Raw genomic sequence first — 55,538 nt, 5'->3', positions numbered from 1 at the left:
GGCCGACGTCGAGACCGAGCGCAAGCGCCTCATGGACGCGCCGCTGGTGATCGGCATCGTCAGCTTCACCAAGCCGCATCCGAAGGTGCCGGCGTTCGAGCAGGAATTGTCGGCGGGCGCCAGCGCCATGAACATCGTCACGGCCGCCACCGCGCTCGGCTACGGCGCCTGCTGGCTGACCGGCTGGTTCTCGTTCGACCGCGACGTGCTCGAAGGCCTCGGCCTCAAGCCGGATGAGAAGCTCGCCGGCTTCATTCATGTCGGCACCCCGACCAAGCCGAGCGAGGACCGTCCGCGTCCGTCGCTTTCGGACATCGTGACGCGATTTTAATCGATGTCGTGTTGACGCACCGAGCGTCTTGCGGCTTGATCCCGCCGAGGGAGGAAGGTGCGGATGAGACGCCGTGAATTTCTGGTCGGGGCCGCGATGCTCGCCGGTACGATGGCGCGAAGCCGGGCCGCGGACGTCCCCGCCCCGTCGCCCGACGGGCTCGACCGCATCACCGCGTTCTTCGACAACGAGGTGACAAGCGGCCGCCTGCCGGGCGCGGTGATCATGGTGCAGCAGCACGGCAAGCCGGTCTACCTCAAGACCTTTGGCGTGCGCGACACCAGGACCGGCCTCGCGATGACGCCGGATACGATCTTCGCCATCCACTCCATGACCAAGCCGATCACGTGCCTCGGCGCGATGATGCTGATCGACGAGGGCAAGCTTGCGCTGACCGACCCCGTGTCGAAATACGTTCCGCTGTTTGCCGAGACCAAGGTCGGCCTCGAGGTGACCCGGCCCGGTGGCAAGCTGGAGCTCGACTTCGTCCCACCTGACCGCCCCGTCAACATCGAGGATCTGCTGCGGCATACTTCGGGCATCAGCTACGATTATATCGGCAGCGAATGGGTCGAGCACGCCTACAAGGCCGCCAACATTTTCGAGGGGAACTTCAACAACAGGGAATTCGCCGATCGCATCGCCAAACTGCCGCTGGCGCGGCAGCCCGGAACGCTGTGGCGCTACGGCCATTCCACCGACGTGCTCGGCAGCGTCATCGAGATCATCTCGGGACAGACGCTGTACGCCTTCCTGAAGGCCCGCATCTTCGATCCGCTCGGCATGAACAGCACCAAATTCGCGCTCGCGACCGAGGACGAGCTGGCGCGGATGGCGCGGCCGCTGCCGAACGACTTCATCCTGCTCGCCGGCGAGCGCGACCGCCTGGACCATCCAGAATGGCAGTCGGGCGGCGGCGGCCTGCTCTCGACCATCACCGACTATCAGCGCTTCGCGCAGATGCTGCTCAACGCCGGCGAGCTCGAAGGCAGGCGCTATCTCAGCCCCGCCGCGTTCAAGGCCATGACGAGCGATCAGATCGGGCCGGGCTCCGGCGTCGGACGCGACTATTTCTATTTCCCGGGCGACGGCTTCGGCTATGGCTACGGCCTTGCGGTACGCACCGATCCCGGCAATGCAAAGCCGCCGCCGCCGGGCTCGCTCGGCGAGCTGAAATGGGACTCGGGGAGCGGCACCTATTTCGGCGTCGATCCCAAGCTCGACATGGTCTACCTCATGATGCAGCAGACCCAGAACGAGCGCGGCCGCATCACGCCCGCGTTCAAGGCGCTGGTCTACGATTGCTATCCGCCCGCATTACGCCGCCCGTGAGGTGCGCTGGCCGAAATCGGCGAGGAGCTTTCCGATCTCGGCAGCCGGCCGCGCGGCGCTGAACAGAAATCCCTGCACCTCGTTGCAGCCTTCGGCGCGCAGCCAGTCGAGCTGATCCTCGGTCTCCACGCCCTCGGCCGTCGTGGTGATGTTGAGGCTGCGGCCGAGCCCGGAGATCGCGCGCACGATCGCACCACAATCGGGCCGCTGCGCCAGATCCTTGACGAAGGAGCGGTCGATCTTGATCTTGTCGAACGGAAAGCTGCGGAGATAGCTCAGGCTGGAATAGCCGGTGCCGAAATCGTCCATGGAAATGCCGACGCCGAGCTCGCGCAATTGGTGCAAGGTGGCGACATTGGCATCGGTCTCGGCCAGGAAGATCGACTCGGTGATCTCGAGCTCGAGCCGCTTCGGCGACAGGCCGGACTGCGCCAGGGCCGAGATCACGATCTGGACCAGGTTGCGGCTGCGGAATTGCGCCGGCGACAGGTTGACGGCGACCTTGACGTCGACGGGCCATTTCACCGCCTCGGTGCAGGCTTCGCGCAGCACCCATTCGCCGAGCTGGGTGATCAGGCCGATGTCCTCGGCGACCGGGATGAACTCGGCGGGCGAGATCATGCCCTTGTCCGGATGACGCCAGCGCAGCAGCGACTCGAAGCCGGAGATGCGGTCGGAGGCGATCGACACCAGCGGCTGGTAGTGCAGCTCGAACTCGCCATTGGCGAACGCCCGGCGCAGATCCAGCTCCATGTCGCGGCGCCTCTGCGCCTGGAGGTCCATCTCGCGCTCGAAGAAGTGGTGCACGCCGCCGCCGTCGGCCTTGGCCCGGTACAGCGCCATGTCGGCATTGCGCATCAACTCTTCCGGCGTCGTGCCGTCGCCCGGCGACAGCGCGATGCCGATGCTGGCGCCGATCACCATCTCCTGTCCATCGACGTCGTAAGGCGCCTTCAGCATGTCGATCAGCAGGGACGCGCAGGCGCTTGCCTCGTTCGGCGAGACGTCGGTTGCCAGGATGACGGCGAACTCGTCGCCGCCGAGCCGCGCGGCGAGATTGCTGCCGCGGACCGCAATGGTCAGGCGCTCGGCGACCTGCTTCAACAAGCGATCGCCCACCGGATGACCGAAGGAATCGTTGATGTTCTTGAACAGGTCGAGATCGATGTAGAGCACGCCGACCCGTTTTCCCGCGGCCTGGTCCAGCGCCTGCTTCAACCGCTCCTGGAAGTGTTCGCGGTTCGGCAAATCGGTGAGCCCGTCGTGGTGCGCCATATAGGCGATGCGCGCTTCGGCCTTGCGCCGCTCGGTGATGTCGACCACGGCAACCAGATAGCCATCGCGCTCGTCGAAGGCGACGCGACGGCCGAAGGTGAGCACCTCGATCTCGCTACCGTCGGCGCGCAAGTGTCGCCAGTTGCGCGACGAGTGGTAGGCGTCGCCGAGACGCTCCAGCGCCGCGGCGTGGCTGTCCCATTCGTCCTCCGGCCATATCTCGTGCAGCTTCATGCGCAGGAAGGTCGCGCGGCTGTAGCCGTAATGCTGGACCGCGGCGTCGTTGACGCTGAGGAACGCCTTGGTCTCTGCGTCGAACACCCACATCGGCATCGGGTTGTTGTCGAACAGCAGTCGGAACGAAGCATCGCGCCGCTTCAAGACGGTGACATCGGAGATGGTCAGCGAGACCACGTCGGCGAAGGCGGTGGCGCTGAGCCTGAGGTAGCGCCCCGCGCTCTCGATCTCGAGCTGCTCGCCGCGGCCGCCCGACACGGCCTTGAGCAGGAATTCCATCACCTCGGGCAAGGCCAGCAGCGTGCTGCCCTCGCCGATCCGCCACCACAGCAGGCTTCCACCCACAACCTTCAACAGCTCGCCCGCGCTCCTGTTGTGGTGCACAACCTGAAGGTCGAACGCCTTGCCAGCGGCATCGCGCAGCGTCGCCAGCGAGACCACCGCGTCGTCGGTCGCGGAAAAGATGGCGTCGAGGAGATTGTATTGCGCGCCGCGCTCGTTGACATAGGCGCCGATCAGCGTCGCGCCCCAGCGCGAGGACGTCGGCAGCGCCAGCACGTCATAGGTCCTGACCATGCCGTCGCGCACGCAATGCGCGCTGGCGCGGTGCGGCCGCCCGGCCGCCAGCGCGCTCGCCGCCGCTTCCGACAGCGCGGTGGCGCAATCGGGCGACAGCTCGGCAAGGGGAATGTCCCAGCGCTCCTCGCCGAGCCATTTCTGCACGTAACGTCCGCTGCGCGACAGCTCGAGCACACCATCGTTCTTGAGCAGCGCGATGTGGTCGGCGAGGCGTCCGAGGCTGCCGAGCATGACGTCCTCGTAGCGCGGCAGCCGCTCGCCCGGCTTCAACGCCGCACGCCATTTGCGCTGAAGCACCGGGATGTCGTCGAACATTTCGGCGGCCGGTTTTCCCGGCATCTTCTTCGCGGCAGTCATTGCAGTCCCCAACGCACTTTCCCGCCGCATCCAATGCAGGCGCGCTTAACGACGTGTAAAAAGCGCGAAGGCGTGGGTTCCATTCGGCGATTATGACAGTTTTAAGTCAGGTGTTGGTTAGTGGGCGTTAGAGACTGTGACGGTTGCGCGAAAGGTGCTCTCGTGTCCCGGAGGCGACGCGGAGCGCAAGTGATGCGGCGCAGAGCCGGGACCCAGCACGCTGCGGAGTCGCTGATGCCTGGGCCCCGGCTCTGCAGCGCATCGTCGCACCGGACGATGCTTCGCATCGCCGGGGAGACGCTGCGCTGCGTCCGGGGCACGCGAGCGGGAGTTTTCGCACACCTGCCTCAACATCGTCATTGCGAGCGCAGCGAAGCAATCCAGGAATGCATCCACGGAAAGACTCTGGATTGCTTCGCTGCGCTCGCAATGACGGCGTGTGGCAGGAAATCGTCCTGCAAATGCGATGGATCGCCCGGTTAAACCGGGCGATGACAGCGAGTGTGTCGTTGCAGACGCGCTTCCGCGTCCTCGCGGCGCATTTCGCCCGAGCTTTGCTCGTCGTCTCACCCTCAATTGAAAGAGGGCGCAGGGAAGACCGGGTGCCGGCCGGGCACCCACGGTCCACTGTGCGAAAGGTGGCAACAAGAATTTGCACAGCGGCATACAGGTGAAGCCAAACATCCGGCCTTCCCTGCGCAGTGGTTTTACGGCTTATGTCGCGCTCTCCCCGGGGAGCGATGCACTATTGCCCCCGTCGCCTTGCGGATGGCTGATGCGCATCGCCCGGTCGGGCAACCACATCACCACAAGACTTGACGCACAGACCCCGGGCGTCAGGACCACACGATTTTGCCGTACGCGAACCGCACCCGTCGTTGGCACGAGGTCTTCGCTCACGGCTCTCCGCCCTGCGAAGCTTTTCGCGCCGATGTGGCTCGCGTCCACCGCCCCCCGGCCCGCGTTCGTGACGATCGCGATACGCCCCTCTTCCTTGGGCCGGGTTGCGCGACACATACGCGGTTTCCGAATTTCGGTAAAGCGGAATATTTTCGACCGAATGCATTGACCCATGAATCGGGTGTTTTGCCCGTCGGGCAGCGCAAGGGATTGTGGCCCGCCCGACTAATCCTCGCTGGAGGCCGCCGAGCGGTTGCGCAAATGGGCCTGGGAAAGCAGGAAGAACAACGCGCGCTCGCCTTGATATTTGGCGGACGGACGCGTGCGCTCGAAGCCGTCGGCAAATATCTTGCCGGACTGGTCGCACACCTGCCACCGCCAGCCGAACCGCTTGCGCCTGGTGAGGATCACTTCGAACATGCCGACGAGCCTGGTCCCCTGCTCCGAGCCGGTCCTGCAAGGCAAGCGCCTGCTCCGGCTTCCCCCGTTGGACGGACGCCAGACATATAGCGCAGCAGGATGGAAAGAGAATAAAATTGATGATCGGAAATACGTATCGTCCACGGTCGTGAGCGAGACGCGCCGCTGCTGGAATAAGCCGATGCCGCCGGTGTTTGTTGGCCGCTGCAGGGGACTGGTGGCGCTACCAGTGTTCAAGACAGAACACTGAAGAGTGGGGGACGGTTACTTGGCAGAAACCCGCTGAAGCCGACGGTAATGGAGGATGCACATCCGTGCGCGCGATGAGAATTGTCGTGCCGGAGTTTCTCGCCGCGGGCCGCCCCCCGCCTTAGCGCGCGATGACTTCGACTTCGCCGTCGACGCCGTTGACGACGTTGAATCCGCGCTCGTAGACCTTGCCCTCGTTCTTGGCGATGGCGCGGTACTCGCCTTCGGACAGCACGACGCGCGGGAACGCGCCGATCGATTCCTTGATGACGTCGCCGCCCGGCGTCAGCACCGACCAGGCGGTGTTGGCGAGCGCCTCGCCGCCACGGTCGCTGACCAGCTTGAGGGTGATGACGGCGGCGCGGTGGGTGATGGTGACGTCGGTGAGCTTGCCGGCCTGAACGCGGATGTCCGAGCGCACCACCGAATTGGCATCGCCGTAGTTGGAGACAATGTAGTAGGTCCCCTCCGGGATCAGCACGACGTCGCCGGCGGCGACGTTCGGCACCAGGGAAGCGCGCTCGCCGGATTCGAACTGGCTGCCCTTGTAGATCGCGAACGAGATCTGATTCTGCGGAATGCGGCTGGTGCCGACGCGGCCCTCGATGCGCAGGCCGCCGGCCGGCAGCACGAAGGATTCGCGGTTGGTCTCGGATTTCAGGCTGACGGTGCGCACCGCGCTGACGAGGCCGAAGGCAACGTGGACGACATAATTGCCGGGCGGCAGCACGATGTTCGGCGTCCCGCTGCGGTCCTCGCGGATCAGCTTGAAGGTGCCGTTCTCGTCGGGCCGGTCGGCAAACACGCGCCAGACCAGGCCACTGGTGATCGGAGCCGAGTCCTTGCCGTATTTCGCGGTCAGCGACAGCACGCCCTGTCCGGGCACGGCGGCATTCAGCGGGGCGGCCGGCGGCACGGTCGTGACCGCGGGCGGCGGCATGCTCGGGGTCGCCGGCTGCATCAGGGTCGGGGGCAGGCTTGGGGGTCCCGCGCCCGGCCCGGAGGGCGGCGCCAGGCTGACGGCGTTGCCGGGGTCGGGCACAGAGGCCGGCGGCACCGGCGGCGGACGATCGGAGAAGAGCTGCGCCTGGGCAGCGTTTCGGCCGGAGATAATGACGCACGCGGCAAGGATCAGCGCCGGCAGCAGCCTGCCGCTGCGCCGCCATCCGATGATGCCGTCACCCCCGCGTGTCATGCTCCTTGCTTTTCACCGAAAACGCGGCAAATTCAAGCCTCTGAAACCCCAGGAAATACGGCCCCGGAGGGTTCTGTGGAACCGGGTTGACGGCTGCGTGATTAGTTCGGAAGCAACCGCGCCTCGCCATACTCCTGCCCCGTGCCCTTTCCAAAGCGGCATAAACCATGCCTCGCGCCTGATATGGCGGAGGCCACGTGCGATGCCTAGTCTGACGATGCGGGCTGGCCCGGCGTAGGAGAGTTGCGGTGCTGGACAGATTGAAAGGCCGGGGCGCGAACGGCTCGAACGGCGAGAAGGTGGGCGAAAAAGTCGGCTTGGGCAGCATCCGCCGGCCGGTCATCGGCCTTGCCCTTGGCGGCGGCGCGGCGCGCGGCTTTGCCCATATCGGAATCCTGAGGACCCTGATTGCCAATGGGATCGTGCCCGATGTCGTCGTCGGCACGTCCATCGGCGCCGTGGTTGGCGGCCTCCACGCGGCCGGCCGGCTCGATACGTTCGAAGACTGGGGACGCAGCCTGCAAGGGATGCGCAACATCCTCGGCTATCTCGATATCCGTCTCAACGGCTCCGGCCTGCTTGGCGGCGAGAAGCTCGCGACCCGGCTCGAGGAGGCGATCGGGCAGGTGCTGATCGAGGACCTGCCCATCAAATTCGCGAGCGTCGCGACCGAGGTTCGCACCGGCCACGAGATTTGGCTGACGCGCGGCCGCGTCGTCGACGCCATGCGCGCGTCCTACGCCCTGCCCGGCATCTTCGCGCCGGTGCTGATCGGCGACCGCTGGCTGGTCGACGGCGCGCTGGTGAACCCGGTGCCGGTCTCGGCCGCCCGCGCGCTCGGCGCCGAAATCGTCATCGCCGCAAATCTTTCCAGCGACATCTTCACCCATTCCACCACGATCTATTCACACGGCGCAGCGCCCGCCCCGGTCGTGCCGGCGGCCGAGGAGCCGGCGGCCAAGCGGCGCTTCCCGCGCCTGTTCTCGCCCGAGAAGACGATGAAGCGTGAGTTCTTCGGCGGCAACGGCCGGCCCGGCATCTCGTCGGTGATGGTCGACGCCTTCAACATCATGCAGGACCGCATCACCCGCGCCCGTCTGGCCGGCGATCCGCCCGACATGCTGATCACGCCGCGGGTCGGCCAGTTCGGCTGGTTCGACTTCCACCGCTCCGAAGACCTGATCGCACATGGCACGCGCGCCGCCGAGCGCGCATTGGAGTCCATCCAGGAGGCGATCCACGTGCTGGCGCCGGCGCCCGCGGGCACCGCGCCGAAAGTCGACGACCAGGCCTGATCAGGCCGTCTTGATGTAGTCGCGCAGGGCTTCCTGCTCGGTCTCGTATTCGCGGACACGCCATTTGACGATGTCGCCGATCGAGATCAGGCCGACCACCTTGCCGTTGTCGATCACGGGCAGATGGCGGAACTTGCCCGTCGTCATCGTCTCCATGAGCTCGGCGACGGTGTCGGTCTCCTTGCAGGTCACGACCTTGCGGGTCATCACCTCCGAGACCGGCGCCTCCAGCACGCCGGCGCCGCGATCGCCGAGCACGCGCACAATGTCTCGCTCGGACAGGATGCCCTCGAGCCGGCTCTGGTTCATCACCAGCACCGCGCCGATCTTCTTCTCGCCGAGCAGCTTGATCGCGTCCGCCAGCTTGGCGTCGGGCTCGACGCTCATGATCTGGTGGCCCTTGGTGTTCAGAATGGAACGTACCGTCATTGCCGCCTCCCTGAATCCGAGCCCGCCCGCCTTCGGCGGTCCGGACTTGTTCGCGAGTCTTCAACTAACAGTTTCAGCGCCGGTTTCACGCTCGTGCGCTTTGCGAAGCATCGTCGCTAAAGACGTGTCGCTTCGGAACATTCTCACCCGGAATGATGGATGAATTCGGGCTGCGTCGCAAGCGCCGCATCAGATACGGTCTGAAACGTCTCGTGATGACGCATCCGCAGCATCGCTTCGCACGCGCGGCACGGGATCGAACAGCGCGAACAACAGCAGGCCGGCGAAGAAGCCGCCGATATGCGCCTGCCAGGCCACGCTCGTGGTTTCGGCATCGATGCCGATCGCGCCCACGCCGAAGATGATGTTGACGCCGAACCAGACGGCGAGGAAGCCGACCACCCGCCCGTCGCGGAGCGCGCGCGACAGCGGCAGCGCCGGAACTTTCGCGGCGGTATCGGCATCCGATCGGCTGAACGACAGGAAGCTGCCGCGCACGAAGGCGAAGCGGATTGCGGCGGCCATCGCGCCCGATACCGAGGCCGAGGCGCCGATCATCGGCGCCACCGCATGCTCGTGGGTGACGAGATGGGCGAGCGCGCCGGCCGCCGCCGTCACTGCCAGGAAGACGAAGAACCTGACCGTGCCGAAGCGCCGCGCCAGCGCGCTGCCGAACGGCAGCAGCCACAGTACGTTGAAGCCGAGATGGGTGAGATTGGCGTGCAGCAGCGAATAGGTGACGAAAGTCCAGACCTTCGCCCCCGCCCCGCCCGGGATCTGCAGATTGAGCAGCGAGGAATCGTAGCGCTTCGGGATGAAGCCGAAGACGTCGATGGTCCAGTTCTCGAGTTCCGGCGGCAACAGCACCCGCAGATGGATCGCCGCCAAGAGCAGGACATAGGCGGTCAGCGCCGGAGGCAGCGTCAGGATCGGCTCGCGCGGAGCCTCCTCGTTGACGGCCGGCGCATCCGGCGACGAATCTTGCGGGGAATCCAAGGCAGCTTCGCTTTCAGGCGACATCGGAGCGACAGGCTTGGAGATAGTCGCCTTTGCCGTCCCTGCGCAAGTGCACAAAAGGAAAAGGCAGGGCCCTGGGAAAGCCCTGCCTGTCCGTGTCGGTCTTCCGATGGCCGGAGAGATAAGGCGTATCCCCACCCCTCCCCGCGGCCCGTGACCAAACTGTTTGACGCCCTCAAGTACAGGCCCCGCCGAGAACCTGGAGAAAAGCGGCGAGGCTTGCGACCGCGATCACCATAGCAGGCGCGCGGCCGACACGAAGCGCATAGTTAATTTAACGTTAACGACGCAAAGACCGCCTTAACGGGCGCGAAAACGCCCCCGCGGCATGGACGCTGCAAATCCCCTCCTGCACAACAACAGAAGGGATCGCGGGTGCACTGAAGCGGGACAGGTCTGTCTCTTCGAGGTCGCACCCCGGGCGAGCGTTCAGTCATGAAACATCCGTCGAGCCGCGCGTTCTTCGCGTATTGGGACAAGAAGCGCGGCACTGCACGGGCCCCTGACCGGGCCGACATCGATCCGGCCGCGGTCCGCGGCCTGCTCGGTGACATCTTCGTGCTGTCCTGCGAGCCAAAACTCGGCTTCCCGTTCCGCGTCGCCGGCACACGCGTCTGCGCGCTGGCCGGAACAGACCTCAAGGACCAGAGCTTTGCGGCGCTCTTCACGCCAGCCAGCCGCAGCGAGATCGAGGAGATCACCACGATCGTCGCCGACGAGACGCTGGGCGCGATCGCCGGCGTCACCGCTGCGCGCGAGGACGGCAGCAAGGCGCATCTCGAGCTCCTGCTGCTGCCCTTCAACGCCCGCCCACATACGCCGGTGAGCGTCACCGGCGTGCTCGCGCCGTTCGACGACGAATGCGGCACGCTTTCCGCCTTCAGCCTCACCTCCTGGCGCTACCTGCATCAGCCGGAGAAACTGCTGCCGCGCGCCATCCGGAAATTGCAGATCGCACGCGGGCTGATGGTGTATGAGGGGCTGCGATAGAAGTCGCGCGTCCCGGCTCGGCTGCGCAAGGATACGCACCGACATGAGCAAGCCGCATTGGCGTCCCGCGCGCGCCTCGGACCTCGCTGCAATCGGCGCGATTGCAGCACGCATCCATCCGGCGTTGCCCGAACGCGCCGAGGTGCTGGCGGAGAAGATGCGGCTATGTCCGGACGGCTGCGGCGTGCTCGATACGGACCAAGGCATCGTCGGCTACGGACTGGCGCATCCCTGGATGCAGTACCGGATTCCGCCGCTCGACGGCTTTCTGCAGGAATTGCCTGACGGCGCGGACTGTCTCTACGTCCACGACGTCGCCGTATTGGCCGAGTTCCGCGGCGGCGTTGTGCGCGCTTATGTTGCCGATATCGAGAAGCTGGCGCGAGCGTCGGGCATCGCAACACTCGCGCTGGTCTCGGTCTACGGCACGCGGCCGCTATGGGAGCGCATGGGCTTTCTGGCCGTGACGGCGGATGCTGAGTTGCGCGCAAAGCTCGCATCCTATGGCGACGGCGCGACCTACATGCTGCGCGACCTCGCCGCGACGTAAGCCAACCCAGGGGGCGGCTCACGCCAGCAGAAGCTCAACCGCTGCAAGGTGATGAGCCCGAGGATCGATCGGATTGTTTCGCAGGACGCCGTTAGGCCGCTTCACGCCGCCCCCGCGTCGAACGACTGCCTGCCCCCGGACTTGCCGTTTCGTAGACCCAGGCCTCCTTGGCAAACCACTCGTGCGTTGCCGCACACATCCCGCAATAGGTGCGAGAAAAGAATACTGCACTGCACCGAAATCTTTCGCGGTCCATCTCGATGCCGGTCGAAATGGCCCGGCCCGTTTCCGGGCACTTGATCATCACCATACCCATCTGATTTCCTCCAGCTCGGCATCCCTTCACGAAAAGGCGTCGCCGCCATCGGCCGGACGGCGTCTCTTCTGGCGAAGACGCTCGTCCAGCCGATTCACGCGGCCGATAGCCTCGATTCAGGCAGCCCTATGCAGAACCCGGTTGAAGCTCTTCTTGATCGGCTCGGCCGTCTCGGTTGCAACCTTCTGGGCAAGGTCCCAAAGCTCCCGGTTTTGGCCTGACGCCATTTCAAAGGTCCTGCGGCTGTGGGCGGTGGAGAGGTTCACGACATCCGCAAACGACCTTGCATCCGCGAGCTGGGACAGGAATTCCAGCGTGGAGCTGGTATTGATTTTCGATATTTCGATGACCTTGGTGCCGTAGTGGGCGGCATGCGTGGCATTGGTCGCACAGGCTTCGCGGAGAGCGTCAGTGATCTCCTCGGAAGCCGCCTTCATCTGCTCGAGATTTGCCTTGGCCCGCGCGGCGCCCTGCTCGGCAAGATCGCCGAAGATCCCCTGGATATTGAAAAACGGCACGTCGAACTTGAGCCTTGCGTCACCATTCCCACCCGCGGGAGTGGCATTCGTTTCGGCTTTCACATTGGCATCATTCATCGTCATTCCATCCTTTCACGCGAAACCAGATTGTTGGATTGAAGACTTTCAGAAGCTCCCGGGTGCGGGCCGCACCGGGAAACCAGTGCCCCTACTCTCAAAATGGAGGGATGCTGCTGATGAGCTGCTCTCGCCCCCTGCCGCCGACTATGACCAACCAGGATCGGACCTTCAGTTCGCTTTCAGACTCTCGACTTGATTAAATTCGATTCAAGCGACGACTCGCCGCAGGCGCTGCTATTGCCTCTTTGAAGTTGCCGAAAAGGCTTCTGCCAACTCGAGAAGGCGCGGGCTCGCAACGCGTCCGGATGGCGCCATGTTACCGATTGATTGCGAGTGGATGCAGCGCTCCATAGCGCAACGCGCGAGCCTTCGGCGGCACTAGTCAAGCCGGGGACGGAAAGCGGCAGATCAGCCCCGACGCTTCTTCTTCGCATTCTTTCCGGGCGCGCCCTTCACAGGCCATGGCGTAACCGACGGCTCTGCGTGGCCCGGCTTGTTCTTGTGCTTCTTTTTCTTTGCAAAAGAACGCGCATCGTCGAATTTCGGCGCGCGCTCGGCGTGAGGCTTGCTGCGTGGCTTGAATCCACTTGCCTCGCGCGGGCGATCATCGCGCCGTTCATGATGAGCGCCGGCCTCGCGCTGCGGCGCGCGAGAGCGCTCCCGGGGAGCTTCTTGGCGCTGCGGCGCATCCGCCATCGGCTCGATCCGGATGCTGTCTTCCTTGTCCGGACGCTTGATCTTCGCCGCAAAGGATTCGGCGACCCGCTCGGAGATCTCGAACTCGGTGGTGGTGTCCATGATCTTGATGGCGCCGATGTCGCGCTTGTCGATGCCGCCGCGGCGGCAGATCATCGGCAGCAGCCAGCGTGCCTCCGCGTTCTTGCGGCGCCCGATGGCGGCGCGAAACCAGACGCTGCCCTCCGCCATCCCGTGCTTCGACGCCTTCCCGGCCTTCGATCGCGGCTTGCCGAGGTCGTCGCCCTCTTCCGATCTATCCGATCCATGACGTCCGCGTTCCGGCTTGCCGCTTCGCTCGCCGGGATCGATGATGTCCTCGGGCGACGGCAGCCGCGCGCGATAAAGCCGCGCGAGCGCGGCGGCGATATCCTCGGGCGAGCGCTCGGCCAAGAGCGCCTGCGCCAGGGCCAGATCGTCGGGCGTCGTCTCCTCCGTGAACAGCACGTCCTTCATGCGGGCGTGATCGAACTTGCGGATGTCATCCGCCTGCGGCGCCGTGCCCCAGGCCGCGTCGATCCCTGAGAGATTGAGCAACAACTCGGCCCGCCGCCGCCGCGCCGGCGGCACCAGGAGAACGCTCGTCCCCTTCCGGCCCGCGCGCCCGGTGCGGCCCGAGCGATGCTGCATGACTTCGGCGTCGTTGGGCAAATCGGCATGAATGACGAGGTCGAGGCTCGGCAGGTCGATGCCGCGGGCGGCAACGTCGGTCGCAACGCAGACGCGGGCGCGGCCGTCGCGCAGCGATTGCAGCGCCAGGGTGCGTTCGTTCTGCGTCAATTCACCCGACAGCGCGACCACCGAAAAGCCGCGCTCCAGGAGCGCTGCCTGCAAATGCCTGACGGCATCGCGCGTGCTGCAAAACACCAGCGCGCTCGGCGCCTCGTAGAAGCGCAGCACGTTGACGACGGCATGCTCGACGTCGGCGGGCGCGATGCGGATCGCGCGGTATTCGATGTCGGCGTGGCCGCCCTCGTCGCCGGCGACCTCGATCCGGAAGGCGTCGCGCTGATATTGCCGCGCCAGCGCGACGATGCCGCGCGGAAACGTCGCCGAGAACAGCAGCGTTCGGCGCGTCTGCGGCGTGGTCTCGAGGATGAATTCCATGTCCTCGCGAAAGCCGAGATTGAGCATCTCGTCGGCTTCGTCGAGCACGACCGCAGCGAGCTCGGAGATATCGAGGCGGCCGCGCCGCAGATGATCGCAGAGACGCCCGGGCGTGCCGACGACGATGTGCGCGCCGGCGGCGAGCTCCCGCTGCTCGCGCCGCGGATCCATGCCGCCGACACAGGACACGACACGCCCGCCGGCATGCCCGTACAGCCAGGCCAGCTCGCGCTGAACCTGGAGCGCGAGCTCGCGGGTCGGCGCCACGATCAAGGCGAGCGGCGCGGCCGCTTGTGCGAACTGCTCGGCGTCATCGAGGATGTTCTTCGCGATGGCCAGACCGTAAGCGACGGTCTTGCCGGAACCGGTCTGGGCCGAGACCAAGAGGTCGCGGCTGGTGGCTTCATGGGCGAGCACCGCGAGCTGAACGGGCGTCAGTGAATCATAGTTCCGCTCGGCCAAAGCGCGGGCGAGCGGCGGGGTCAGGGCCGGAAGAGACACGAGATGGAGAACCTTGGTTGAATTCAGGCGCGCAAACGGTGAACCGGCGCCTAAAGCTGCGTGCGCGGCAAACGGCCCGGCCGCACGCTGGATTTGATCTGGGCGCTCTTTACGCCATGCGCCGGGAAATCACCATGGCTTTGATGCATGGCTTGACGGGGAGCCGCGCCTGAAGGTGGACAGGCGATTTCTGACGGCCTCCTGGATCCGGAGCCTCCTCAGATCTCCCCGTACACCTCCAGCAAATTCCCGTCGGGATCGCGGAAGAACAGCGTGCGATGACCGAAGGGCTGGTCCGTCGGCGGCGACACCAGCGCCACGCCCTGGCGCACGAGTTCATCGGCGCACGCGTCGACCTCGGCGGCCGAGACCTTGAACGCCAGCTGCAGCGAGGCGCTGCCCGGCGGCACTGGTGCATCACCTGAGGTGCGGCTCGGCCGTGCCAGCGCCAGCGTGTTGCTGCCGATGCCATACTCGATCCAGTTCGGCGACAGTTCGCGCGAGAGTGGAAAGGCGAGGACGTCTTCGTAGAAGCGGCGCATCGCCGCCATGTCGCGCACGAAGATGACGGTGTAGTCGATCGCGCGGATGGCGTTGAAGGGGGAGCGAGCGTGCTGGCCAGGTGTCTGCCGGTCCGTCATTTCGTCATTGATCCAAACTCCGACTCGTAGCCCGTATGGAGCGCAGCGGAATACGGGGAGTCGCGGGCGAGAATCCCGGATTGCGCTTCGCTCCATCCGGGAAGACTCGCGAAATATCTTGAGGCGCGGTCGGCACTGTCTACTCCGCCAGCTCCGGCCACGGCACGATGGTCGACTTCACCGTCTTCATCGCCATCGCGTCCTTCACCGCCTGCGCAACGCCGGCTTCCGTGAACGGGTAGATCGTCTGCATCTTCAGCCACGGATATTTGTCACGCGTGCGGTAGAGCATGTCGACGCCGAGCGGGAGATCATTGCCGGTGAAGCCCCAGGATCCCAGCACGTTGAGGTCCTTGGTGCAGATGCGGTGCCAGGAGGTGTCGATCGAGCCGGCATCGGTAAACTGGCCCATCTCGACATAGGTGCCGCCATCGCGCAGCATCTCGATGCCTTCGGGGCCGGCGGTGGGGTGTCCCGAGCAATCCATCACGAGATCGGCGCCGAAGCCGCCGACGATGTCGCGCACGCGCGCGATGCGCGCCTCGGGTGACTTCAGCTCCTCGATGTTCACGGTCGCCTCCGCGCCGAACTCGCGCGCCAGCTTAAGCCGCGGCTCCTCCGGCGCGCCGACGCAGATGACGCGCCCTGCCCCCATCTCCCTGGCGGCCGCGACCGCCAAAATGCCGATCGGGCCGGAGCCCTGGATCACGACGGTGTCGCCCCAGCTGAATCCGCCGGCGCGCGTGGCGCGATTGAAGGCGCGGATGCAGGATGTCAACGGCTCCGATAGCGCACCCAGGCGCAACGACATGTCGTCCGGCAGCTTGTAGATCTTGGTGCCCGGCAGCATCTCGAGATCGACATAGACATATTCGGCCCAGCCGCCCCACAAATGCGGCGGCTTGTCGAAGCCGAGATAGCGGCCGTAATAGACCGGCGTCAGGCACTTGTTCGCGGTTTGCGGATAATGGATGCAGTAATAGCAGCGGCCGCACGGCATCAAGGGCGGGATCATCACCTTGGAGCCGACTTGAAGCGGCTTGCTCATAAAATCCTCGGAAAATTCATCGCCGCATTCGACGATGATTCCGCCGAGCTCATGTCCCAGCGTGAACGGCCAAGGCAGCGGCTTCGGCCAGTGTCCTTTGAGGATGTGCAGGTCGGTGCCGCAGACCCCGCAGGCGCCGACCTTGATCAGTGCGGCCTTCCGGCCGACCTTCGGCCACGGCACGGTGCGGATGACGGGCTCCGAGCCGGGACCTGCGTGGGTGCAGACGCGGATTTGCTCCATGGTGTTTCCTCGCTGCCCGCTTGTTGTGTTTTGATGATGCGGGCTGAGGCGAAGCGTATGTGAGATGCGCGCTCGTGCCAAGGTGCGGCCTCGTAGCCCGTATGGAGCGTAGCGGAATACGGGGGCGCGGCCCCCGGATTGCGCTACGCACCATCCGGCCTACGAGGACAACGCTGATGCTACGCGACTATCAGCCGACGGATGCCGAAGCAATCGTGCAAGTCGCGCTGTCCGCGTTCGCACAATTCGAGCAGCACTATTCCGACTGGCCGCTGTTTACGGCCAACGTCGCGAAGATGCCGCTGCTTGCCAAGACAGGCGAGATCATCGTTGCCGAAGACGGTGGCCAGATCGTCGGCGCAGTCGCTTATGTCGGTGCGCAAGCGCCGAAGCCCGCGTTCTTCGAGCCGTCATGGCCGATCATCCGCATGCTGGTCGTCGATCCCTGTGCGCGCGGCAAGGGAATCGGCCGGCAATTGACCGAAGAATGCCTGCGCCGCGCCAAGCGCGACCAGTCGCCGGCCATCGCCCTGCACACGACGCAGATCATGACGGTCGCGGAGTCGATGTATCTGCGGATGGGATTTGTGAGGATCGGCGAGGCGCCGGATATTCTGGGCGTGCCGTATGGGGTATACGTGAAGTCGCTGGGTTAGCTGCGGCCACAGATACCGCCGTCATCCTGAGGTGCGCGCTGCGCCTCGAAGGATGGGCTGCAGGCACCCGTGGTCCATCCTTCGAGGCTCTCCTTGCGACGCTGACGCATCGCAAGGCTCGCACCTCCAGCGACAGCCGCTTCGCGGTTGCGCGGGGATGGACGGCTGAGCATGTGGCGGCACTGCATGGCTGATGTTCGAGCACACCCAAGTGTCTTGAGCCTTCACCTGCGACCGTGTACGGACGGTTGAAATCCCACCCAGGTCCTCCCGTGAACCCCCTCCCCCAAAATCCCATGGCCGCGTCCGGCTCGTTCGCGGCGATGAGGTCCGTGCCCTACCGTCTGCAGTTCGCCTCTTACGTGCTGGCGATGATGGCGGACAATATCGAGCATGTGATCAGCTATTGGGTGGTGTTCCAGAAATTCCATTCGCCGACGCTGGGCGGGTTTGCCGTGCTGTCGCACTGGCTGCCGTTCCTGCTGTTCTCCGTCGCGGTCGGTGGCCTCGCCGACCGGTTCGATCCGCGCCGCATCATCCAGTGCGGCATGCTGCTGTTCATCGCCGCCTCCGCCGGTTGGGGCTACTTCTTCCTGACCGATACGATCCAGATGTGGCACGCGATGCTGCTCCTGGTGATCCATGGCTGCGCCGGCGTGCTCTGGCAGACCCCGAACCAGCTGTTGCTCTACGACCTCGTCGGCCCGGCCGATCTGCCGAGCGCGGTGCGGCTGAACGCGATGGCGCGCTATCTCGGCATCCTGGTCGGGCCTGCAGTCGGCGGCCTCATCATGCTGACGCTCGGTCCCTCACACGGCATCATCTTCAACACGCTGTTCTATCTGCCGATGCTGATCTGGCTGTTCTGGGCTCCGATCAGGGACAAGAGCGTGGCGGCGCGCCGCTTCGCGGTGCGCGGCCTTGCCGACATCGTGCTGACCATCCGCGCCATCGGCACCCAACCGGTGCTGTCGGCGATGACATGGCTTGCCGGCCTCACCTCCTTCATGATCGGCAACGCCTATCACGCCCAGATGCCGGGCTATGCCGGCGATCTCGGCCATGGCGATCCCGGCGTCTCCTACAGCGTGCTGCTCGCCGCGGACGCGGCCGGGGCACTGCTGGCCGGCATCGCGCTGGAATCGTGGGGACGGCTGAAGGGCACCCCGCGCACCGCGATCACGCTGGCGATGCTGTGGAGCGTGGCGCTGCTCGGCTTCGCACTGGTGCCGGTCTATCCGGTCGCGATCGCGCTATTGTTCTTCGCAGGCTTCTTCGAGCTCTCGTTCAACACCATGGCGCAGGCGCTGGTGCAGCTGAACGCGCCGCACGACATCCGCGGCCGCGTCGTCGGCCTCTACAACATGGCCGGGCTCGGCATGCGGGCCTTCAGCGGCATCACGGTCGGAGTAGCAGGCGCGGCGATCGGCATCCACTGGTCGCTCGGCCTGTCGGCCGCCGTGCTGCTGGCGCTGCTGTGCCTGCTGTATGGGCACAGGGCACGGACGGCGTGACGATCACTCCCTTCGGGATGTGGCTTTTCGAGCGCATCGTGTCTGTCCGCAACCGGCGCGCCCGATCATAACGCGGCATTAACCCTATGCACCTTAGGGTCGTCCCGGACTCCGCCCGGGCGGGGGGTCGGGTGTTGGAAATGGCGTTAGCGAACAAAAAATTTCTTCCGGCCGCCGAGGAGCGCAGGCGCTTCCAGCGGGTGAAGGTGCACCTGCTCGGCCGCTACATGCTGCCGGACCGCCGGGAATTCCCCTGCCAGGTGATCAACATGTCGCCGGGCGGCCTCGCCTTGCTCGCCCCCGGCATCGGCAATGTCGGTGACCGCGTGGTCGCTTATCTCGACCATATCGGCCGCGTCGAGGGCAAAATCACCCGGATCATCGACAACGGCTTCGCCATGACGATCGGGGCAACGCCCAGAAAGCGCGACAAGCTCGCGGCACAGCTGACCTGGCTCGCCAATCGCGACATCCTCAATCTGCCGGAGGACCGCCGCCACGACCGTATCGTGCCGCGCAACCCGATCGCGGTGCTGACACTCGAGGACGGCACCAAGATGACCTGCCGCATCATCGACCTCTCGCTGTCGGGCGCGGCCATCGCCGCGGAGAACCGGCCGCCGCTGAAGTCGACCGTTCTGCTCGGCCGGGTCCAGGGCCGCGTGGTCCGAAACCTCGAAGACGGCTTTGCGCTCGAGTTCATGCACGAGCAGCCGGTGGAGACACTCGAAGAGAGCGTTACCGCGCGGTAAAGCGCCGGGACGCGAAAACCCTGATATTTCCAGGCTCGAAGGCGGCTTCCGCGATGCGGACGCCGCCTTTTTCACGTCCCGCGGCGAGGGGCCAGCGGTTAACGGACGGGCTGCAGATGAGCGCAAACAACGCTTCGCCCAGCGCTTCCGCGTTAACAGATAAAATTTGAATCAATTTCAGTCATATCGAATTTTACGCAAATTCTATTCAAGTATAGATCGAATTCGCCGCTCGTTTTACTTGTATTCGTCTCGACTTGACTTGGTCGACTTAGCGGCAACTCAAAAGCTCCGTGCGAAATGTGGTCCCAACAAGAAACGGGGGCCGCAATGTTTGACTTCAGGGGACAGGGGAAGGGACTGGCGCTGGCCGCCATGCTCTTCGGGATCAGCGCGGCAGCGCAGGCCGGCGAAGGCCGTCTGCTCTACGCGAGCCTCGGCGACACCACGCGTGCGCCGATCGGCTGGGTCGAGTTCTGCGCGGACAATGCTGCTCAGTGCCAGGGCGCGCCGCTGCAGCCGCGCGACATCGTGATGTCGCAGGCGGCATGGCGCGACCTCATCAAGGTCAATCGCTGGGTCAACGAGACCGTCAAGCCTCTGACCGACCAGGAGCACTGGGGCGTGATCGAGAAGTGGTCGCTGCCATCAGACGGTTACGGCGACTGTGAAGACTACGTGCTGTTGAAGCGCAAGATGCTGATGGATGCAGGCTGGCCGCGCCAGGCCCTGCTCATCACCGTGGTGCGCGACAAGAAGGGCGAAGGCCACGCGGTGCTGACGGTGAAGACCGACAAGGGCGAGTTCATTCTCGACAATCAGAACGAGAATGTCCTCGCCTGGACGGAGACCGGCTACCGCTTCGTCAAGCGCCAGTCGCAGGGCGATCCCAACGTCTGGGTGTCGCTAGGCGATACCAAGCCGGCGGTCTCCACCGCCAGCGCCAAAGATCAGTAGGAACGAGACAACAGGTTACGCGACCCGGTCACATCCCCACCCCTCCCCGTCCCAGACCGGTTCGCGCGCGGCCAGCCATCCCCCAATGGCTGGCCGCAACTTTTTTTGAGGCGACGCGATCAGCTCTGCTGGCCCTGGCGCGACCAGGGCACGCGCGCGGCGGTGAAATCCCGCCAGCTATCCTGCAAGCCCTGCTGCACGCCAATCGATGCCCGCGCCTGCCAGCCGGCGATCGCGGCCGCCGCAATGGCGCTGTCGCGATCTTCGGAACCGAGCCCGTCGAGCAACGAGGCCGTCACCGCCATGTCGTTGAAGACGCCGAGCTCCTCCTGCAAGCCGGCGAGCCGGCGCGCGAATTTTCGGGCGGACTTGCGATCCTCGTACAGCGGCAGCAGGAACTCGCTGAGATAGCGCAGCCGCTTGGTGGCGAGCCGCAGGCGGTGCAGCTCGTCGACCGTCAGCGACTTGAAGCGGCGGCCGCGCTTGAGCACCTTGGCATACTGCTCGGACAGGACGCGCTGCGCGAAATTGACGGCGGGCTCGGCGAGCCGGCCGAGATCTTCCGGCGCGACGCCGTTGCGCCAGCCGCGCGTCTCGATCCAGCCGCCGAGGCCAATCAGGAAGACGGCACAGCGGCGATCATCGAGCGCATTGCGAGCCCTGCGATAGGCTTCCGCCTGACGCTGAGCCGCGACCCGCCCAAGCGCATCGAAGCCCGCGACCGAAGGACAGGCTTTTGCGATCGCCGGCAAGGTGGCGAGCTGGAACACGTCCCAGTCGCGCGCCGCGGACAAGCCTTGCGCCAGCCATTTGGCTTCCGAGCGCAGCGCATCGACGTGGCTGAGCGCGCCGACCGATCGCATCAGGTCGAGCGCAGACCGCAGCCGGCGCAACGAGACACGCAGCTGATGCACGCCTTCCGGATTGCGGCCGTCCTCGGCCGCCGGCAGCGATTGCAGCAGGTGCAGGAAGCAGGCGCGCAGGATGGTCGCGAAGGCCTCGTCGAGCGTCACGGAAGGATCGAGGCGAAGCTTGCGCGGCCGGCGCGCCGAGGGCGGCAGGTCCCCGGCAAGGTCGAAGCCGCGTGCGGACTTGCTGCGGATGGACGGCTTCACCGTTCCGTGCTCCGCAAGGCGCAGCGCGATCTCGTAGATCGCGCTCGGGCTGCCGCTCTTCAGCTCCAGCTCGATCTCGCTCACCGGCATTGACCTGCCGCCTGCGCTCAGCCCGCCCTGGTCGAAGGCGACCTCGACCGTGCCGGACGGCAGGTCGACGATGCGCGTGTGCCGATGCACATCGGCCGAGAACACCGCTTCGAGCGGCTGCGCGTCGAGATGGCCGCGAAGCTTGTCCGGAATGAACGGCATCGCCAAAGCGAAATCGGGCGCAAGCGACGGCACACTTGCTTCCCATTCGCCGCGGCGCAACGGATCGTCCGCAACCTCGGTCTTCACGGTCTGCACGAAACGCGTGCCGCTCTGGCGGACGCGCAAGCTCAGGCCGGCGCGTCGTAGCGCCCGCTCGGGCGTGTCGTAGTAGACCGACTTGAGACGTTTGCGCGTGCCCTTGTTGCGCGCGTTCGCCGAGATGACGGGCGCTGCGCTGAAATCCGCCATGCGATCGGCATCGACGAGCAGCTTGAGCTCGATTTCGCCGGCGGGATGAGCGGGCTGCGTTGGGTTCGGCGCGGGCGTCACATCCTGCGATGGCGTCTGCTCAATGGGAGTGCGCTCCTCGGCCGTCGCGGGTTCCACGCTGACTTCCTCTCGTTGCCCCAGGAAGCCGGTGCGGAGCTGCGTTCTCTTGGTGTTCCCGAGAGCAGGATTGGTTTCCGGCGCGCTCGGAGTCTTGGGAGCCGGCGCAGCGTCTGACTTTAGCATTTGCGGTAACATGACAGTTCAATGACAGGCGACAGGATATAGCCTGTACAGCCTGCGAGGACTAGTCACATCAGATCGGCGCGCATCATGATTCACATGCAGCTCGCCAGGTAAAAGCTGCAGCCGTCGGCGCAAGCCCCCTTAAATCCTGACCACAACACGCCGAGGGATGCCGGTCATTCTGCCGCTTCAAGATTGGCCGGTTTTTCGGCCTCGCCGAGCGGGGAAACTGCCGGGCCGTTGAGCGCGGTGCCATCGGGTGCAAACTGCGATCCGTGACATGGGCAATCCCAGCACTGTTCGAGTGAGTTCCAGTGCACGACGCAGCCCAAATGGGTGCAGCTCGCCGAATGCAAATGCAAATGTCCGCTTCGGTCCCGGCACGCCGCGATCTTCTTCAGGCCACTTCGGAAGAGACGCCCCTCGCCGGGCCGCAGATGTTCAGCGCTCGCGATTTCACTTGCGGTGAGATACTCCGCGAAGTTCTTGATAGGGGTGATGTTCTCGCTGATGAACTCGCCGATATTCCTCTGAATCTTCCGTGACGGAGCGTAGACGTCCTCCCAGGGACTGGCGCCGCTGGTGATGAGATCCGCGATCAGCATGCCCGCCACGAGTCCGTTCGTAATCCCCTGCCCGGAATCGCCGCTGACAATGAATACATGCTCCTCGTCGGGGCTGCGGCCGATGAAGCCGGCGAAATCGACCGGTTCCAGCACCTGACCCGACCACCGATGAGTGACCTCGCGCAAATCCGGCAATCGCTCGCGCGCCCAGCGCTCAAGCGCGTCAAGGCGCTGAGCGCCATCATTTGCCTCACCCGACTTGTGATCTTCGCCGCCGATGATCACGATGTCCTCGTCGGCAGACAATGGTTGGAGGCGGACATAATGATAAGGATCGAGCGTATCCCAATAGAGCGCATCCTCCACGGCGCCGGCCGCGATCTTCGCGGCGAGCGCATAGGTGCGGTAAGGCGCCTGCTTGGTATGGATCGCCACCTGCACGTTGACGGGCGAGTTGGTCGCCACCACCACGTCGGCGGCATGAACCTCGTAGCCTGAGGCGGTGCTCACGACCATGCTGCCCTGGCGTTGCTGGATGCTCTCGACACAGGTGTCGGCGTAGAGCTGGGCGCCCCGGCGCTGCAGTGCGCTCGCCAGACCGGCGAGATATTTAGTCGGATGCAGGCGCGCCTGGCGCGGAAAGCGCAGAGAACGCGTCTGACCCCTGTCATGGAATGGTGTCGGCTCAAGGCGATTCTCGACCGGAATCTGCAGCTTGCGACAGCGGTCCAATTCACTATCCAGCTCGGATGCGGACGTTTCGGGTGCCTGTACCAAATAGCCGTCGACGCGTTTGAAACCGCAATCGATGTGCTCGGCGCCCTGGATGGCCTCGACGCGATCGATCGCCGCAGCAACGCTCTGATAGTAACGCCGCGCACAGTCAGGGCCGCGGACTCGCACGAACGCATCGTAACCGTCATCGAGCGCGGTCGCCAGATGCGCCGTGGTGCGCGCCGTCATCCCGCTGCCGATGCGGCCACGATCGATGACTGCGACCGAACGTCCATGGCGGGCAAGTTCATATGCGACCGAAAGTCCGGCTATTCCGGAGCCGACCACGGCAACGTCCACGCCGACCGTACGCGACAGCACCGGAGCCTCCGCGACAGATACGTCCATCCAGAGGGACTGCGTGTGCTCATCCCGTACGTTCATGGCGCTGCTCCTCGAAACAACAAACGATGCAGCAGAATGACGGTTCCTACGTGCGCTGCCGAACGACACGCCGATGAGATAGCCGCATTCATTAGGAACCTTCACCGTGCTCAGGCTTGAACCGGCATGAAAGATCCGTCACCCGGAATGCGAAGGGCATTGCGTCAGGCCCAATTGTACGGCCACTTGCTCGTCCGAAACGACAGGCTGTATTACCCAGGAGGCAATCATCCGATCTGCTCAGTGCAGCTAGCACGAGAGATGGTCAGGTCAGGATGGATGACAAAGCAGGACGGCGAATACGAGATCACGCCAGAGGGGCAGCTTGCCGCCGAGAGCGAACTCGGCCGCTGAGGAGCCATGCACTGCCCGCGCGCGGCTTGTCGCGCTTGGGGTCGGAGCGCGACTTGCTCGGCGGGCAGCCGGGATATGTTTGACTGATCCGGCGATTGCTTCATGGACGAGCAGCACGGTCCCACAAAGAGCTGCCATGCCATTATTCCGTCCCGAGGAAGATCTCCGGCGCCGCCTCGCACTGGCCTAGGCGCTCGCCGCCAACCTTGCTGCGGCAGGCCCGTCTTCGTCGTCAGGAGACCGCCATTTCACACAGTAAAATGTTGTTTCTATTTGCCTCCGCTCGTGTGACATCTCTGCCCGGCGACCGCAGGGCGCCCAAGACGCAGAGCGAAACGGGAGGGGCAAGTGAGGACATTCGTCGGAATGGTGGGCGCGGCAATTGCAAGCCTGGTGATAGCGACCGCTGACGGATCTGCGGCCGAAGCCTGGCCCACCAAAGCCATCAAGATCGTCGTTTCGACGCCCGCCGGCGGCATCACCGATGCATTCGCCCGCGCCTATGGCGATTACATCTCCCAGAAACTCGGGCAGCCCGTCATCGTCGAAAACAAGACGGGAGCGAGTGGCGCGCTGGCAGCGCAATCGGTCAAGGAGTCGCCGGCGGACGGCCACACGCTGATGTACACGATCTCATCCACGTTGCTTGGAAACCGGCTGCTGCTGAAATCGCTGGCCTATGATTCGGACAAGGATTTCACGATCGTCTCGGTGACGCCATCGGGTCATCTTCCGCTGGTCGTCCATTCCGCCACCGGTGCAAAGTCCATCGAAGATTTCGTCGCCTATGCACGCCGCAACAAGGTCACGGCAGGCTCGTATGGAATCGGTTCGTTCGCACACATCGCGATCGCCGAGCTCAACCGCCAATATGGCCTCGACATCTCCATCGTGCACTACCGCGGCGAAGCGCCAATGTGGCAGGACCTGGCGGCCGGCGTCATCCAGGCGGCGACCGGCAGCTATCAGGCTGCGCTTCCAGTCCTCGATACCGGCGTCGGCCGCGCGATCGCCGTTCCCTCACTGGTTCGCATGAAGAAACTGCCGGACACCAAGACGTTCACCGAGCAGGGGGTCACCGGCAAGGTGTTCCAGCTCACGAGCTTCACGACCCTGGTGGCGCCCGCTGCAACACCGCCCGACCGGATCGAACTGCTCGCCAAGCTCATGGTCGAAGGCGGCAAGACAGAACGTGTCCAGAAGCTGCTCGACGCCTTCGGCGTCGACTCGCCGGCAATGGATCGCGCATCCTCGATCGCCCTCTACGAAAAAGAAGGGCCGGTCTGGCTGGAGTCGATCAAGAACCTCGGCCTGGAGCCGCAATAGCTCCCGGCTCGCCGGTCCCATGCCGACGCAAGCAGCCCTCAGGCCCCCAGCACATCCGCCAGCCGCAGCTCGTCGGCGGCGGGATCCTTCAGGAAAAGCTCTGCCTCGATCTCGTTCAGGTGCGACAGCATCAAGGCGCCCGCGCGCGCCTTGTCGCGCTTGCGGATCGCGGCGACGATCTCGGCGTGATGATCGGTGCCGCACGCCGGCGTGTCGTGGCGGCGGTAGAGCAGGATGATGAGCGAGGAGCGCGCGATCAGCTCCTTCAGGAAACCGACATAGATGCTGTGGCCGCTCATCTCGGCGACGAGGCGATGAAACTCGCCGGAGAGACGGACGGAGGCGCGCGCATCGCCGCGCAATTCCGCTTCACGCTCCTCATCAAGATGCTGGCCGAGGCGATCGAGCCAGGCCGGCGAGACCGCCTCGATGGCGTGATCGACGATGCTGGGCTCGATCAGCCGGCGCGCCTCGAACACCTCGCGGGCGTCGGCCGGGGTCGGGCGCGCGACGAAGGCGCCGCGATTCTTCTCGATGCTGACGATGCCCTCATGCGCGAGCTGCTGCAGCGCGGTGCGCACCAGCGTCCGGCTCGCGCCGTAGATGTCGCCGATCTCGTCCTCGCCGAGCTTCGTGCCGGGCAGCAGGCGATGCTCGAGGATCGCGGCGGTCACACCCTCCCGGATGCGGCTGACGCGATCGCTCGCATCGGGCGCATCGGGTTTCTGGCGGGTCTTGGCGGCCATGATTGTGAGGGCTCGATCGACGAACGTTCGGCCTGCAATGTTAGTCGACGAGCTGTATCCAATCACAGGCGAAACTTTATACAATCTTCGCCCGTTTTGTGTGCAGGTGACTGCACAGGCGGCGGGCGGACAAATTGGCCCGGAATCGATCTAACGATCTGACTCCGTTGCACAGTTTTGGAAATTCGCACTGTCGTTGGCTGTTGGCACGGACCTTGCGGAGAGAGGCGGGACGCATCGCCCCTCCTCGGATACGCCATGGCCATTCCCGCCGCTCTCGAACTGGTCGCCGTCACCAAGCGCTACGACGCCACGCTGGCGGTCGATAACGTCAACCTGAAGATCCCGGCCGGCACCTATTGCTGCCTGCTCGGCCCCTCCGGCTGCGGCAAGACCTCGACGCTGCGCATGATCGCAGGCCACGAGGCTGTGAGCGAAGGCGACATCCTCCTCGGCCCGCAGAACGTCACCGACCTGCCGCCGGCCGAGCGCGGCACCGCGATGATGTTCCAGTCCTATGCGCTGTTTCCGCACCTCTCCGTGATCGACAACGTCGCGTTCGCCTTAAAGATGCGCGGTATCGACAAGCCGACGCGGCACAAGCGCGCCGGCGAATTGCTCGAGCTGGTGGCGATGAGCCAATATGCAGGCCGTCTTCCCGCGCAGCTCTCCGGCGGCCAGCAGCAGCGCGTGGCGCTCGCCCGCGCGCTGATCACCGAGCCGCAGATCCTCTTGCTCGACGAGCCGCTCTCGGCGCTCGACCCGTTCCTGCGCGTCAAGATGCGCGGCGAGCTGAAGCGGCTGCAGCGCGAGCTCGGCATCAGCTTCATCCAGGTCACCCACGGCCAGGAAGAGGCGATGGCGCTCGCCGACCACATCGTGGTGATGAACCACGGCAAGATCGAGCAGCAGGGCACGGCGCGCGACATCTTCCATCATCCCCGCACCGAATTCGTGGCCCGCTTCATCGGCGGCCACAACGTGCTCAGCGACGCCGGCAATCTCATCGCCGTCCGCGCCGATCAGCTCGGCATCGCGCCGTTCGCCGACGGCGCCTTCGGCGCGCCGGCGCTGCTGACCCAGACCGAGTACCAGGGCTCCTACATCGCCGTCTCGCTCACGCTCGACGACGGCACCGCCCTGTTCTCTCACGTTCCCGAGGCCACCTTCGACGTGCATCCGTTCCGTCCGGGCGATCGCGTCCTGGCGACCTGGGATCCCGCCAAGGCGCAACGCCTGCAATAGCACCCTTCACCACGGAAATGCGCAACACAGAGGAGTGAGCGAAATGACCGAGACGACCAGGAAGACCGGCGTCAGCCGCCGCACGCTATTGAAGGGCACCGCAGGTCTCGCCGGCCTCGCCGCCGGCTCCGGCGCGATCACCGGCTTTCCCTACGTGAAGTCGGCCGATGCGAAGGTGCTGCGCTATCTCGGCACGGCGGTGAACGAGGGCGACGACATCTCCAAGCAGTGCCTGAAGGACACCGGCATCAAGATCGAATACATCACCGCGACCACCGACGACGTCACCAAGCGCGTGATGACCCAGCCGAACTCCTTCGACGTGCTGGACACCGAATATTTCTCGCTGAAGAAGCTGGTGCCGTCGGGCAACATCCTCGCGCTCGACGCCAAGAAGATCAAGGAGTTCGACAACATCACGCCCGTCTTCACCAAGGGCGAGACGCCCGGCGGCAAGAAGATCGGCGGCCAGGGCACCGCGCCCTGGAAGGTGCTCTATCTCGAAGGCAAGGATTCCAAGAAGTTCGCGACGTCGGCGACCGAATTCGTCACGCTGATCCCGACCGTCTACAACGCCGACACGCTCGGCATCCGCCCCGACCTGATCAAGCGTCCGATCAGCACCTGGGCCGAGCTGCTCAACCCCGAGTTCAAGGGCAAGGCCTCGATCCTCAACATTCCCTCGATCGGCATCATGGATGCCGCGATGGTCGTGGAAGCCTCCGGCAAGTACAAATATGCCGACAAGGGCAACATGACCAAGGAAGAGATCGATCTCACCATGAAGGTGATGACCGAGGCCAAGAAGGCCGGCCAGTTCCGCGCCTTCTGGAAGGATTTTAATGAGAGCGTCAACCTGATGGCATCGGGCGAGACCGTGATCCAGTCGATGTGGTCGCCGGCGGTGACGAAGGTCCGTTCGATGGGCATCCCCTGCACCTTCCAGCCGCTCAAGGAAGGCTACCGTTCCTGGGCGTCCGGCTTCTGCGTCTCCAAGGGCGTCTCGGGTCAAAAGCTCGAATGGGCCTATGAATTCGTGAACTGGTTCCTGTCCGGCTTTGCCGGCGCCTATCTCAACCGCCAGGGCTATTACTCCGCCGTGCTCTCCACCGCGAAGGCCCACATGGAGCCCTACGAATGGGCCTACTGGATGGAGGGCAAGCCGGCCGAGAAGGACATCAAGGCGCCCGACGGCTCGCTGCTGGAAAAGGCCGGCGCCGTGCGTGACGGCGGCTCCTACGAGGACCGCATGGGCGGCGTCGCGTGCTGGAACGCCGTGATGGACGAGAACGACTACATGGTCCGCAAGTGGAACGAGTTCATCGCGGCGTAACGGACATGTCGGAAGAAGTCCTGCAGCAGGCTACCCCGGGCTTGATCCCGGGGTCGGGCACAGCGCGCGCCGCAAAGCCGACGCGCCTGTCGCCGTCCTTCATCTCCTGGCTCCAGGCCGGGCCGATGATGCTGGTGTTTCTCGCCTTCTTCCTCATTCCGCTCGTCTTCGTCGTCATCGTCTCGTTCTGGGACTACAACGAATACCAGCTGCTGCCGGCTTTCTCCGGCCGCGGCTACACCGACACGTTCGAGGGCTGCATCGCGCAGCTTCCCGACCTCTGCACCATCGGCAAGACCTATCTGATGACGCTGAAGCTCTGCTTCATGGTCTGGGCCATCACTCTCTTCGTCGGCTTCTGGGTCGCCTACTTCCTCGCCTTCCACGTCAAGTCCAAGACCTGGCAGATGGGCTTGTCGCTGCTCTGCACGATCCCGTTCTGGACCTCCAACGTGATCCGCATGATCGCCTGGATCCCGCTGCTCGGCCGCAACGGACTCGTCAATTCCGGTCTGGTCAAGACCGGCTTGATCAATCATCCGCTGGAATGGCTGCTGTTCTCCGAATTCTCGGTGGTGCTGGCGCTGGTGCACCTCTTCACCTTCTTCATGGTGGTGCCGATCTTCAACTCGATGGTGCGCATCGACAAGTCGCTGATCGAGGCCGCCTATGACGCCGGCGCCACCGGCTTCCAGACCCTCGTCAACGTCGTCATTCCGCTCGCCAAGCCCGGCATCGTGATCGGCTCGATCTTCGTCATCACCATCGTGATGGGCGACTTCATCACCATCGGCGTGATGGGCGGCCAGCAGATCGCCGCCGCCGGCAAGATCATCGAGACCCGGGTCAACGCCCTGCAATTCCCCGCCGCCGCGGCCAACGCCGTGATCCTGCTCGCGATCACCTTCCTGATCATCACCATGATGTCGCGCATCGTCGACATCAAGAAGGAGCTCTAGAGCATGAAGGAAGGACGCCCGCGCTCGTTCTACGTGCTCGCGATCTTCTTCGCGGCCTATGTGCTGTTTCTCTACGGGCCGATGATCGCGATCTACGTGCTGTCGTTCCAGGGGCCGCAGGGCGGCCTCACCTTCCCGATGAACGGCGTGTCGACGTTCTGGATCGCAAAGTTGTTCCAGGGCACCGGCATCGTCGATCTCGGCGCCGCCTTCCGCCGCTCGCTGCTGCTCGGCATCATCGTGATGGTCGTCACCGTCGTGCTGTCGGTCGCCGCCGGCATGGCGTTCCGCCGCAAGTTCAAGGCACAGAGCATCCTGTTCTACTCGGCGATTGCCAGCCTCATCGTGCCCTCGATCATCACCTCGCTCGGCATCTCGCTCGAGTTCCGCATCATCGACGACCTGATCAAGGCGCATTGGAACGAGAATTTCGAGACCTCGATGGGTCTGCTCACGTCCGGGCTCGGCGCGCACCTGACCTGGACGCTGCCGTTCGGGCTGCTCATCATGTTCGCGATCTTCAACCGCTTCGATCCGCGCCTGGAAGAAGCCGCGCGCGATCTCGGCGCAACACCGTGGCAGACGTTCCGGCATGTCGTGCTGCCGATCATCCTGCCCTCGGTAATCGGCATCGGCCTGTTCGGCTTCACGCTGTCCTGGGACGAGCTCGCGCGCTCCAGCCAGGCGATCGGCGCGGTGAACACGTTGCCGCTCGATCTGCAGGGCCTCACCACCACCGTGACCAATCCCGACATCTACGCGCTCGGCACCGTCATCTCGGCGGTCTCGTTCACGGTCATCACGCTTGCGCTCGGCACCATCCACATGCTCAACAAGCGGCAGGCGGCCAAGGGCTCGGACGCCGGCAAGGGACTCGTCTGAGAAGGGACTCGTCTGTTCCGATGCGGCTTCACGTCGTGAATCCCAACACAACGGCGTCGATGACGGCGAAGATCGCCGCTGCCGCGCGCAGCGTTGCCCTCGCCGACACCGTGGTCGATGCGCGTCAGCCGGCGATGGGCCCGGTCTCGATCGAGGGGTTTTACGACGAAGCTTTTGCGGTACCGGGCATGCTCGGCTGCATCCGCGAGGCCGATCGCGACGGCGCGGACGCGCACATCATCGCCTGCTTCGACGACACCGGCTTGGATGCCGCGCGTGCCGCCGCCAAGGCACCGGTGATCGGTATCGGCGAGGCCGGCTTCCACCTCGCGAGCCTGATCGCCGCGCGCTTTGCCGTGGTGACCACGCTCGGCGTCTCCATCGTGCCGATCGAGCACAATCTGCGGAAGTACGGCCTGGCCGAACGCTGCGCCCGCGTCCGTGCCGCCGAGGTCCCGGTGCTGGCGCTCGAGGCGCGCAACGCTGAGGCGCTCGGCAAGATCTCGGCGGAGATCACCGCCGCGATCCGTGACGACCGGGCAGAGGCCATCGTGCTCGGCTGCGCCGGCATGGCCGATCTCGCGGGCGAGCTCGCCGCCGCGCACGGCCTGCCCGTGGTCGATGGCGTCGCCGCCGCCGTGACGCTGGCGGAATCACTGGTGCGGCTGGGACTGACGACGTCCCGCCTCGGCCCCTATGCGGCCCCGCGCACGAAGAGCTATTCCGGGCCGTTTTCGCAATTTCAGCCTTGATCCGTACCGTTCGGAGCCGGCAAGGCTCGCTGAACACTGGTTTTTTTGCGCTCAGCCTCTTTTTGGTCCCATTCCTTGCCGAAACGTAAGGCTTTCGGGACGCCCCGGTGGCCCCTCTGGGTTGCCGGTCTTCGCCACTCACCAAGTTTCAATTTGGGTTTTGTCAGCGATGATCGATCTCGCCCAGGACACGCCGTCCAACCCCCTCCTTCGCCTCGGCGCCCAGCCGATCGCGCTGACCGCCGCCGCCCTTCTCCTGCTGATCGCCGGCGTGACCTCGATCGCGATCTGGCGAGCCTATTCCGGCGCCGCCCCCGAGTCCGACCGGGTGGTGGCCTCGCGGCAGCTTCAGGCCCGCACCGCCCAGGCCTCCGAGCAGCTGGTCGAGAAGACCAAGGGGCTGGAAGCGACCCAGCAGGAATCGATCGACCAACTTCAAGTGGTGCAGGACCAGCTCCAGACGATGAAGCGGCTGATGGCGGCGCAACAGGCCGACACCAAGCGTCTGTCCGAGCAGGTCACAGCCTTGAACGAGTCCATCGACGGCCTGCGGCAGTCCTTTGCCAGTGCACGGGCGACCGAGGTCGAGACGCCATCGGTCACCCGCAGGAAACCGGCACGGCACCGCGTCCAGGCCAGCGCGCGCAAGCGCTCGCGCGGTTGAGCCGATCACAAGGCGGGAACTTTATTTTAGCCAGTTGTGAACTGGATCACATTCGCCGGTGTGATTCCGCGCGATGCTCGCAATCACCGGATGGCGTGAGCCGATTTCAATATCCGGGGCTGGCAAGGTCGTTGACGGTATACTGCGTCAACGGCCTTGTTTTTTAACAGCTATTCCGCCTCACTCGCAGACGTCGACCCGGCGGTAGCGCCATCCCGATGGCGTCATGACACGCTTCCGCGCGACATAGCAGCCGCCGTAGCCATCGTTGTAGGCGGGGCCATAGTCGTCGGGGACGGCGTAATAGGGATAGCCGTAGCCATATCCGTAATAGCCGCTGTACAGGCCGGCACCGGCGACGCCTGCTCCGATCGCCACGCCAGGCCAGAAGCCGCCGCCATGCCAGTGGCCGCGATGGCCCCAACCGCCATCATGACCCCAGCCACCGTGTCCGAATCCTCGCGCCTCGGCCGCCTGCGGCGCTGACAAGCCGATCACTGCAACGGCCAGCGCCGCTTTCATCATCCTGCGTAACATCACTCGATCCTCTGCGTGGACACTCCACGCTTCAACGCAGGACCAAGCTAACGTCAGGCGGTCATTCGTGACAGCCACACTGTCTCACTTCCGCGCGAGCGTCAGCAGCCGCGGCAGATGCTCTTCAATTTCCTGTCGAGCTGGCGGTTCTCGGCGTTGACGGCGGCATCAACCCCGCCGCCACCTGCGCCACTGCCGGTCGTGACTCCAGAGCCGGGCCCGGAAGATTGCGCCGTCCCCAGGCTGTTGGTGCCAGGCGGCGATGCTGGCGAATTGGCGATACCTCCGGTCGATCCCACCGAGCCTCCCGGCGACCCCATCGAGGCTCCGCTCGATCCGGCAGACCCGCCCGCCGTTTGCGCGAATGACGCGGCCGGCATCACCGCGAGTGCGAGGATCAGAAGCGCGGTCTTGATCGAAGCGCACGACCTGGCCATCGGAAATTCTCCTTTGCCAGTCAACGGTCGCCGCGAAGACCTGTTCCGGAACAAACGCCGTCACATCAGCTTGACGTCGCAGGAGCAGTCACGATGACCGATCGCGATCCATTTGCAGAGGGCGAACGCGCCGCGCGCGAAGACATTCCAGCTGAGGCCAATCCCTATCGCGACGGCAGCGACGAGCACGCGCTCTGGGCCGCCGGCCACGAAAAGGTGGCAGGCGCGATCGAAGCGCGCCAATCCGAAGGCAGCTGATCAGCCGATCCGCTTCAGGCCCTGCTTGAAGCGCGGACCGTTGGCCACATAGAACCTCGCCGCACTCCCCATCTTCTGCACCTGCGCGTCGTCGAGGGTGCGGATCACGCGCGCGGGCGAGCCGATGATCAGCGAGCGCTCGGGGAACTCCTTGCCCTCGGTGATGACGGAGCCGGCACCGACGATGCAGTTGCGGCCGATCTTCGCGCCGTTCATCACGATCGAGCCCATGCCGATCAGCGCGCCCTCCTCAATGGTGCAGCCGTGCAGGATAACGTTGTGGCCGACGGTGCAGTTCCTGCCGATGACAAGCGGAAAGCCGAGATCGGTGTGGCAGGTCGAACCGTCCTGCACGTTGGCGCCCTCGCCGATCTCGATCCACTCATTGTCGCCGCGCAGCACCGCGCCGAACCAGACGCTCGCGCCCGGCTTCAGGCGCACCCGGCCGATCACGGTCGCGGTCTCGGCGATGAAATAATTGCCGTCGGCGGGAAGGTCGGGCGCCTGCCCGTCGAGCTCGTAGATGGCCATGGGAGTCTCCTGTCGCGTTGACGACTGGCATAGCCAAACGGCCGCCCCGACGCAAAGGGCCGGCCGCGCTCGAGCGCGCGGGCATCAGGCCAGAAGGCCGGCGGCGCGCAGCGTCATCAGGAAGAAGGTGCCGCTCATCATGCTCCAGAACCCGGCGATGAGGGTTGCCATCATCACGAACTCGACGCGGCGGCTTTCCACCCGCATGCCACGCAGCGTGTTGCGCATGATGATGAAGGGCGCGGCGAACACCAGGAACGGAACCGCCGCGAAGGTTTTCGGCGCCACGCCGTCCTGCAGCAGGCCGAAGCCGGCGGGCCGCTGCGCGAGCGCCTGGTATCCGTTCACGAGCGCGCCCGCGAGCGCGAAACCGATGCAGATCGAGAAGAAGGTGTTGAGAGCTTCAGGTGTCATCGGAACTGCTCCGCCCTTACGCAACGCGCGTGCCTTCCTGTGACAAAGAGTGCGCCTTAACGCTACATTATCCTTAAGGAAAGGTTAACGCGGCCGGCCGGCCCGCGCAGGGGCCTTCCCCGCTTCCCGCAGCCGGGAACGCTCCGCGAAACCGCCGTCGCATGGCATATTCGCCGCTGATTCGTCGGCCATCGGCCGACCTCCGGTCGACCTCGCAATTCATGACCTTGTTCTCGGCAGCTTCCCTCAGGTCCCCCCGCACGCGCACCCGGGCGCACGTCGTCCCGATCGTGCTCGGCGGTGCGGCGGCAATGGCTGCGGTCGCGCTGGTCGCCTATCTGTTGTGGCCGACCTGGGGCAGCGGCGGCGCGAACGCCCCGGACAAGCTGCCGGTGAGTGTCGGCGGCACGTTGTTCAACCTGCCGGTCACCGCGATCCGGATGAAGATCCAGCGGCACTCGGGGCCGCAGGAACGCATCGATCTCGACTTCCTCTATCCCTCGCTGGAGCCGCCCGGCGCGCCCAAGCACGTCACCTCCGACACGGCGGAAGCGGCGCTGCAATCGATCGACCGCATCTTCCTGTCGATCGCGGCCCATCACGATGCGCTCTCGCCCGAGCAGCGAACGACGACGATCTATCCGCGCTATCTCGACCAGGCCGGGGCGATGCCGGCGGACGGCCTGACCATGCGGATGTTCCGCACCGACACGCCCTACGGCAGCGAGGACCTCTATTCCGCTGCGAGCCCCGCGCTGACCGCGCGCTGCACGCGCGATGCGGCTACCCCGGGCATGTGCCTCGCCGAGCGCCGCGTCGGCGGCGCCGACCTCACCTTCCGCTTTCCACGAAGCTGGCTGTCGCAATGGCGCGACGTGGCGGAGGCGATGGACAGGCTGACGGCGCAGCTGCGCGGGCCGCGGGGCTGAGCGGGGCCGGCTGGAGCCTCCGAAATAAAAAATCGAAAACAACCCCATGCACAGTAGCCAAGCGGGGGCAGCATCGAGCTTTTTCGTATTTTTCGAATAATGATTGACCTGTCGGGACAAAACAGGGCATGATGCCACGATGCGGTGGCCCACTGGGGGGCCGGCGTCTTTCACCGGCACCGGGGTTTGCCCGGATGGCCGCATGGATGTGTGATTGATATCACTGAGCACAGATTGCGTTTGGCTATCCTGCGAATAATCTGACGCTATTGCATTCGGGGGCTGGAATGCGGCTTCGGCTGTTTGTTTTGTTGATTGTTGCGATCTGGGTCGGAGCCGGACCGGCGCTGGCCGAGAAGCGCGTCGCGCTCGTCATGGGCAACTCGGCCTACACGAACGTGGCGAGGCTGGCGAACCCCGCGAACGATGCCGCCCTGGTCGGTGGCATGTTCAGGAAGGCCGGGTTCGATATTGTCGACATCAAGCTTGATCTGAACGTCGTCGACATGCGCAAGGCATTGCGCGAGTTCGGCAGCAAGGTCCGAGATGCGGACGTTGCAGTCGTCTACTATGCCGGCCATGGCATCGAGCTTGACGGCACCAATTATCTGATCCCGACCGATGCCGCGCTGGAGACCGACACCGACGTTCTCGACGAAGCGTTCCCGCTCGACCGGGTGCTGTTTGCGGTCGAGCCGGCCAAGCAGCTGCGCCTCGTCATCCTGGACGCCTGCCGCGACAATCCCTTCGCCAAGACGATGAAGCGTACCATCGCCTCGCGTGCCGTCGGCCGCGGGCTCGCCAAGGTCGAGCCGACCAGCCCGAACACGATGGTCGCCTTCGCGGCCAAGGCCGGCTCGACGGCTTCGGACGGTGATGCGAAGAACAGCCCGTTTGCCACGGCTCTGGTCGACCGCCTGCCGACGCCGGGGCTCGACCTCGGCAAGGCCTTTCGATTCGTTCGCGATGATGTGCTCAAGACCACCGGCAACAAGCAGGAGCCGTTTGTCTACGGCTCGCTCGGCGGCGACGACGTGGCCCTGGTTCCGGCCAAGCCAATCGTCACCGGCCCTCAAGCCAATCCACAGGACACCGTACGTCGTGATTATGAGCTGGCGCTTCAGCTTGGTACGCGTGACGGCTGGACCGCCTTCCTCGCTAGCTTTCCCAGCGGTTTCTATGCCGATCTCGCCAAGGGTCAGTTGAACAAGATTGCCGCCGAAGAAACCCGCGCCGCCGCTGCGGAGAAGGCCAGACAGGCCGAGGACGAGAAGGCAAAGCTGGCGTCCGACCGCGCCAAGAAGGCCGAGCAGGAGAAAGCAGCAGCCGCAGCGAAGGCCGCTGAGGACGCCAAGGCAGCGGCGGAGAAAGCCAAGCAGGTCGAGGAAGCCAAGGCAGCTGCTGCCGAGCAGCGCAGGAAGGACGCAGAAGCGGCTGTCGCCAAAGCCTTGGCCGACAAGCAGGCTGCCGAGAAGGCGCTCGCCGACAAGACTGCGAACGACAAGGTCGTCGCCGAGAGGCAGGTGACCGAGAAGCCGCAAATAGCCGATGGTCCACAGAAAGTTGCAGCCGTTGCCCCGACCTCATCGCAGCCGAGCCTGTCCCCTGCGGAAACGGCGAAGCTGGTTCAGTCCGAGCTGCGCCGTGTCGGCTGTCTGGCGGCCGCGGCCGACGGCGACTGGAATGGGTCATCGCAACGCTCGCTGACGCTGTTCAACAAATATGCGGGAACGAAATTCGACGCCAAGCTTGCGAGCTTCGAGGCGCTCGATGCGATCAAGTCCAAGCCGGGCCGGGTCTGTCCGCTGGTGTGCGATCACGGCTTCAGGGCCGATGGCGATGCTTGCGTGAAGATCGCCTGCCGCGCCGGCTATCGCGTCAATGACGACAATGAATGCGAGAAGGTGCAGGACAAGAAGCCGGTTGCAACCCGCGACGATGCCAAGGCGCGGGACACGGAGCGGAAAAAAACTGAAGCGGCTCCTTCGAAGCCCTCCGCATCTGGGCAAATGTACTGCAACAACGCGGGCTGTCGACCCGTAGCCAAAGGGTGTCACCTAGATCCCCAGCCTCGCAATGGCAATGTCATTACTTCGCCTCGCGAAATCTGCGATTGAGCGGCCGTCGGAGGCTGCTTGGTGACTTGGGGCTGTTATGAGCGCGCTTCGGTTTCTTTTGTTGATGCTTGCCGTATGGCTCGGATGCGGTCCGGCAATGGCCGAGAAGCGCGTTGCGCTCGTCATGGGCAACTCGGCCTACAAGAACGTGGCGCGGCTGGCGAACCCGGCGAATGATGCCGCGCTGGTCGGCGGCATGTTCAAGACGGCCGGCTTCGATACCGTCGATGTCAGGCTCGACCTTAACGCCGCCGACATGCGCAGGTCGTTGCGCGAGTTTGCGGGCCGAACCCGCGACGCCGAAGTTGCCGTGATCTACTATGCGGGACACGGCATCGAGCTGGACGGCACCAACTACCTGATCCCCACTGATGCCGCACTGGAAACGGACGGCGACGTGCTCGACGAGACCGTCGCGCTGGACCGCGCGCTCTTTGCGGTGGAGCCGGCCAAGCAACTGCGCCTCGTCATCCTGGACGCCTGCCGCGACAATCCCTTCGCCAAGACGATGAAGCGCACGGTTGCCTCGCGCGCCATCGGCCGCGGGCTCGCCAAGGTCGAGCCGACCAGCCCGAACACCATGATTGCCTTCGCGGCGAAGGCGGGCTCGACCGCTTCGGACGGCAACTCCAAGAACAGCCCGTTCGCGGCGGCTCTGGTCGAACGTCTGCCAACGCCCGGGCTCGACCTGCGCAAGGCGTTCGGCTTCGTGCGCGATGATGTGCTCAAGAGCACGGGCTACAAGCAGGAGCCTTATGTCTACGGCTCGCTCGGCGGCGATGACGTGCCGCTGGTTGCGGTCAAGCCCATCGCCACCGGCCCGCAAGCCAACCCCGACGCCGAAATCCGGCGCGACTACGAACTGGCGCTTCAGCTCGGCACGCGTGACGGATGGACGGCCTTCCTCGATCGCTTCCCGAGCGGCTTCTATTCCAATCTCGCCAAGGGTCAGCTGAACAAGATCGCCGCCGAAGAAACCCGCGCCGCGGCTGCGGAGAAGGCCAGGCAGGCCGAGGACGAGAAGGCCCGGCTGGCATCCGACCGCGCCAAGAAGGCCGAGCAGGAGAAAGCGGCAGCGGCCGCGAAGGCCGCTGAGGACGCCAAGGCCGCGGCGGAGAAGGCCAAGCAGGTCGAGGAAGCCAAGGCAGCTGCCGCCGAGCAGCGCAGGAAGGACGCAGAAGCGGCTGTCGCCAAAGCCTTGGCTGACAAGCAGGCTGCCGAAAAGGCGCTCGCCGACAAGCTTGCGAACGACAAGGCGGCTGCTGAGCTCGCTGCAAAGCAGGCAAGTGACAAGGCGCAGGCCGAGCAGAAGGTCGCGGCTGTGTCCCCAACTCAATCGTCGCCCAGTCTCTCCCCGCAGGAGACCGCAAAGCTGGTGCAGTCGGAGCTGCGCCGCGTCGGTTGTCTGGCCGCCGCCGCCGATGGCGACTGGAATGCGTCGTCACAGCGCTCGCTGACGCTGTTCAACAAATATGCGGGAACGAAATTCGACGCCAAGCTCGCGAGCTTCGACGCCCTCGATGCCATCAAGGCCAACCCGGGCCGGGTCTGCCCGCTGGTGTGCGATCGCGGCTTCAAGGCGGACGGCGGCACTTGCGTGAAGATCACCTGCCGCGCTGGTTATCGTATCAACGACGACAATGAATGCGAGAAGGTCCAGGACAAAAAGCCGGTGCCAACGCGCGAAGACGCCAGACCGCGGGACGACGAGCGGAAGAAGGTTGAGAGCACGCCCTCGAAGCCTCAGGCGACGGGACAGATCTATTGCAATAGTGCGGGCTGTCGTCCCGTCCGGCCGGGCTGCCGACTGGAGGTGAGCGGAATTGGCAGGACCAGCACCCTAGGTGCCGGTAACGCTGAAATCTGCAATTGAGCACGTAGAGCTGATCAGATGCCGCTCCAGCAATGCTAGAGCGGTGCGGGCGTGTTGGGGTAAGAAGTTTGAGCAGAACTATGGAAGCTTGATCGTACCCTGATCGGAATGATGCGGCAGATCGTACGCTATGACGACCCGCATTTTGCCGAGATGTTCAAGTTCCTCGATCGGCTGCAACCGAGGAAAGCAGCTGGGCAATACGCCCGACGTGTCGACATACTGCCGTCGGCAGGCCAATCGCGCGGTGCGCGCCAGGGCGGCATCGATGAGCGCCTTTCCAATTCCTCCTGCGCTCTGCGGCGGGCACAAACAGCTTCTGCCATCTCGCTGACGCCACGGCACGGCTGCGCATTTTTGCAAGAGATAGAATTTACGGGCCGTGATGCTGCTGTTCGTCATTGCGAGCGCAGCGAAGCAATCCAGAATTCCCCTCAGCGGAAAGACTCTGGATTGCTTCGCTACGCTCGCAATGACGATGTGGAGAGAGCGCGCCTCTGTTTTCGATGCAGAGCTATTGCATATGACTGATGGGCGGCGGCCTGCGCGCACGCCTCGTCCTTCGAGACGGCGCTACGCGCCTCCTCAAGATGAGACCAATCGACGTCAGTGCCCGTTGAAGCTGCGGCCGCGCACTCCGCCCTTATCCTGACGGCCCGCCGCAAGCGGGCGTCTCGAATGTATGGCCGCAGGGAAAAGCTCTCAAATTGCGATAGCTCCGCGTGCCCCAGACGCAGCGCAGCGTCTCTTCGACGGTGCGCTGCTGAGCCGGGGCCTATGCTGGAGAGATGCGGCGTGTGACTTCTGGGTCCTGGCTCTGCACTGCAACGCTATGGAGCGTTGCGGTGCGTCCGGGACACGGAGAACGCCGCGGCGCGAGCGAAGACTCCGCGTCGCTCGCGACGACGCCGTGACAAACTACTCCTGATCGACCAGATCGTCCTCGAGGATCGCCATCTGGAACTGGAACGAGCGATCGTCGTCCTCGTCGTCGACGAAGAGCACGCCGATGAATTCCTCGCCGATATAGACCTCGGCGGAATCGTCCTTCTTCGGCCGCGGCACGACGCGGATCTTGGGATTGCCGAATACGCGCTTCAGATACGCATCCAACTTTCTGACTTCTTTGACGTCCACGGCAAGTCTCCGATCGAAAATGGTCGGCGGGTTTTAGGACGAGACGCGGCGAACCGCCAGCACGAATTGTCAAAGAATTTTGGGACGAAAAGGGCCGGAAAATCCGGCCCATCTCAGCATCAAAAGCCTTCTCAGAGCCCCATCGCGTTGATCATCTGGTCCATGGTGCGCGACGGCTCGGCGCAGCCGGCCTCGCCGACGATCTTGGCCGGCACGCCCGCGACCGTGACATTGTGCGGAACCGGCTTGACCACGACCGAGCCGGCGGCGATGCGCGCGCAATGGCCGATCTCGATGTTGCCGAGGATTTTTGCGCCGGCCCCGATCAACACGCCATGGCGAATCTTCGGGTGACGGTCCTCGTTCTCCTTGCCGGTGCCGCCAAGCGTGACGCCGTGCAGGATCGAGACGTCGTCTTCGATCACAGCCGTCTCGCCGCAGACGAAACCGGTGGCGTGGTCGAGGAAGATGCCGCGGCCGATGCGCGCGGCGGGATTGATGTCGGTCTGGAACACCGCCGACGATCGGCTCTGAAGGTAATAGGCGAAATCCTTGCGGCCCTTCAGATAGAGCCAGTGCGCGAGGCGATGGGTCTGGATGGCGTGAAAGCCCTTGAAGTAGAGCAAGGGATCGATGAAGCGCGAGGTCGCGGGATCGCGATCGTAGACGGCAACGAGATCGGCGCGGAAGGCGTTGCCGAGATCAGGATCGTCGCGCAGCGCCTCGGAATAGGCCTGGCGCACGAGATCTCCCGACAGTGCGGAATGATCGAGCCGGTCGGCGACGCGGTGGACCACCGAATCTTCGAGGCGGCCGTGATGCAGCACCGCCGAATAGATGAAGGTCGCAAGCTCCGGCTCGCGTCGGACGATGTCCTCCGCTTCGCCGCGGATCCGGTCCCAGATCGGATCGAGCGATGCGAGCTTTCCTCCCGGATTGACCTGATGCACTGCCATGGATTTTCTCTTTGGAATTTTGCTCTTCGAATGGGCGTCTTTTGCTCTCTGTATAGCACAGTCTAGGCGACAAAGTCCTGACGGGCTTGCCTGAGAGTGAACAGCATCTTGCCCCACAGAGCATGCTAAGGCCTTGAAACACAACAGTTTCTTTTGACGCCCCAAGCGGCAAGGTCGGCTCAAAGTGGTCAGAGTTTCGCCAAATTCAAGCCGGGCGGCCTCAAACTATTGGTGAATTCTCTTTGAGCCGTTATTGGGGTCATTGATCCGAAGCGAGGCTGGGAGCGGATTTGAGCATCACCACCGATCAATTGCGCGCGCGCGCAGCTGATACGTTTTGGCTGCGGCTGGCGGCGGTGGCCTTGCCACTTCTCTTGCCCCTCCTGATGATCGCGCCGGCGGTCTGGAACGGCTATCCGCTGTTGCAATGGGATACCGGCGGCTATCTGGCGCGCTGGTACGAGGGCTATCTCGTCCCCAGCCGCTCCACGGTGTTCGGCCTCTACCTGCACTATGGCGAGGGTTTTGGCTTCTGGATCAACCTCGCGGTCCAGTCGCTGGCGACGCTGTGGCTGCTGCAGCTCACGCTTCGCGTGCTGGGTTTGATGCAGACCTTCCGCTTCGTCGCGATCAGCTTCGGCCTGATGCTGTCGACCGCGCTGCCCTGGCTTGCGAGCATGCTGCTTACCGACATCTTTGCGGGGCTTTCGGTGCTGTCGCTGTTTCTGCTGGTGGTCGGCGCAAGCCGCACCTCGGCGCGCGAGAAGATTTCGCTGTTCGTCTTCACCGCCTTTGCCGTGGCGACCCACAGCGCCACGCTCGGCGTGTTGCTGGGGCTGTGCGCCGCCGGCTGGATGATGCGGCCGTTCGCGGGCGGGCGGCTGCCGCTCGCCGGATTGACGCAGGCGAGCCTCACCATCGTCGCGGGCGGCCTGATGCTGGTGTCGGCAAATTACGCGCTGTCCGGCAAGCTGGCCTGGACGCCCGGCGGCTACGGCGTCGCCTTCGGCCGCATGATGCAGGACGGCATCGTCGCACAATATCTCAACGACCATTGCCCGCGCGAACGCTACAAGCTCTGCCCCTACCGCAACGAGCTGCCCGCGAGCGCCGACGAATTCCTGTGGGGCAAGAGCATGTTCAACACGCTCGGCCGCTTCAATGGGCTCAACGATGAGATGGGCACCATCGTCGTGCAGTCGCTGAAGGATTATCCGGCCTGGCAGGCCGGCGCGGCGCTGCGCGCGATGGGGCAGCAATTGCTGCATGTGGCGACCGGCGAAGGCACCAACGGCTGGATTCCCCACACCCGCGGCATCATCGAGCGCTACATCCCCGCACAGGCCGCGCCGATGCGCGCGGCGCGGCAGCAGAACTGGGGTATCAATTTCGATTACGTGAACTGGCTGCATGTCCCGGTCGCGCTGGCCTCGATGCTGGCGCTGGTCGCGCTGCTTGCCCAAGCGCTGGCGAACCGCCGGCTGGACGATCTGACGCTGCTGGCCGGAACGGTGACGCTGGCGCTGCTCGGCAACGCCTTCATCTGCGGCGTGATCTCAGGGCCCCACGACCGCTACGGCGCGCGCATGGTGTGGGTTGCGACGTTCGTGGCGCTGATGGCAGCGGCGCGGCGTTGGGGACCTGGCGATGCGGGCCAGGACGTTCGCCAACCAGGCGGCCGCCATCGGCATTAGCAGCTTCCGCTTCGTCGAGGTCGTATTTCCATGGAGAAACGCCGCGCGGTTACGTCGCTCGGATCGACTGGACTGCCGCCTGCCCTGTACGGCGATAACAACCGCGCTGTTTGGATTCAAAAGGGGGAAAATCTATGCATCGTGTCGCCTGCACCATTGCGGCCGCGTTGACGGTCCTGTTGTCGACCCGGCTCGAGGCTGAAACGCTCTCGTTCGAGAGCGTTGTCTCTCCTTCCGAGCGGACCGCAATTCTGACTGGCACCTTGTCGCTTCCTCCAGGACCCGGGCCTTTTCCCGTGGTCGTCTTGATGCATACCTGTGGCGGGCTCGACCGGTTTGGCGTGGCGACCCTTCAGGCGCACGCGAAGAACCTGCAAGCGGCCGGCTTTGGCGCATTCATTCTTGATAGTTTCGGGCCGCGGAATCTCGGCGGAGGAAAGGGTTGTGGACTGGAGGCGTCCCGCTTTCGAAAGGACGATGCCTTTAACGCGAAGGCTTTTCTGGAGAGGAACCCGAAAGTCAGCAAGGACAATCTATTTGCACTCGGCTTGAGCAGCGGAGGTAGCGCAGCGATCGAGATCGCCAGGGGGACAGCCGAAGCCCGATTTAGAGCCGTGGCGGCCTATTACCCGGAGTGCCACGCATTCAGCCCGAACTTCGCGATACAATCGCCGCTGTTGATCTTCGTTGCCGGGAATGACGACTGGACGTTGCCAGACGGCTGCCTGCGAGCCAAGAACATCAAGTGGGTGGCCGGCGCCGAATTTGACGTGGTCGAGTATCCGAACGCACATCATGGCTTCGATCAACAGCGCGACCGTCCCTTCAAATACAGAGGACACACGCTCGCCTACAGCCCCGACGCCACGGCCGACAGCCGAAAACGAGTGATTGATTTTTTCGTTCGCCACCTGACGGATGATCTCAAGACAAAAATGCGGAAGGATCGCAACTGATCCCTTTGGGCCCAGGTCGGCACGTTCGAGCAGCTAGCGTCTACAACGTAAAAGATACTGGGCGAGGACGTCAAAGCGCGTGGCAACTCAGGCAACATGGCCTCACCCGCGCCGTGACAAGAACTTCAGCGCGCCGGTCTTGTAGACCTTGTCGCCGACCGCACGCATGTGATCTCTGCACCGTCACCGTAATTCACCCACAATTTTTCACATCTCCTTGGCGAGCGCGAACAGCCGGAAATCCTCGAGCGCCGCGTGCCGATGCGGGGCGGCTTCGCGCCGGTAAGTCTCGGTGTCGACGATCGAGCGGAAGGTGGCGAAATCGCCGTATTCATTGATCGCCGCTTCGTCCCAGCGTTCGCCTGACGCGCCGACGAGGCTCGTGAGGACCGGCCCGGAAAACATCCGCGCGAGCGGCTTGCCGGCCGCAAGACGCCGGAATGCCGGCCTGTAGCGTTCATGAAAAGCCTCGCGGCCCGAGCAGGGCGCGGCGTCGAATCCGTCCTCGTAGCGCGCATGCGCGCGGTAGCGCAGCAGATTGAGCATATAAACCGGCTGGCCGGGTGGAATCGCGCGCTCGGCGACGTCAAGGGCTTGCAGGGTGATTTCGATGGGGTTCATGGGACTTCCCGCGTTTTAAAGCGCCGCAGAATGCGCGCTGACGCTCCCTGAATTAGCCGTTCGGGAATGTCTCTTGTAGTGATCGCCTGGCCATGGCTATGTGGACTCTATGTCCACAACGACCTTGCCTCCCGATCTCTCGCGTCTCCTCGCCTTCGTCCGCGTCGTCGAGGCGGGCTCGTTCGCCGAAGCCGCGCGGCGGGCGGGGACGACCACCTCGGCGATGTCCAAGGCGGTCGCCCGCTTCGAAAAGGCCCACGGGTTGCGGCTTTTGCATCGCTCCACCCATTCGTTGGCGCTGACCGAAGAGGGCGACCGGCTGATGGCGGCGGGACGCGCCTTGGTTGAAAGTCTCGCCCGTGTCCAATCCGCGCTCGGCGAAGTCGCGCGCGACGATGGCGGACGGGTGCGCGTGACCGCCCCCGCTTCGTTCGCGCGCGCCTGCATCCTGCCGCGGCTGCCCGCGTTCCTGCGGGAACGACCGGAAATCGAGATCGAGGTCAAATTCCGCAACGAGATTCTCGATCTCGCGGCGGAAGGCGTCGACGTCGCGATCCGCTCAGGGCCCCTCGACCGCGCGCCGGGCCATCAGGCGCGGCGGCTTTGCACGTTCTCCTGGATCGCTTGCGCCTCGCCCGCCTATCTCAACGCGCGCGGCGCGCCGGCCACTCCCTTTGAGCTTTCCGCGCACGACCACGTCGGCTTCCGGAATCCCGCGAGCGGTCAGATCCTGACCTGGCGCTTCGCCGACCCGCGCGGCAAAGGGCCCATGCGCGTCACGCCCAAGCCCAAGCACATTTGCGACGACGCGCATGCTTCGCTCGCTTTGATCGCGAATGGGTTTGGGATCGGCTGGGGGCCAGCGTGGCTCGTTGGCGAAGACCTTCGCACCGGCCGGCTGGTCGAAGTGCTGGCGCCCTGGCGCGCACCTAAGGAACCGCTATGGATGGTGCGCACCTCCGACCGCCGCCCGCCCCTGCGCACGCAGCGCGTCATGTCGTTCCTCAACACGCTTCCCGCCGTGTTCAGCGACGAGGCAGCGTGAAGCAGCGGTCGACACGGAAATTGAGGCGCCAAGAAACTGGGCTAAAGGTCCTAGGGATTAGTAGGCGAAGACCCCCGCTTGGCCCTTTGCCAACTCACCCCCGCCGTGACAGGAAATCCAGCACGCCGGTCTTGTAGACCTTGTCGCCGACCGCACGCATGTGGTCGCGGTTCGGAATGTCCAGCACTTCCGCGCCGGGGATGATGGCGCCGAGCGCGCTGGCACTTCCTGCGACGTCGTCGGCGCTGCCGACTGCGATCAGCACCGGCACGTCGATGCGCGCGGCTTCCTCGCGGGTCATGAGATCGCGCGTGCCGCGCAGGCACGCGGCGAGCGCGCGGCGGTCGGAGCGGGTCTGGTCGGCGAACGCGCGAAACGTGCGGCCGACGGGATCGGTGACGTCATCCAGCGCGGGCGCCTCCAGCGCCTTCGCCACGTTCTCGCCGGGGCCGCTGCCCTCGATCAGGCCGCCGATGCCGATGCCGCCGAGGATCGCCGAGCGCAGGCGCTGCGGCTCGTTGAGGGAGAGCCAGGCCGTCATCCGCCCGCCCATCGAATAGCCCATGATGTCGGCCCGCGGGATGGCGAGATGATCCATCAGCGCGAGCACGTCGCCGGCCATCACGGGAATGGAGTATTGCGCGGGCTCGTAGAGCTTTGCGCTCTCGCCATGGCCGCGATTGTCGAGCGCGATCACGCGCCGGCCGTTCTTGCGCAGTTCCGAAACCCAGGTCGGATAGACCCAGTTCACGTTCTTGCTGGAGGCAAAGCCGTGCACCAGGATGATCGGATCGCCCTCGCCTTCGTCGAGATAGGCAATTTCAACGGCGCCGTTGTGAAAGCTCGGCATCATCAGTTCCGTGAGGTCTGGAGGGGAATGGCCGATCTTAGAGCACGATCCGGACAGATGTGCAGCGGTTTTTCCGCGCGACAGACGCGGAGCGCGCTTGCGCGGAGATCATGCTCAAACAATGACCCGGAGTGCGCCGACGATTGACCGCAATTTCGTCCGCTTTAGGCCTTGAGAGCCGCAGCTTCCAGCGCAGCTTCGGCGGCAATCTGCGCGCGGCGAAGCCGCCGCGCTCGCCTGCGATCGCACCAGGCCTGGGTCAGGCGCTCGGTCGTCGCCTTGATGGAGGAGAGCAGGCCGAACAGGGTCACGACCGCGCCAAACAGCCAGAGCGCCAGATCGAACGCGCCGCCGACGAGCAGCAGCGCGCCCCGACCGAGCAGCTTCATGATGGCCCGGGTCTTGCTGCCATGGGCTTCCGCAAGCCGCGCCGCGCGCGCGACATCCTTCGGACCTTCGGCGATGCGCAGCGTATCCATCGCCCCGCGCGTGCCGGTCTTTCCGGCGACGCGCGTGACGTCCTTGCCGAGGCGGACCAGCGCACCGGCCTTCTCGGCGCGGAACGCGGCCTTGATCGCGCTCACGGTCTGGCCCGGCCGCAGCACCGAGCCGGATGCCACCGCGTTCCGGAGCATCGGCGTGTCGACGACCTCGCGCGCGGACCGGCCGGCCCATGCGGCGAGCCCCTCGCCGAGCCGTCCGAGCTTGCGCGCATCCTTCACCAGCGTCAGTCCGGCGCGCACCGGCGCGGCACCGCCGACGGACACGTAGGTTGCCGCCGTCACCGCAAGGCCGGCCGCCGCAAGAGAGAGCACGAGGCGGTCGGTCTCCTCACCCATGGCGAGGTGCTTGCCCTCGCGCACCACGTCCCTGATGTCGCCGAACACGAACAGATCGCCGGCCACGGTCCCGGACAGGCTCGCGACATCGTCCGCGTTGCCGGTGACGAGACCGGTGGCGAAGCGCTTGGCGAAATGCGAGGTCGAATTCTCCGCTTTCACGGCGTCGCCGACGCGGCTCAGGAGATCGTCGGGAAGCGCGATGTTGCGGTCACGCGCCAGCGCCACGAAACTGTCGGCGAGATCGGCATCGCCGGCGGCGAGCGCGGCCTCGATATTGTCCTGAACCAGGCGGTCGTTGTGCCGCAGCACTGCATCGAGCTTCAGTTCGGAGAGTGCGGCCGGATCGTCCTGGGCGGCCAGGATCGCGCCGGCCTCGCGGGCATGCGGCGCCACCTGCGCAAGCATGAAGCCGCACGCGGCCACTCCCGCCAACGCCGTACTGATTCGAAACCACTTCATGTGGAAAAGCCCGGATGCCCTTGGATGCCCGCGCGGAACGATACGCCTTTCGTCCCGATTTCACGCAACCACAGAGATAGTATGCCAAAATTGCGACACAACGTCCCCGACGAAAGAAGGGCTTCTCTCAGGCCGCAAGATTGTGTCGAATTTGCATGAGCCAATGAGCATGGGGCGCTTGCGGAGCTTTTCGGTTCCATTGGACTAGCAATCATCTGCACCCGCCAGTATGGTCCGCGGCGCCTCAAAGATGCCGCGTCAGTCGTTGATTGTGTCTGCCGCCTCTGCCACTCCAGGATGAACTACGATGTCCGACCATGTCGTCCCGCACTTTCATAACGATGCCGGTGTCCCCGTCATCGAGATCGGCTCGCAAGAGTTCATGTGCGTGGGCGCCAACCCTCCGTTCGACCATCCGCACGTCTTCCTCGACCTTGGCAACGACAACGAGATCATCTGCCCCTATTGCTCGACGCTGTACCGCTTCGCGGCCGACCTGAAGGCGGGCGAAGCCCGCCCGCCGGAATGCGTGCTGAAGGACAAGGTGGCCTGACCGCGTCCACCGGTTAAGGGGTGGCGCTCTCCCGAACGATTGTCATCGCCGGTGCCGGCATCGGTGGCCTGACGGCCGCACTCGCGCTCGCGGCGCGCGGCTTCCGCATCGTCGTGCTGGAAAAGGCCGAACGCCTCGAGGAAGTCGGCGCCGGCCTGCAGCTCTCCCCCAATGCCAGCCGCGTGCTGGTCGAGCTCGGCCTGACCGAACGCCTCAAGCTGCGCGCCGTCACCCCGGAGGCGGTTTCGATCATGAGCGCGCGCGCCGGCGGCGAGCTGCTGCGCATGCCGCTCGGCGAAGCCGCATCCGCGCGCGCCGGCGCGCCCTATTGGGTGGTGCACCGTGCCGACCTGCAATCGGCCCTCGCCGGCGCCGTTGCCGACCATCCCGACATCGACCTGAAGCTGGGCGCGACGTTCGAGGATGTGGCGCCCCATGCCAAGGGCCTGACGGTGGTCCATCGCAGCGGCACGATCCGCCGCAGCGATCTCGCCAGCGCGCTGATCGGCGCCGATGGCATCTGGTCGACGGTGCGCCAGCATCTGTTTCCCGAGGTGCAGCCGCGTTTCTCGGGGCTGATCGCCTGGCGCGGCACGCTCGATGCCACGCAGCTGCCGAAGGACTATACCGCGCGCCGGGTGCAGCTCTGGATGGGACCGAACGCCCATCTGGTGGCCTATCCGATCGCGGGCGGGCGCCAGATCAACGTGGTCGCGGTGCTGACGGGCACCTGGAACCGGCCGGGCTGGAGCACGCCCGGCGATGTCAGCGAGGCGATGGACGCCTTTGCCGGCCCACGCTGGCCGCCGGCGGCGCGGATGATGCTCGCCGCGGTCGACAGCTGGCGCAAATGGGCGCTGTTCGGCGTCCCCGACGGCTGCCCCTGGAGCAAGGGTTCGGTGGCGCTGCTCGGCGATGCCGTGCATGCGATGCTGCCGTTCGCAGCGCAAGGCGCCGGCATGGCGATCGAGGATGCCGCCGTGCTCGCCCGGCATTTGAGCCTCGAGGCCGCCGAGAGCAGCAAAGAGGTCGCCGCCGCGCTGACGCAATACGGCCGTGCGCGCCAGGCGCGGGTGCGGCGGGTGCAGCGGACCGCGCGGCAGCAGGGTCGCATCTATCATCTCAGCGGGCCGCTGGCGCTCGCACGCGATCTCGCGATCCGCGCGCTCGGCCCGGAGCGCATGCTGGCGCGGCAGGACTGGATCTACGGCTGGCGGCCTTGAGGCGAAGTGCGCTCGGCAGGACGCCTCAGCGGGCGGCTTTGCCGGATTTCGCTGCGGGCTTGGCGGCGGCCGCGGGCGATGCCGGAGGCGGCGGCTCCTCAGGCGGCGACTCCCGGCATCTGTTGCGGCGCCAGGCGTCCTCGGCCATTTGGGCCTGCCCGCGCACGGCGACATAATCGTTGCGATAAGCGAGCTCGGACACGACCGCGCCACCGGTCCCGGTCTCGGCCTTCTGCATCAGCGCCCGCAGATCGTCAGTGCGCTTGGCGAGCCCCTTGCGCTCGGTCTCCAGCTGCTTGCAATCGTACAATTCGTATTTGGCGGGATCGGCGAAGGCCGGCGCGATCGTCTCGCTCACGCTGGCGCAGCCGGACAGCGCAAGGCCAGCCGCAAGCAGCGCGAACAGCGCGCCAACGCCGCGCAGCGAAGAGGAAAACGAAGCAGCCATGCCGGATGAATAGCCCCCGTGGATTGAGAATGCCTAAAGCAGCAACAGATGTCCGGATTGAGGCTTTGCCTTGTGCGCCCGGCTCGCTTAAGGAAGTACCGTCCTTTCGGCTGCGAACGCGCCAATTCCAGACCGCCGGAACGGACTTAAGTGTTTGATCTCGTTGGATCAAGCGGGCATGGCGGAATTGGTAGACGCAAGGGACTTAAAATCCCTCGGTGCGCAAGCGCTGTGCCGGTTCGACCCCGGCTGCCCGCACCATCGATTGGCTCATCCCTGCTCGAGGCGCTTCGGCTCCGCGCGGAAATCGAGCAGCAGGATCCAGAAGCAGATCAGCGCGGTGACGAGGAGGATGAAGGTGCCCTCGATCGGCGCTCCCAGAAGCGAGACCAGTGCCGGAAGGGCGAGGCCGACGCCGAGAACGGCCGCTAGCGCCAGGGGCGGAAGATCGACGATGAGGATCGCGGCATAGAGCGCGAGCTCGAAGAAGGCATATTCCTTCAGACGCGGCGAGCTGAGATAGAGCGCGAACATGGCGAGCACCGTGATGCGCATGGCCGTGCGCGGGTGATCCATCAGCCAGCGATCGAGCTCGGTCGGGAGCGATGCCCATCCCCGCACCGATCCGCTCGCAGCCAGCCGCAGGACGCACAGCGCGAACGGCACGAGCACGAGCGCGAGTGCCGCGAGCACATAGGCCGCCAACATCGCCGGCTTGCCGTCACTGACGCCGGCCTGGGCCATGAGGTCGCGCGCCAGCAGCAAGAGCGACGGATTGGTCTCGACGAGACCGACGGCATGCTGGCCGGGAATCTGTCCCGCGATCGCGAGCAGCCAGCTCGCGAACAGATCGGGATGCAACAGCCGCGACACCGCGACCGGCAACGCGAAGGCGAAGACGGCCACCGCGATCAGGGCCAGCTTGCGGCCGCGCGGCAGCGGCAGGAAATAGAGCGCCGCCAGCACCGGGAAAAACACCAGCTTGAACGAGGTGACGAGACCGAGCAGCGCAGCGCCGGTGAGGCGCAAGGAAAAGCTCGGATCTCGTTCGAGCGCGCGCGGGCGAAGCAGGAGCTTCAGCGCGATCGTGGTCAGCACACCGCTCAGCAGCGCAAAATTGCCCGACGCCACCACAAATTCGAAACCGACGAACGCGCCGAGCGCGCAGAGCACCTTCAGCCCAGCATCGCGCGCGCTGGGACGCGTTCGGCCGAGGCCTGGCAGAAGCAGCCCGCAGAGCACGGCGAGGACGAGATAGATGCCTCTGTAATGATCGACCAGAACGCCGCCCGCGCAGAGCGGACGGAAAACGTCCAGCGTCACCGGCAGATAGGGATAAGAATATGTGGTGCCCTTCAGGTTCTTGACGAAGTAGGGATCGAGCCCTTCGGCATGCGCATCGACGGCTGCGCAATTGACCCGGACGTCCCAGCCATAGGGCAGGTCGAGCGAGGCATCGTTGGCGAGATTGCCGAGCGCCAGCAGCGCCGTCAGCGCGATCAGGCAGGCAAGCCAGGCGTTGCGCTTGCCGGCACTCGCCGCAGGCGCCAACCATCGTGCTGCACCGGACATGTCGGACACGGGCGATACCCTGCTTGGCCTGGCTTCTCCCGGCGCCGTTGCGGAGCCGGTCCGGCCACAATGGACAGGACGTGTTGCCGATTCATCTCCCCGGCGGGCCATGCGCGATCTTATGGTGAATCCCTGGTTGCCGGGCCCTACCCTCGTTGACGCGGTTTCGGAAAGCGCTTCCATGCGCGCCGCGATCGGTCGAGCATGACCATCAGGCCGGCAGCGGGGGCCTCACCAGGTCTTGACCGCCCCTGCTCCGCCTGCCAGCCATCCCGAAACATGGGTTGTGCAACGCAGCATCAAGGCTAGATAAGTCCTTCGATTGCAGGGGTAAGCTTCTTGTCTGACGTCAATGCCGACGATTGGGTGTCCGCGGGACACCGCCCGATGGGTTTTCCGGAATTCGTCATCGTGATCGCGTCCATCATGGCGCTGAATCCGCTCGCCATGGACATGATGCTGCCGGCACTGCCCAATATCGGCGCCGCCTTCAAGATTCCCGTCGAGAACCATCTTCAACTCGTGCTGTCGACCTTCCTGATCGGCTTCGGCGCCGGCCAGTTCGTCATGGGCCCGCTGTCGGACCGTTTCGGTCGCCGGCCGGTGCTGCTCGGCGGCATGGCGGTCTATGCGGTGGCGAGCGTGCTGGCGGTCGCCGCACCCTCGTTCGAGACGCTGTTGCTGGCGCGTGCGCTCCAGGGGCTCGGCACCTCGGCGACGCGCGTGATCGCGACCTCGATCGTACGCGACTGCTATGTCGGCCGCCGCATGGCGAGCGTGATGTCGCTCGCCATGATGGTGTTCATCGCGGTGCCCGTGGTCGCCCCCTCGTTCGGACAGGCGGTGCTGCTGGTGACGGCGTGGCGCGGCATCTTCGTGGTGCTGATGCTCTATGGCTTGCTCGCACTCGCATGGTGCGTGTTGCGGCTGCCTGAAACGCTCCCCCCGTCCGAGCGCCGATCGCTGGCGCCCGCGGACGTGCTCTCGGCGTTCCGGCAGACCGTGACCCATCGCCAGACCATCGGCTATGCCACCGCGGCCGGCAGCGTCATCGGCGCGCTGTTCGCCTATGTCTTCTGCGCCCAGCAGGTCTTCACCGGCATCTATCATCTCGGCCGATATTTCCCGCTCGCTTTCGCCGCGATCGCCGCCGGCACCGCCATCGCCGGCTTCCTCAATGCGAGGCTGGTCGGCCGGCTCGGCATGCGCGTGATCTCGCACGGCGCGCTGATGCTCTACACATTCGTGGCCGGCGTGATGCTGCTGACGGAATGCCTCGGCGTGCTGCCGCTCGCCCTGTTCATGGTGCTCTCCGCCCTGATGATGTTCTCGTTCGGCATGATGGTCGCCAACTTCACCGCGCTCGCGATGGAGCCGCAGGGCCACATCGCCGGCACCGCCTCCTCGCTCTACGGCTCGATCACCACGCTGATCGGAATCGTGGTCGGCATGGCGATCGGGCAGAGCTTCGACGGCACGCTGCTGCCCTTCTCGATCGGCTTCTTCCTGTCCACTCTCGCCGCGGTCGCGATCGTGCTGGTGGTCGAGAAGGGACGGCTGTTCAGGCCGCATCATCGTCCCGTCTGAGGAACCAGGAGGCGGCCTCGATGTTGTCCTGCAGCAATTCTAGAGGATGCTGTAATGGAACTGGAACATCGCGAAGACCACGCTGAGGCAAAGCTTCAAAATGTGGAGCCGTCTGAACCGCAGGCCGAGCAGGTCACGTTCACCGCGCCTCTTGCGAGCGAGGGGCTCGAGCAGGTGCGCGACAGCCATTGCTAGGCGGGAATGGGTTTAGGTCAAATCGATTGCGGCAGGCTCGGTGCAACCTCTCCCGCTTGCGGGAGAGGTTGCACCGTAGGCGCGGGTGAGGGCTTTCTCCTCTAGGAGACTATCCCATTGCGGAAGCACCCTCTCCCCAACCCTCTCCCGCAAGCGGGAGAGGGAGCGCACCTCCGTCCTTGCTTCGTTGGCTTCATTTCGTCGCGCTTCAGCATGGCGTCTAGTGGGTTCCTCGCCGGCTGGCGCTGAAATCATCCGCAGCGCTCGGTGCCGGGCTTGCTTGCGGCAGCGCCATCAGCACGATCACCTCGCGAGACACGCCAAGCCGGCCCCATAGCGAGGCCTGCACGGTGAACTCGCGCCTGACGAAACGTCCGCCACGGGCGGACACCCATTCCAGCCAGCGATTGCAGTGCTCCTGCCCCTGGAAACAGAGTGCAGCCCAGCCGCGGTCCAGCGTCGTCCTGCGCGGCAGGCCCCAGGTGTATTGATGCGCGAACGGCCGCGCGTAATAGGGATGGTCGGGGCTGTAGAACGCCGTCGCGAAGGCGAGTGCATCGTCGCCGCTGACGGCGCTAAGCGGCTCGCCGGTCACCTCGCGCCACTGGCGCGTCAATTCGCTGGCCGCCTGCACGTAAAAATTCCGGCCCTCTTCATAGCCGTGATTGTTGCGATGGACGGCATGGATCGGCGCCGCGACCAGGACGGCGGCGAGCGCAGCGCCGGCAACGATCATCGTGACGTTGACCGTGTGGAAGCGCTCGATCCGATAGCTGGTGCCGCAGACCACGAGAATGGCGAACAGGAACAGGCCCTGCAACGCCCAGAGTGACGGCAAATCGGTGCCCATCACAAGCGACGTCAGCAGCGGAAGCACGATCGTGCCGATCGCGACGTAGAACAGAAGCCGCAGGCCCGGGCTCATGGCCGCGAAGTCGGCCGGAAACTGCCTTAGGCGCGGTCCTGCGATGAGCAGCCAGATCACGGCCGATATGCTCATCGCCGCGGCCAGTCCGAGCAGAAAGTTTCTCACCTCGTGGAGTGAGGTTGCGAGGTTGCCGTTGGCATGCGCCAGCGCGTAGGTGAAGGTCGAAGCGCCCGTGGTCGCGAGCCAATGGATGTGGGGCGACAGCACCGCGAGCCCCACGACCACCGATATCCATGGCGAAGCCGAGCTGAAATAAGCGCGCCGCGCCGGGTGCGCCAGCGCGGCGAAGGCCAAGCTCGCGACGAGGAAGATCGAGTAATATTTGCCGACCATCGCCAGCGCGGTCGTGCATCCCGCCGCGATTGCCCAGGACCAGGCGCGCGTCTCGAATGCGCGCAGGAAGCACCAGGTCGCAAGCGGCCAGATTGCCAGCAGCACCGAATTGGCATTGAAGCGCTGGGCGTGAAATTGGTAGACCGGCGTCAGCATCAGGAGCAGCAGCACCAGGACGCGCCTGTGCCCGGTCACGAATTGCCGCGCGATGCGGTCGACGAAGACCAATGCAAGCCCGGCATTGGCCATCGCCATCAACTGCAACGACCAGTCGCTGAGTGGGAAGACGGAGGTCCAGGCGGCGGCAATCCAGCCGCTCAAGGGCGGGTGCTTGTGATAGCCCCAGGCGAAATGCCGGCCCAAGGTCCAGGCCTCGAGCGTATCGGGGTGCAGACCGCCGCCGGCATAGGCGATCGCCAGATAGAGCGTCCAGATCACAACGAAGCAGGCGATGAGAAGCGGCACGGCCCAGCCGGCCTCGACACCGTCGAGCCAGCGCAGGAACGGCCGCCGCCAACGCGCCGGTGCGCGATCTGACCGTTCGGCCATCGCCTGAAGTGCAAAATCGATCGGCACGGGAATCAGATTTGAAGACGGAAAAAAGATGCGCGCGGACGACGCATCTATTTCAGGATTGAAGCAAATAGCAAGAATTGCAGATTGGAAGGGTTAAAAGCACGCGCCTTCTTAGCCGAAAAGACAGCGGCGCCGCTGATCAGCGGCGCCGCCTTTTTGTCCGAGGTCACGAAGGAGGTCCCCGGCTTACTCCGACTTGTCGACGTTCCAGAACACCGGCGTCGCGGGACCGTCGAGCACGCCGGCCAGCGATTTGCGCCAGCCGCTCGGGATGAGATACTGCCCGAGCGGAATGTAGATCACCTGCTCATAGGCTTGCTTCTGGATGTCGGCGGCGATCTTCTTCTGCTCGTCGATCGAGGACGCGCGGACGAAAG

At 64.9% G+C, this 55,538-nt stretch carries 54 protein-coding genes and 1 tRNA gene (2 of these 55 running past the window's edge); 29 read left to right on the top strand and 26 right to left on the bottom strand.

What is annotated here, in order from left to right; genetic code table 11:
* Positions 1–331, top strand: the 3' portion of a protein-coding gene (locus tag ACNJYD_RS15025; RefSeq protein ID WP_212260297.1) for a nitroreductase family protein. 233 nt of this gene lie to the left of the window's left edge; only the last 331 of its 564 coding nucleotides appear in the window; its start codon lies off the left edge, out of view; its stop codon occupies positions 329–331.
* Between the two features lie 63 nt (positions 332–394).
* On the top strand, positions 395–1,663 hold the full coding sequence (locus ACNJYD_RS15020) for a serine hydrolase domain-containing protein (RefSeq protein WP_260379780.1): 1,269 nt from the start codon (positions 395–397) through the stop codon (positions 1,661–1,663).
* On the opposite strand, the gene ACNJYD_RS15015 is transcribed toward ACNJYD_RS15020, so the two are convergent.
* From ACNJYD_RS15015 to ACNJYD_RS15005, 3 genes are all read right to left on the bottom strand, one after another.
* Positions 1,649–4,111, bottom strand: a complete 2,463-nt coding sequence (locus ACNJYD_RS15015; RefSeq protein WP_212260294.1) for a putative bifunctional diguanylate cyclase/phosphodiesterase — start codon at positions 4,109–4,111, stop codon at positions 1,649–1,651. The two genes, ACNJYD_RS15020 and ACNJYD_RS15015, sit on opposite strands and share 15 nt — an antisense overlap.
* 1,125 nt (positions 4,112–5,236) lie before the next feature.
* Positions 5,237–5,476, bottom strand: a complete 240-nt coding sequence (locus ACNJYD_RS15010; RefSeq protein WP_246571525.1) for a hypothetical protein — start codon at positions 5,474–5,476, stop codon at positions 5,237–5,239.
* Between the two features lie 325 nt (positions 5,477–5,801).
* Complete coding sequence (locus tag ACNJYD_RS15005; protein WP_439366781.1) at positions 5,802–6,875, bottom strand: hypothetical protein; 1,074 nt, start codon at positions 6,873–6,875, stop codon at positions 5,802–5,804.
* Between the two features lie 248 nt (positions 6,876–7,123).
* Here ACNJYD_RS15005 and ACNJYD_RS15000 point away from each other — a divergent pair, with 248 nt between their 5' ends.
* Entirely contained in the window at positions 7,124–8,170 is a 1,047-nt protein-coding gene (locus tag ACNJYD_RS15000; RefSeq protein WP_439366780.1) for a patatin-like phospholipase family protein, read from the top strand.
* Here ACNJYD_RS15000 and ACNJYD_RS14995 read toward each other — a convergent pair whose 3' ends face one another.
* Together ACNJYD_RS14995 and ACNJYD_RS14990 are read right to left on the bottom strand one after the other, a co-directional pair.
* Positions 8,171–8,599, bottom strand: coding sequence for a CBS domain-containing protein (locus ACNJYD_RS14995; RefSeq protein WP_172783098.1), 429 nt, complete (start codon positions 8,597–8,599; stop codon positions 8,171–8,173).
* Positions 8,600–8,788: 189 nt separating this feature from the next.
* Positions 8,789–9,619 (bottom strand): rhomboid family intramembrane serine protease, encoded by an 831-nt coding sequence (locus ACNJYD_RS14990; RefSeq protein WP_172783097.1) that lies wholly within the window; start codon positions 9,617–9,619, stop codon positions 8,789–8,791.
* Positions 9,620–10,051: 432 nt separating this feature from the next.
* Here ACNJYD_RS14990 and ACNJYD_RS14985 point away from each other — a divergent pair, with 432 nt between their 5' ends.
* Together ACNJYD_RS14985 and ACNJYD_RS14980 are read left to right on the top strand one after the other, a co-directional pair.
* A complete protein-coding gene (locus ACNJYD_RS14985) occupies positions 10,052–10,606 on the top strand; it encodes a PAS domain-containing protein (protein WP_172783096.1) in 555 nt (184 codons plus the stop codon).
* Positions 10,607–10,649: 43 nt separating this feature from the next.
* The gene (locus ACNJYD_RS14980) at positions 10,650–11,156 is read left to right on the top strand and encodes a GNAT family N-acetyltransferase (RefSeq protein ID WP_212258134.1); all 507 of its coding nucleotides are present in this window, start codon (positions 10,650–10,652) and stop codon (positions 11,154–11,156) included.
* Positions 11,157–11,588: 432 nt separating this feature from the next.
* On the opposite strand, the gene ACNJYD_RS14975 is transcribed toward ACNJYD_RS14980, so the two are convergent.
* From ACNJYD_RS14975 to ACNJYD_RS14960, 4 genes are all read right to left on the bottom strand, one after another.
* Complete coding sequence (locus tag ACNJYD_RS14975; RefSeq protein WP_246708693.1) at positions 11,589–12,074, bottom strand: phasin; 486 nt, start codon at positions 12,072–12,074, stop codon at positions 11,589–11,591.
* 405 nt (positions 12,075–12,479) lie between these two features.
* On the bottom strand, positions 12,480–14,414 hold the full coding sequence (locus tag ACNJYD_RS14970) for a DEAD/DEAH box helicase (protein ID WP_439366778.1): 1,935 nt from the start codon (positions 14,412–14,414) through the stop codon (positions 12,480–12,482).
* A 218-nt stretch (positions 14,415–14,632) separates the two neighbouring features.
* Complete coding sequence (locus ACNJYD_RS14965; protein ID WP_439366776.1) at positions 14,633–15,055, bottom strand: VOC family protein; 423 nt, start codon at positions 15,053–15,055, stop codon at positions 14,633–14,635.
* Positions 15,056–15,194: 139 nt separating this feature from the next.
* A complete protein-coding gene (locus tag ACNJYD_RS14960) occupies positions 15,195–16,346 on the bottom strand; it encodes a zinc-binding dehydrogenase (protein WP_439366775.1) in 1,152 nt (383 codons plus the stop codon).
* A gap of 176 nt (positions 16,347–16,522) precedes the next feature.
* Between ACNJYD_RS14960 and ACNJYD_RS14955 the strand changes: the two genes are divergently transcribed.
* The 4 genes from ACNJYD_RS14955 to ACNJYD_RS14940 all read left to right on the top strand — a co-directional run bounded on the left by ACNJYD_RS14955 (position 16,523) and on the right by ACNJYD_RS14940 (position 20,225).
* Positions 16,523–17,002 (top strand): GNAT family N-acetyltransferase, encoded by a 480-nt coding sequence (locus ACNJYD_RS14955; protein ID WP_439366773.1) that lies wholly within the window; start codon positions 16,523–16,525, stop codon positions 17,000–17,002.
* A gap of 323 nt (positions 17,003–17,325) precedes the next feature.
* Positions 17,326–18,516 carry an MFS transporter gene (locus tag ACNJYD_RS14950; protein ID WP_439367479.1) on the top strand — a complete coding sequence of 397 codons (1,191 nt, stop codon included), beginning with the start codon at positions 17,326–17,328 and terminating at the stop codon, positions 18,514–18,516.
* A gap of 140 nt (positions 18,517–18,656) precedes the next feature.
* A complete protein-coding gene (locus ACNJYD_RS14945; RefSeq protein WP_025037137.1) occupies positions 18,657–19,268 on the top strand; it encodes a PilZ domain-containing protein in 612 nt (203 codons plus the stop codon).
* Between the two features lie 330 nt (positions 19,269–19,598).
* Positions 19,599–20,225 (top strand): transglutaminase-like cysteine peptidase, encoded by a 627-nt coding sequence (locus tag ACNJYD_RS14940; protein WP_212258130.1) that lies wholly within the window; start codon positions 19,599–19,601, stop codon positions 20,223–20,225.
* 119 nt (positions 20,226–20,344) lie between these two features.
* On the opposite strand, the gene ACNJYD_RS14935 is transcribed toward ACNJYD_RS14940, so the two are convergent.
* Together ACNJYD_RS14935 and ACNJYD_RS14930 are read right to left on the bottom strand one after the other, a co-directional pair.
* The gene (locus ACNJYD_RS14935) at positions 20,345–22,105 is read right to left on the bottom strand and encodes a CYTH and CHAD domain-containing protein (RefSeq protein ID WP_439366771.1); all 1,761 of its coding nucleotides are present in this window, start codon (positions 22,103–22,105) and stop codon (positions 20,345–20,347) included.
* Positions 22,106–22,281: 176 nt separating this feature from the next.
* Positions 22,282–23,829: an FAD-dependent oxidoreductase gene (locus ACNJYD_RS14930; RefSeq protein ID WP_439366770.1), complete on the bottom strand. Its 1,548-nt coding sequence runs from the start codon at positions 23,827–23,829 to the stop codon at positions 22,282–22,284.
* A gap of 702 nt (positions 23,830–24,531) precedes the next feature.
* Here ACNJYD_RS14930 and ACNJYD_RS14925 point away from each other — a divergent pair.
* Complete coding sequence (locus tag ACNJYD_RS14925; RefSeq protein ID WP_349628422.1) at positions 24,532–25,509, top strand: Bug family tripartite tricarboxylate transporter substrate binding protein; 978 nt, start codon at positions 24,532–24,534, stop codon at positions 25,507–25,509.
* A 38-nt stretch (positions 25,510–25,547) separates the two neighbouring features.
* Here the strand turns inward: ACNJYD_RS14925 and ACNJYD_RS14920 are convergent, their stop codons facing one another.
* Positions 25,548–26,255, bottom strand: a complete 708-nt coding sequence (locus ACNJYD_RS14920; RefSeq protein ID WP_172783088.1) for a GntR family transcriptional regulator — start codon at positions 26,253–26,255, stop codon at positions 25,548–25,550.
* A gap of 258 nt (positions 26,256–26,513) precedes the next feature.
* Between ACNJYD_RS14920 and ACNJYD_RS14915 the strand changes: the two genes are divergently transcribed.
* The 6 genes from ACNJYD_RS14915 to ACNJYD_RS14890 all read left to right on the top strand — a co-directional run bounded on the left by ACNJYD_RS14915 (position 26,514) and on the right by ACNJYD_RS14890 (position 32,090).
* Positions 26,514–27,500, top strand: coding sequence for an ABC transporter ATP-binding protein (locus ACNJYD_RS14915; RefSeq protein WP_172783087.1), 987 nt, complete (start codon positions 26,514–26,516; stop codon positions 27,498–27,500).
* Positions 27,501–27,543: 43 nt separating this feature from the next.
* Positions 27,544–28,833 (top strand): ABC transporter substrate-binding protein, encoded by a 1,290-nt coding sequence (locus ACNJYD_RS14910; RefSeq protein ID WP_172783086.1) that lies wholly within the window; start codon positions 27,544–27,546, stop codon positions 28,831–28,833.
* 5 nt (positions 28,834–28,838) lie between these two features.
* Positions 28,839–29,792, top strand: a complete 954-nt coding sequence (locus ACNJYD_RS14905; protein WP_212258126.1) for an ABC transporter permease — start codon at positions 28,839–28,841, stop codon at positions 29,790–29,792.
* A 3-nt stretch (positions 29,793–29,795) separates the two neighbouring features.
* Entirely contained in the window at positions 29,796–30,674 is an 879-nt protein-coding gene (locus ACNJYD_RS14900) for an ABC transporter permease (RefSeq protein ID WP_212258125.1), read from the top strand.
* A 20-nt stretch (positions 30,675–30,694) separates the two neighbouring features.
* On the top strand, positions 30,695–31,426 hold the full coding sequence (locus ACNJYD_RS14895; protein ID WP_212258124.1) for an aspartate/glutamate racemase family protein: 732 nt from the start codon (positions 30,695–30,697) through the stop codon (positions 31,424–31,426).
* A 169-nt stretch (positions 31,427–31,595) separates the two neighbouring features.
* A complete protein-coding gene (locus ACNJYD_RS14890) occupies positions 31,596–32,090 on the top strand; it encodes a hypothetical protein (protein ID WP_172783083.1) in 495 nt (164 codons plus the stop codon).
* Positions 32,091–32,270: 180 nt separating this feature from the next.
* On the opposite strand, the gene ACNJYD_RS14885 is transcribed toward ACNJYD_RS14890, so the two are convergent.
* Both ACNJYD_RS14885 and ACNJYD_RS14880 read right to left on the bottom strand, forming a co-directional pair.
* Positions 32,271–32,627, bottom strand: coding sequence for a hypothetical protein (locus ACNJYD_RS14885; RefSeq protein WP_212258123.1), 357 nt, complete (start codon positions 32,625–32,627; stop codon positions 32,271–32,273).
* Between the two features lie 101 nt (positions 32,628–32,728).
* On the bottom strand, positions 32,729–33,064 hold the full coding sequence (locus ACNJYD_RS14880) for a hypothetical protein (RefSeq protein ID WP_212258122.1): 336 nt from the start codon (positions 33,062–33,064) through the stop codon (positions 32,729–32,731).
* A 93-nt stretch (positions 33,065–33,157) separates the two neighbouring features.
* On the opposite strand from ACNJYD_RS14880, the gene ACNJYD_RS14875 reads away from it, so the two are divergent.
* Positions 33,158–33,322, top strand: coding sequence for a hypothetical protein (locus ACNJYD_RS14875; RefSeq protein ID WP_212258121.1), 165 nt, complete (start codon positions 33,158–33,160; stop codon positions 33,320–33,322).
* Here the strand turns inward: ACNJYD_RS14875 and ACNJYD_RS14870 are convergent, their stop codons facing one another.
* Both ACNJYD_RS14870 and ACNJYD_RS14865 read right to left on the bottom strand, forming a co-directional pair.
* Complete coding sequence (locus ACNJYD_RS14870; protein ID WP_212258120.1) at positions 33,323–33,853, bottom strand: gamma carbonic anhydrase family protein; 531 nt, start codon at positions 33,851–33,853, stop codon at positions 33,323–33,325.
* A gap of 84 nt (positions 33,854–33,937) precedes the next feature.
* Positions 33,938–34,267, bottom strand: coding sequence for a DUF6949 family protein (locus tag ACNJYD_RS14865; RefSeq protein WP_212258119.1), 330 nt, complete (start codon positions 34,265–34,267; stop codon positions 33,938–33,940).
* Positions 34,268–34,488: 221 nt separating this feature from the next.
* Here ACNJYD_RS14865 and ACNJYD_RS14860 point away from each other — a divergent pair, with 221 nt between their 5' ends.
* From ACNJYD_RS14860 to ACNJYD_RS14845, 4 genes are all read left to right on the top strand, one after another.
* Positions 34,489–35,196 (top strand): hypothetical protein, encoded by a 708-nt coding sequence (locus ACNJYD_RS14860; RefSeq protein WP_212258142.1) that lies wholly within the window; start codon positions 34,489–34,491, stop codon positions 35,194–35,196.
* A gap of 287 nt (positions 35,197–35,483) precedes the next feature.
* Entirely contained in the window at positions 35,484–37,313 is a 1,830-nt protein-coding gene (locus ACNJYD_RS14855) for a caspase family protein (protein WP_212258118.1), read from the top strand.
* Between the two features lie 37 nt (positions 37,314–37,350).
* On the top strand, positions 37,351–39,186 hold the full coding sequence (locus tag ACNJYD_RS14850; protein ID WP_212258117.1) for a caspase family protein: 1,836 nt from the start codon (positions 37,351–37,353) through the stop codon (positions 39,184–39,186).
* 111 nt (positions 39,187–39,297) lie between these two features.
* Positions 39,298–39,717, top strand: coding sequence for a hypothetical protein (locus ACNJYD_RS14845; RefSeq protein WP_439366765.1), 420 nt, complete (start codon positions 39,298–39,300; stop codon positions 39,715–39,717).
* 387 nt (positions 39,718–40,104) lie between these two features.
* Here ACNJYD_RS14845 and ACNJYD_RS14840 read toward each other — a convergent pair whose 3' ends face one another.
* The gene (locus tag ACNJYD_RS14840) at positions 40,105–40,323 is read right to left on the bottom strand and encodes a DUF3126 family protein (RefSeq protein WP_007602550.1); all 219 of its coding nucleotides are present in this window, start codon (positions 40,321–40,323) and stop codon (positions 40,105–40,107) included.
* A 131-nt stretch (positions 40,324–40,454) separates the two neighbouring features.
* Positions 40,455–41,279 carry a serine O-acetyltransferase gene (gene cysE, locus ACNJYD_RS14835; protein WP_172783075.1) on the bottom strand — a complete coding sequence of 275 codons (825 nt, stop codon included), beginning with the start codon at positions 41,277–41,279 and terminating at the stop codon, positions 40,455–40,457.
* A 290-nt stretch (positions 41,280–41,569) separates the two neighbouring features.
* On the opposite strand from cysE, the gene ACNJYD_RS14830 reads away from it, so the two are divergent.
* Both ACNJYD_RS14830 and ACNJYD_RS14825 read left to right on the top strand, forming a co-directional pair.
* The gene (locus tag ACNJYD_RS14830) at positions 41,570–42,973 is read left to right on the top strand and encodes a hypothetical protein (protein ID WP_212258115.1); all 1,404 of its coding nucleotides are present in this window, start codon (positions 41,570–41,572) and stop codon (positions 42,971–42,973) included.
* Between the two features lie 134 nt (positions 42,974–43,107).
* Positions 43,108–43,929 carry a dienelactone hydrolase family protein gene (locus ACNJYD_RS14825; RefSeq protein ID WP_439366763.1) on the top strand — a complete coding sequence of 274 codons (822 nt, stop codon included), beginning with the start codon at positions 43,108–43,110 and terminating at the stop codon, positions 43,927–43,929.
* Positions 43,930–44,136: 207 nt separating this feature from the next.
* On the opposite strand, the gene ACNJYD_RS14820 is transcribed toward ACNJYD_RS14825, so the two are convergent.
* Positions 44,137–44,550 carry a hypothetical protein gene (locus ACNJYD_RS14820; RefSeq protein WP_439366761.1) on the bottom strand — a complete coding sequence of 138 codons (414 nt, stop codon included), beginning with the start codon at positions 44,548–44,550 and terminating at the stop codon, positions 44,137–44,139.
* A 109-nt stretch (positions 44,551–44,659) separates the two neighbouring features.
* On the opposite strand from ACNJYD_RS14820, the gene ACNJYD_RS14815 reads away from it, so the two are divergent.
* The gene (locus ACNJYD_RS14815) at positions 44,660–45,595 is read left to right on the top strand and encodes a LysR family transcriptional regulator (protein ID WP_439366760.1); all 936 of its coding nucleotides are present in this window, start codon (positions 44,660–44,662) and stop codon (positions 45,593–45,595) included.
* Positions 45,596–45,689: 94 nt separating this feature from the next.
* Here ACNJYD_RS14815 and ACNJYD_RS14810 read toward each other — a convergent pair whose 3' ends face one another.
* Together ACNJYD_RS14810 and ACNJYD_RS14805 are read right to left on the bottom strand one after the other, a co-directional pair.
* Positions 45,690–46,445 carry an alpha/beta fold hydrolase gene (locus ACNJYD_RS14810; protein WP_439366759.1) on the bottom strand — a complete coding sequence of 252 codons (756 nt, stop codon included), beginning with the start codon at positions 46,443–46,445 and terminating at the stop codon, positions 45,690–45,692.
* A 164-nt stretch (positions 46,446–46,609) separates the two neighbouring features.
* A complete protein-coding gene (locus ACNJYD_RS14805; protein WP_439366758.1) occupies positions 46,610–47,746 on the bottom strand; it encodes a hypothetical protein in 1,137 nt (378 codons plus the stop codon).
* A 307-nt stretch (positions 47,747–48,053) separates the two neighbouring features.
* Between ACNJYD_RS14805 and ACNJYD_RS14800 the strand changes: the two genes are divergently transcribed.
* Together ACNJYD_RS14800 and ACNJYD_RS14795 are read left to right on the top strand one after the other, a co-directional pair.
* Positions 48,054–48,299 (top strand): zinc-finger domain-containing protein, encoded by a 246-nt coding sequence (locus tag ACNJYD_RS14800; protein WP_007602543.1) that lies wholly within the window; start codon positions 48,054–48,056, stop codon positions 48,297–48,299.
* A gap of 20 nt (positions 48,300–48,319) precedes the next feature.
* Positions 48,320–49,522, top strand: coding sequence for an FAD-dependent monooxygenase (locus tag ACNJYD_RS14795; RefSeq protein WP_439366757.1), 1,203 nt, complete (start codon positions 48,320–48,322; stop codon positions 49,520–49,522).
* 25 nt (positions 49,523–49,547) lie between these two features.
* On the opposite strand, the gene ACNJYD_RS14790 is transcribed toward ACNJYD_RS14795, so the two are convergent.
* Positions 49,548–49,970, bottom strand: coding sequence for a twin-arginine translocation pathway signal (locus ACNJYD_RS14790; RefSeq protein ID WP_212258108.1), 423 nt, complete (start codon positions 49,968–49,970; stop codon positions 49,548–49,550).
* A 172-nt stretch (positions 49,971–50,142) separates the two neighbouring features.
* Here ACNJYD_RS14790 and ACNJYD_RS14785 point away from each other — a divergent pair.
* Positions 50,143–50,231: transfer RNA gene (locus ACNJYD_RS14785), tRNA-Leu, on the top strand.
* Positions 50,232–50,240: 9 nt separating this feature from the next.
* On the opposite strand, the gene ACNJYD_RS14780 is transcribed toward ACNJYD_RS14785, so the two are convergent.
* Positions 50,241–51,542: a hypothetical protein gene (locus ACNJYD_RS14780; RefSeq protein WP_439367478.1), complete on the bottom strand. Its 1,302-nt coding sequence runs from the start codon at positions 51,540–51,542 to the stop codon at positions 50,241–50,243.
* 339 nt (positions 51,543–51,881) lie between these two features.
* Between ACNJYD_RS14780 and ACNJYD_RS14775 the strand changes: the two genes are divergently transcribed.
* The gene (locus ACNJYD_RS14775) at positions 51,882–53,129 is read left to right on the top strand and encodes a multidrug effflux MFS transporter (RefSeq protein WP_439366756.1); all 1,248 of its coding nucleotides are present in this window, start codon (positions 51,882–51,884) and stop codon (positions 53,127–53,129) included.
* 54 nt (positions 53,130–53,183) lie between these two features.
* Positions 53,184–53,324 carry a hypothetical protein gene (locus ACNJYD_RS14770; protein WP_439366755.1) on the top strand — a complete coding sequence of 47 codons (141 nt, stop codon included), beginning with the start codon at positions 53,184–53,186 and terminating at the stop codon, positions 53,322–53,324.
* A gap of 220 nt (positions 53,325–53,544) precedes the next feature.
* Here the strand turns inward: ACNJYD_RS14770 and ACNJYD_RS14765 are convergent, their stop codons facing one another.
* From ACNJYD_RS14765 to ACNJYD_RS14755, 3 genes are all read right to left on the bottom strand, one after another.
* Positions 53,545–55,134 carry a glycosyltransferase family 39 protein gene (locus tag ACNJYD_RS14765; RefSeq protein ID WP_439366754.1) on the bottom strand — a complete coding sequence of 530 codons (1,590 nt, stop codon included), beginning with the start codon at positions 55,132–55,134 and terminating at the stop codon, positions 53,545–53,547.
* Positions 55,135–55,208: 74 nt separating this feature from the next.
* Complete coding sequence (locus ACNJYD_RS14760; protein ID WP_260379802.1) at positions 55,209–55,331, bottom strand: hypothetical protein; 123 nt, start codon at positions 55,329–55,331, stop codon at positions 55,209–55,211.
* 16 nt (positions 55,332–55,347) lie between these two features.
* A protein-coding gene (locus ACNJYD_RS14755; RefSeq protein ID WP_439366753.1) for an ABC transporter substrate-binding protein crosses the window boundary here: on the bottom strand, positions 55,348–55,538 show its end. It continues 1,417 nt past the right edge of the window; 191 of the gene's 1,608 nt are visible here — the last part of the coding sequence; its start codon lies beyond the right edge, outside the window; its stop codon occupies positions 55,348–55,350.

The sequence above is a fragment of the Bradyrhizobium sp. SPXBL-02 genome, from assembly GCF_051853065.1.
Classification (GTDB): Bacteria; Pseudomonadota; Alphaproteobacteria; order Rhizobiales; family Xanthobacteraceae; genus Bradyrhizobium.
This window is presented reverse-complemented; position numbering and strand designations above follow the sequence as displayed.

What these genes read in the sequence shown, in the direction of transcription:
- ACNJYD_RS14815 (WP_439366760.1), top strand. Translation starts at nt 44,660, where the DNA reads ATGTCCACAACGACCTTGCCTCCCGATCTCTCGCGTCTCCTCGCCTTC.
- ACNJYD_RS14855 (WP_212258118.1), top strand. Translation starts at nt 35,484, where the DNA reads ATGCGGCTTCGGCTGTTTGTTTTGTTGATTGTTGCGATCTGGGTCGGA.
- ACNJYD_RS14770 (WP_439366755.1), top strand. Translation starts at nt 53,184, where the DNA reads ATGGAACTGGAACATCGCGAAGACCACGCTGAGGCAAAGCTTCAAAAT.
- ACNJYD_RS14910 (WP_172783086.1), top strand. Translation starts at nt 27,544, where the DNA reads ATGACCGAGACGACCAGGAAGACCGGCGTCAGCCGCCGCACGCTATTG.
- ACNJYD_RS14950 (WP_439367479.1), top strand. Translation starts at nt 17,326, where the DNA reads ATGAGGTCCGTGCCCTACCGTCTGCAGTTCGCCTCTTACGTGCTGGCG.
- ACNJYD_RS14825 (WP_439366763.1), top strand. Translation starts at nt 43,108, where the DNA reads ATGCATCGTGTCGCCTGCACCATTGCGGCCGCGTTGACGGTCCTGTTG.
- ACNJYD_RS15005 (WP_439366781.1), bottom strand. Translation starts at nt 6,875, where the DNA reads ATGACACGCGGGGGTGACGGCATCATCGGATGGCGGCGCAGCGGCAGG.
- ACNJYD_RS14985 (WP_172783096.1), top strand. Translation starts at nt 10,052, where the DNA reads ATGAAACATCCGTCGAGCCGCGCGTTCTTCGCGTATTGGGACAAGAAG.
- ACNJYD_RS14885 (WP_212258123.1), bottom strand. Translation starts at nt 32,627, where the DNA reads ATGTTACGCAGGATGATGAAAGCGGCGCTGGCCGTTGCAGTGATCGGC.
- ACNJYD_RS14790 (WP_212258108.1), bottom strand. Translation starts at nt 49,970, where the DNA reads ATGGCTGCTTCGTTTTCCTCTTCGCTGCGCGGCGTTGGCGCGCTGTTC.
- ACNJYD_RS14955 (WP_439366773.1), top strand. Translation starts at nt 16,523, where the DNA reads ATGCTACGCGACTATCAGCCGACGGATGCCGAAGCAATCGTGCAAGTC.
- ACNJYD_RS14780 (WP_439367478.1), bottom strand. Translation starts at nt 51,542, where the DNA reads ATGTCCGGTGCAGCACGATGGTTGGCGCCTGCGGCGAGTGCCGGCAAG.
- ACNJYD_RS14805 (WP_439366758.1), bottom strand. Translation starts at nt 47,746, where the DNA reads ATGAAGTGGTTTCGAATCAGTACGGCGTTGGCGGGAGTGGCCGCGTGC.
- ACNJYD_RS14810 (WP_439366759.1), bottom strand. Translation starts at nt 46,445, where the DNA reads ATGCCGAGCTTTCACAACGGCGCCGTTGAAATTGCCTATCTCGACGAA.
- ACNJYD_RS14850 (WP_212258117.1), top strand. Translation starts at nt 37,351, where the DNA reads ATGAGCGCGCTTCGGTTTCTTTTGTTGATGCTTGCCGTATGGCTCGGA.
- ACNJYD_RS14945 (WP_025037137.1), top strand. Translation starts at nt 18,657, where the DNA reads ATGGCGTTAGCGAACAAAAAATTTCTTCCGGCCGCCGAGGAGCGCAGG.
- ACNJYD_RS14905 (WP_212258126.1), top strand. Translation starts at nt 28,839, where the DNA reads ATGTCGGAAGAAGTCCTGCAGCAGGCTACCCCGGGCTTGATCCCGGGG.
- cysE (WP_172783075.1), bottom strand. Translation starts at nt 41,279, where the DNA reads ATGGCAGTGCATCAGGTCAATCCGGGAGGAAAGCTCGCATCGCTCGAT.
- ACNJYD_RS14820 (WP_439366761.1), bottom strand. Translation starts at nt 44,550, where the DNA reads ATGAACCCCATCGAAATCACCCTGCAAGCCCTTGACGTCGCCGAGCGC.
- ACNJYD_RS14865 (WP_212258119.1), bottom strand. Translation starts at nt 34,267, where the DNA reads ATGACACCTGAAGCTCTCAACACCTTCTTCTCGATCTGCATCGGTTTC.
- ACNJYD_RS14965 (WP_439366776.1), bottom strand. Translation starts at nt 15,055, where the DNA reads ATGACGGACCGGCAGACACCTGGCCAGCACGCTCGCTCCCCCTTCAAC.
- ACNJYD_RS15015 (WP_212260294.1), bottom strand. Translation starts at nt 4,111, where the DNA reads ATGACTGCCGCGAAGAAGATGCCGGGAAAACCGGCCGCCGAAATGTTC.
- ACNJYD_RS14975 (WP_246708693.1), bottom strand. Translation starts at nt 12,074, where the DNA reads ATGACGATGAATGATGCCAATGTGAAAGCCGAAACGAATGCCACTCCC.
- ACNJYD_RS14990 (WP_172783097.1), bottom strand. Translation starts at nt 9,619, where the DNA reads ATGTCGCCTGAAAGCGAAGCTGCCTTGGATTCCCCGCAAGATTCGTCG.
- ACNJYD_RS14935 (WP_439366771.1), bottom strand. Translation starts at nt 22,105, where the DNA reads ATGCTAAAGTCAGACGCTGCGCCGGCTCCCAAGACTCCGAGCGCGCCG.
- ACNJYD_RS15020 (WP_260379780.1), top strand. Translation starts at nt 395, where the DNA reads ATGAGACGCCGTGAATTTCTGGTCGGGGCCGCGATGCTCGCCGGTACG.
- ACNJYD_RS14915 (WP_172783087.1), top strand. Translation starts at nt 26,514, where the DNA reads ATGGCCATTCCCGCCGCTCTCGAACTGGTCGCCGTCACCAAGCGCTAC.
- ACNJYD_RS14980 (WP_212258134.1), top strand. Translation starts at nt 10,650, where the DNA reads ATGAGCAAGCCGCATTGGCGTCCCGCGCGCGCCTCGGACCTCGCTGCA.
- ACNJYD_RS14920 (WP_172783088.1), bottom strand. Translation starts at nt 26,255, where the DNA reads ATGGCCGCCAAGACCCGCCAGAAACCCGATGCGCCCGATGCGAGCGAT.
- ACNJYD_RS14930 (WP_439366770.1), bottom strand. Translation starts at nt 23,829, where the DNA reads ATGAACGTACGGGATGAGCACACGCAGTCCCTCTGGATGGACGTATCT.
- ACNJYD_RS14895 (WP_212258124.1), top strand. Translation starts at nt 30,695, where the DNA reads ATGCGGCTTCACGTCGTGAATCCCAACACAACGGCGTCGATGACGGCG.
- ACNJYD_RS14800 (WP_007602543.1), top strand. Translation starts at nt 48,054, where the DNA reads ATGTCCGACCATGTCGTCCCGCACTTTCATAACGATGCCGGTGTCCCC.
- ACNJYD_RS14995 (WP_172783098.1), bottom strand. Translation starts at nt 8,599, where the DNA reads ATGACGGTACGTTCCATTCTGAACACCAAGGGCCACCAGATCATGAGC.
- ACNJYD_RS14870 (WP_212258120.1), bottom strand. Translation starts at nt 33,853, where the DNA reads ATGGCCATCTACGAGCTCGACGGGCAGGCGCCCGACCTTCCCGCCGAC.
- ACNJYD_RS14845 (WP_439366765.1), top strand. Translation starts at nt 39,298, where the DNA reads ATGCGGCAGATCGTACGCTATGACGACCCGCATTTTGCCGAGATGTTC.
- ACNJYD_RS14875 (WP_212258121.1), top strand. Translation starts at nt 33,158, where the DNA reads ATGACCGATCGCGATCCATTTGCAGAGGGCGAACGCGCCGCGCGCGAA.
- ACNJYD_RS14765 (WP_439366754.1), bottom strand. Translation starts at nt 55,134, where the DNA reads ATGGCCGAACGGTCAGATCGCGCACCGGCGCGTTGGCGGCGGCCGTTC.
- ACNJYD_RS14960 (WP_439366775.1), bottom strand. Translation starts at nt 16,346, where the DNA reads ATGGAGCAAATCCGCGTCTGCACCCACGCAGGTCCCGGCTCGGAGCCC.
- ACNJYD_RS14860 (WP_212258142.1), top strand. Translation starts at nt 34,489, where the DNA reads ATGACCTTGTTCTCGGCAGCTTCCCTCAGGTCCCCCCGCACGCGCACC.
- ACNJYD_RS14880 (WP_212258122.1), bottom strand. Translation starts at nt 33,064, where the DNA reads ATGGCCAGGTCGTGCGCTTCGATCAAGACCGCGCTTCTGATCCTCGCA.
- ACNJYD_RS14900 (WP_212258125.1), top strand. Translation starts at nt 29,796, where the DNA reads ATGAAGGAAGGACGCCCGCGCTCGTTCTACGTGCTCGCGATCTTCTTC.
- ACNJYD_RS14890 (WP_172783083.1), top strand. Translation starts at nt 31,596, where the DNA reads ATGATCGATCTCGCCCAGGACACGCCGTCCAACCCCCTCCTTCGCCTC.
- ACNJYD_RS14940 (WP_212258130.1), top strand. Translation starts at nt 19,599, where the DNA reads ATGTTTGACTTCAGGGGACAGGGGAAGGGACTGGCGCTGGCCGCCATG.